Source organism: Pseudomonas sp. 203-8 (assembly GCF_020708595.1).
Classification (GTDB): domain Bacteria; phylum Pseudomonadota; class Gammaproteobacteria; order Pseudomonadales; family Pseudomonadaceae; genus Pseudomonas; species Pseudomonas aeruginosa.
In genome coordinates this window covers 112,442-167,620 of sequence record NZ_JAJFDF010000006.1, presented here as the reverse complement: position 1 = coordinate 167,620, position 55,179 = coordinate 112,442, and the positions used below count along the sequence as shown (strand labels likewise).

56 protein-coding genes (2 of these 56 only partly in view) are annotated in these 55,179 nt (G+C 64.6%); 40 read left to right on the top strand and 16 right to left on the bottom strand.

Annotated features, from left to right (window positions below):
* The 19 genes from mnmE to glmS form a co-directional block, all read left to right on the top strand.
* On the top strand, positions 1–450 hold the end of the coding sequence (gene mnmE / locus LJF27_RS15570) for a tRNA uridine-5-carboxymethylaminomethyl(34) synthesis GTPase MnmE (RefSeq protein WP_003100248.1). It extends 918 nt beyond the left edge of the window; 450 of the gene's 1,368 nt are visible here — the last part of the coding sequence; its start codon lies off the left edge, out of view; the stop codon is at positions 448–450.
* A gap of 494 nt (positions 451–944) precedes the next feature.
* Entirely contained in the window at positions 945–1,169 is a 225-nt protein-coding gene (locus tag LJF27_RS15565; protein ID WP_019372331.1) for a hypothetical protein, read from the top strand.
* A gap of 473 nt (positions 1,170–1,642) precedes the next feature.
* Positions 1,643–3,535, top strand: a complete 1,893-nt coding sequence (gene mnmG / locus LJF27_RS15560) for a tRNA uridine-5-carboxymethylaminomethyl(34) synthesis enzyme MnmG (RefSeq protein WP_023116849.1) — start codon at positions 1,643–1,645, stop codon at positions 3,533–3,535.
* Entirely contained in the window at positions 3,535–4,179 is a 645-nt protein-coding gene (gene rsmG, locus LJF27_RS15555; protein ID WP_003100242.1) for a 16S rRNA (guanine(527)-N(7))-methyltransferase RsmG, read from the top strand. The genes mnmG and rsmG overlap by 1 nt, the downstream gene beginning before the upstream one ends.
* 18 nt (positions 4,180–4,197) lie before the next feature.
* Entirely contained in the window at positions 4,198–4,986 is a 789-nt protein-coding gene (soj, locus tag LJF27_RS15550) for a chromosome partitioning protein Soj (RefSeq protein WP_003097243.1), read from the top strand.
* 9 nt (positions 4,987–4,995) lie between these two features.
* Positions 4,996–5,868: a ParB/RepB/Spo0J family partition protein gene (locus tag LJF27_RS15545; protein WP_003100240.1), complete on the top strand. Its 873-nt coding sequence runs from the start codon at positions 4,996–4,998 to the stop codon at positions 5,866–5,868.
* A gap of 163 nt (positions 5,869–6,031) precedes the next feature.
* Positions 6,032–6,412, top strand: a complete 381-nt coding sequence (locus tag LJF27_RS15540; protein WP_003118473.1) for a F0F1 ATP synthase subunit I — start codon at positions 6,032–6,034, stop codon at positions 6,410–6,412.
* Positions 6,413–6,428: 16 nt separating this feature from the next.
* Positions 6,429–7,298 carry a F0F1 ATP synthase subunit A gene (gene atpB / locus LJF27_RS15535; RefSeq protein ID WP_003100237.1) on the top strand — a complete coding sequence of 290 codons (870 nt, stop codon included), beginning with the start codon at positions 6,429–6,431 and terminating at the stop codon, positions 7,296–7,298.
* Between the two features lie 49 nt (positions 7,299–7,347).
* Positions 7,348–7,605 carry a F0F1 ATP synthase subunit C gene (gene atpE / locus LJF27_RS15530; protein WP_003097235.1) on the top strand — a complete coding sequence of 86 codons (258 nt, stop codon included), beginning with the start codon at positions 7,348–7,350 and terminating at the stop codon, positions 7,603–7,605.
* Between the two features lie 57 nt (positions 7,606–7,662).
* Complete coding sequence (locus LJF27_RS15525) at positions 7,663–8,133, top strand: F0F1 ATP synthase subunit B (protein ID WP_003100235.1); 471 nt, start codon at positions 7,663–7,665, stop codon at positions 8,131–8,133.
* Positions 8,134–8,144: 11 nt separating this feature from the next.
* Complete coding sequence (locus LJF27_RS15520; protein ID WP_003097135.1) at positions 8,145–8,681, top strand: F0F1 ATP synthase subunit delta; 537 nt, start codon at positions 8,145–8,147, stop codon at positions 8,679–8,681.
* A gap of 18 nt (positions 8,682–8,699) precedes the next feature.
* Entirely contained in the window at positions 8,700–10,244 is a 1,545-nt protein-coding gene (atpA, locus tag LJF27_RS15515; protein WP_003097134.1) for a F0F1 ATP synthase subunit alpha, read from the top strand.
* 50 nt (positions 10,245–10,294) lie between these two features.
* Complete coding sequence (gene atpG / locus LJF27_RS15510) at positions 10,295–11,155, top strand: F0F1 ATP synthase subunit gamma (protein ID WP_003097132.1); 861 nt, start codon at positions 10,295–10,297, stop codon at positions 11,153–11,155.
* A gap of 30 nt (positions 11,156–11,185) precedes the next feature.
* Positions 11,186–12,562 (top strand): F0F1 ATP synthase subunit beta, encoded by a 1,377-nt coding sequence (atpD, locus tag LJF27_RS15505; protein WP_003097130.1) that lies wholly within the window; start codon positions 11,186–11,188, stop codon positions 12,560–12,562.
* A 41-nt stretch (positions 12,563–12,603) separates the two neighbouring features.
* Positions 12,604–13,029 (top strand): F0F1 ATP synthase subunit epsilon, encoded by a 426-nt coding sequence (locus LJF27_RS15500; protein WP_003097128.1) that lies wholly within the window; start codon positions 12,604–12,606, stop codon positions 13,027–13,029.
* Positions 13,030–13,149: 120 nt separating this feature from the next.
* Positions 13,150–14,514, top strand: a complete 1,365-nt coding sequence (gene glmU / locus LJF27_RS15495) for a bifunctional UDP-N-acetylglucosamine diphosphorylase/glucosamine-1-phosphate N-acetyltransferase GlmU (RefSeq protein ID WP_003114651.1) — start codon at positions 13,150–13,152, stop codon at positions 14,512–14,514.
* A gap of 13 nt (positions 14,515–14,527) precedes the next feature.
* The gene (locus tag LJF27_RS15490; RefSeq protein ID WP_003114652.1) at positions 14,528–15,037 is read left to right on the top strand and encodes a M23 family metallopeptidase; all 510 of its coding nucleotides are present in this window, start codon (positions 14,528–14,530) and stop codon (positions 15,035–15,037) included.
* A gap of 67 nt (positions 15,038–15,104) precedes the next feature.
* Positions 15,105–15,878, top strand: coding sequence for a DeoR/GlpR family DNA-binding transcription regulator (locus LJF27_RS15485; protein WP_003458389.1), 774 nt, complete (start codon positions 15,105–15,107; stop codon positions 15,876–15,878).
* Positions 15,879–15,893: 15 nt separating this feature from the next.
* Positions 15,894–17,729: a glutamine--fructose-6-phosphate transaminase (isomerizing) gene (glmS, locus tag LJF27_RS15480; protein ID WP_003097120.1), complete on the top strand. Its 1,836-nt coding sequence runs from the start codon at positions 15,894–15,896 to the stop codon at positions 17,727–17,729.
* Positions 17,730–17,792: 63 nt separating this feature from the next.
* On the opposite strand, the gene LJF27_RS15475 is transcribed toward glmS, so the two are convergent.
* The gene (locus LJF27_RS15475; protein ID WP_003122302.1) at positions 17,793–18,998 is read right to left on the bottom strand and encodes an MFS transporter; all 1,206 of its coding nucleotides are present in this window, start codon (positions 18,996–18,998) and stop codon (positions 17,793–17,795) included.
* A 357-nt stretch (positions 18,999–19,355) separates the two neighbouring features.
* The gene (locus LJF27_RS15470; protein ID WP_003099642.1) at positions 19,356–19,979 is read right to left on the bottom strand and encodes an HAD-IB family phosphatase; all 624 of its coding nucleotides are present in this window, start codon (positions 19,977–19,979) and stop codon (positions 19,356–19,358) included.
* 237 nt (positions 19,980–20,216) lie between these two features.
* Here LJF27_RS15470 and cfaB point away from each other — a divergent pair, with 237 nt between their 5' ends.
* The 5 genes from cfaB (at position 20,217) to LJF27_RS15445 (ending at position 26,349) form a co-directional block, all read left to right on the top strand.
* Positions 20,217–21,401: a C17 cyclopropane fatty acid synthase CfaB gene (gene cfaB / locus LJF27_RS15465; protein ID WP_003099645.1), complete on the top strand. Its 1,185-nt coding sequence runs from the start codon at positions 20,217–20,219 to the stop codon at positions 21,399–21,401.
* A 163-nt stretch (positions 21,402–21,564) separates the two neighbouring features.
* Positions 21,565–22,524, top strand: coding sequence for a TAXI family TRAP transporter solute-binding subunit (locus LJF27_RS15460; RefSeq protein WP_003118440.1), 960 nt, complete (start codon positions 21,565–21,567; stop codon positions 22,522–22,524).
* 74 nt (positions 22,525–22,598) lie between these two features.
* Positions 22,599–24,623, top strand: a complete 2,025-nt coding sequence (locus tag LJF27_RS15455; RefSeq protein WP_003099653.1) for a TRAP transporter permease — start codon at positions 22,599–22,601, stop codon at positions 24,621–24,623.
* A complete protein-coding gene (locus LJF27_RS15450; RefSeq protein ID WP_003099655.1) occupies positions 24,620–25,018 on the top strand; it encodes a DUF1850 domain-containing protein in 399 nt (132 codons plus the stop codon). The genes LJF27_RS15455 and LJF27_RS15450 overlap by 4 nt, the downstream gene beginning before the upstream one ends.
* A gap of 86 nt (positions 25,019–25,104) precedes the next feature.
* A complete protein-coding gene (locus tag LJF27_RS15445; protein WP_003118441.1) occupies positions 25,105–26,349 on the top strand; it encodes a serine hydrolase domain-containing protein in 1,245 nt (414 codons plus the stop codon).
* A gap of 44 nt (positions 26,350–26,393) precedes the next feature.
* Here the strand turns inward: LJF27_RS15445 and LJF27_RS15440 are convergent, their stop codons facing one another.
* From LJF27_RS15440 to folE2, 3 genes are read right to left on the bottom strand one after another with little or no spacing between them, the layout of a single operon-like run.
* On the bottom strand, positions 26,394–27,731 hold the full coding sequence (locus LJF27_RS15440; RefSeq protein ID WP_019727084.1) for a dihydroorotase: 1,338 nt from the start codon (positions 27,729–27,731) through the stop codon (positions 26,394–26,396).
* Between the two features lie 2 nt (positions 27,732–27,733).
* Positions 27,734–28,294: a hypothetical protein gene (locus LJF27_RS15435; protein WP_003099663.1), complete on the bottom strand. Its 561-nt coding sequence runs from the start codon at positions 28,292–28,294 to the stop codon at positions 27,734–27,736.
* Positions 28,291–29,187 (bottom strand): GTP cyclohydrolase FolE2, encoded by an 897-nt coding sequence (gene folE2 / locus LJF27_RS15430; protein ID WP_003099665.1) that lies wholly within the window; start codon positions 29,185–29,187, stop codon positions 28,291–28,293. The genes LJF27_RS15435 and folE2 overlap by 4 nt, the downstream gene beginning before the upstream one ends.
* 99 nt (positions 29,188–29,286) lie before the next feature.
* On the opposite strand from folE2, the gene LJF27_RS15425 reads away from it, so the two are divergent.
* Positions 29,287–30,480, top strand: a complete 1,194-nt coding sequence (locus LJF27_RS15425; protein WP_003118443.1) for an N-acetylmuramoyl-L-alanine amidase — start codon at positions 29,287–29,289, stop codon at positions 30,478–30,480.
* On the opposite strand, the gene LJF27_RS15420 is transcribed toward LJF27_RS15425, so the two are convergent.
* Positions 30,458–30,874 (bottom strand): hypothetical protein, encoded by a 417-nt coding sequence (locus tag LJF27_RS15420; protein WP_003118444.1) that lies wholly within the window; start codon positions 30,872–30,874, stop codon positions 30,458–30,460. The two genes, LJF27_RS15425 and LJF27_RS15420, sit on opposite strands and share 23 nt — an antisense overlap.
* Positions 30,875–30,986: 112 nt before the next feature.
* On the opposite strand from LJF27_RS15420, the gene dksA reads away from it, so the two are divergent.
* Genes dksA through LJF27_RS15405 form a run of 3 tightly spaced genes read left to right on the top strand, consistent with a single transcriptional unit; the run spans position 30,987 to position 33,247 of the window.
* A complete protein-coding gene (gene dksA, locus LJF27_RS15415) occupies positions 30,987–31,391 on the top strand; it encodes an RNA polymerase-binding protein DksA (protein WP_003118445.1) in 405 nt (134 codons plus the stop codon).
* Positions 31,392–31,406: 15 nt separating this feature from the next.
* Entirely contained in the window at positions 31,407–32,609 is a 1,203-nt protein-coding gene (gene zigA / locus LJF27_RS15410) for a zinc metallochaperone GTPase ZigA (protein ID WP_003099674.1), read from the top strand.
* On the top strand, positions 32,606–33,247 hold the full coding sequence (locus LJF27_RS15405) for a DUF1826 domain-containing protein (protein ID WP_003099676.1): 642 nt from the start codon (positions 32,606–32,608) through the stop codon (positions 33,245–33,247). Before zigA ends, LJF27_RS15405 begins: the two co-directional genes overlap by 4 nt.
* A gap of 152 nt (positions 33,248–33,399) precedes the next feature.
* Here LJF27_RS15405 and LJF27_RS15400 read toward each other — a convergent pair whose 3' ends face one another.
* Positions 33,400–33,768 carry a hypothetical protein gene (locus LJF27_RS15400; protein ID WP_003099679.1) on the bottom strand — a complete coding sequence of 123 codons (369 nt, stop codon included), beginning with the start codon at positions 33,766–33,768 and terminating at the stop codon, positions 33,400–33,402.
* 102 nt (positions 33,769–33,870) lie between these two features.
* Between LJF27_RS15400 and LJF27_RS15395 the strand changes: the two genes are divergently transcribed.
* Both LJF27_RS15395 and tonB1 read left to right on the top strand, forming a co-directional pair.
* Complete coding sequence (locus LJF27_RS15395) at positions 33,871–34,839, top strand: CobW family GTP-binding protein (protein WP_003118446.1); 969 nt, start codon at positions 33,871–33,873, stop codon at positions 34,837–34,839.
* A 92-nt stretch (positions 34,840–34,931) separates the two neighbouring features.
* Complete coding sequence (gene tonB1 / locus LJF27_RS15390; RefSeq protein ID WP_003121399.1) at positions 34,932–35,963, top strand: energy transducer TonB1; 1,032 nt, start codon at positions 34,932–34,934, stop codon at positions 35,961–35,963.
* 415 nt (positions 35,964–36,378) lie between these two features.
* On the opposite strand, the gene LJF27_RS15385 is transcribed toward tonB1, so the two are convergent.
* Together LJF27_RS15385 and LJF27_RS15380 are read right to left on the bottom strand one after the other, a co-directional pair.
* Complete coding sequence (locus tag LJF27_RS15385) at positions 36,379–37,686, bottom strand: MFS transporter (protein WP_003097074.1); 1,308 nt, start codon at positions 37,684–37,686, stop codon at positions 36,379–36,381.
* Positions 37,687–38,001: 315 nt separating this feature from the next.
* Positions 38,002–39,759 carry a cation:proton antiporter gene (locus tag LJF27_RS15380; RefSeq protein WP_003099684.1) on the bottom strand — a complete coding sequence of 586 codons (1,758 nt, stop codon included), beginning with the start codon at positions 39,757–39,759 and terminating at the stop codon, positions 38,002–38,004.
* Between the two features lie 361 nt (positions 39,760–40,120).
* Here LJF27_RS15380 and LJF27_RS15375 point away from each other — a divergent pair, with 361 nt between their 5' ends.
* From LJF27_RS15375 to LJF27_RS15365, 3 genes are all read left to right on the top strand, one after another.
* A complete protein-coding gene (locus LJF27_RS15375) occupies positions 40,121–40,975 on the top strand; it encodes a Tim44 domain-containing protein (protein WP_003099685.1) in 855 nt (284 codons plus the stop codon).
* 196 nt (positions 40,976–41,171) lie between these two features.
* Complete coding sequence (locus LJF27_RS15370) at positions 41,172–41,573, top strand: SMI1/KNR4 family protein (RefSeq protein WP_003099687.1); 402 nt, start codon at positions 41,172–41,174, stop codon at positions 41,571–41,573.
* A 217-nt stretch (positions 41,574–41,790) separates the two neighbouring features.
* A complete protein-coding gene (locus LJF27_RS15365; protein WP_003097061.1) occupies positions 41,791–42,003 on the top strand; it encodes a YgdI/YgdR family lipoprotein in 213 nt (70 codons plus the stop codon).
* Between the two features lie 16 nt (positions 42,004–42,019).
* On the opposite strand, the gene LJF27_RS15360 is transcribed toward LJF27_RS15365, so the two are convergent.
* Together LJF27_RS15360 and LJF27_RS15355 are read right to left on the bottom strand one after the other, a co-directional pair.
* Entirely contained in the window at positions 42,020–42,700 is a 681-nt protein-coding gene (locus LJF27_RS15360; RefSeq protein WP_003097059.1) for a GntR family transcriptional regulator, read from the bottom strand.
* A 64-nt stretch (positions 42,701–42,764) separates the two neighbouring features.
* Positions 42,765–43,547 (bottom strand): SDR family NAD(P)-dependent oxidoreductase, encoded by a 783-nt coding sequence (locus tag LJF27_RS15355; protein ID WP_003118447.1) that lies wholly within the window; start codon positions 43,545–43,547, stop codon positions 42,765–42,767.
* A gap of 115 nt (positions 43,548–43,662) precedes the next feature.
* Between LJF27_RS15355 and LJF27_RS15350 the strand changes: the two genes are divergently transcribed.
* The 3 genes from LJF27_RS15350 to LJF27_RS15340 all read left to right on the top strand — a co-directional run bounded on the left by LJF27_RS15350 (position 43,663) and on the right by LJF27_RS15340 (position 47,279).
* Positions 43,663–45,057: an aspartate aminotransferase family protein gene (locus LJF27_RS15350; RefSeq protein ID WP_003114139.1), complete on the top strand. Its 1,395-nt coding sequence runs from the start codon at positions 43,663–43,665 to the stop codon at positions 45,055–45,057.
* A gap of 1 nt (position 45,058) precedes the next feature.
* The gene (locus LJF27_RS15345) at positions 45,059–46,426 is read left to right on the top strand and encodes a glutamine synthetase family protein (RefSeq protein ID WP_003114138.1); all 1,368 of its coding nucleotides are present in this window, start codon (positions 45,059–45,061) and stop codon (positions 46,424–46,426) included.
* A 94-nt stretch (positions 46,427–46,520) separates the two neighbouring features.
* Positions 46,521–47,279, top strand: a complete 759-nt coding sequence (locus LJF27_RS15340) for an SDR family NAD(P)-dependent oxidoreductase (protein WP_003097046.1) — start codon at positions 46,521–46,523, stop codon at positions 47,277–47,279.
* 47 nt (positions 47,280–47,326) lie between these two features.
* On the opposite strand, the gene LJF27_RS15335 is transcribed toward LJF27_RS15340, so the two are convergent.
* Entirely contained in the window at positions 47,327–48,070 is a 744-nt protein-coding gene (locus LJF27_RS15335) for a hypothetical protein (protein WP_003118448.1), read from the bottom strand.
* A 160-nt stretch (positions 48,071–48,230) separates the two neighbouring features.
* Here LJF27_RS15335 and LJF27_RS15330 point away from each other — a divergent pair, with 160 nt between their 5' ends.
* From LJF27_RS15330 to LJF27_RS15320, 3 genes are all read left to right on the top strand, one after another.
* Complete coding sequence (locus tag LJF27_RS15330; RefSeq protein ID WP_003097040.1) at positions 48,231–48,713, top strand: acyl-CoA thioesterase; 483 nt, start codon at positions 48,231–48,233, stop codon at positions 48,711–48,713.
* Between the two features lie 378 nt (positions 48,714–49,091).
* On the top strand, positions 49,092–50,795 hold the full coding sequence (gene ybaL / locus LJF27_RS15325; RefSeq protein ID WP_003114136.1) for a YbaL family putative K(+) efflux transporter: 1,704 nt from the start codon (positions 49,092–49,094) through the stop codon (positions 50,793–50,795).
* A gap of 1 nt (position 50,796) precedes the next feature.
* Complete coding sequence (locus LJF27_RS15320) at positions 50,797–51,381, top strand: YqaA family protein (protein WP_017148702.1); 585 nt, start codon at positions 50,797–50,799, stop codon at positions 51,379–51,381.
* Here LJF27_RS15320 and LJF27_RS15315 read toward each other — a convergent pair.
* On the bottom strand, positions 51,378–52,562 hold the full coding sequence (locus tag LJF27_RS15315) for an acyltransferase family protein (RefSeq protein WP_003118450.1): 1,185 nt from the start codon (positions 52,560–52,562) through the stop codon (positions 51,378–51,380). The two genes, LJF27_RS15320 and LJF27_RS15315, sit on opposite strands and share 4 nt — an antisense overlap.
* Before the next feature lie 47 nt (positions 52,563–52,609).
* A complete protein-coding gene (pdxY, locus tag LJF27_RS15310; protein ID WP_003118451.1) occupies positions 52,610–53,482 on the bottom strand; it encodes a pyridoxal kinase PdxY in 873 nt (290 codons plus the stop codon).
* 32 nt (positions 53,483–53,514) lie between these two features.
* Between pdxY and LJF27_RS15305 the strand changes: the two genes are divergently transcribed.
* Positions 53,515–54,015, top strand: a complete 501-nt coding sequence (locus tag LJF27_RS15305) for a DUF3301 domain-containing protein (protein WP_003121391.1) — start codon at positions 53,515–53,517, stop codon at positions 54,013–54,015.
* A 12-nt stretch (positions 54,016–54,027) separates the two neighbouring features.
* Here the strand turns inward: LJF27_RS15305 and LJF27_RS15300 are convergent, their stop codons facing one another.
* Both LJF27_RS15300 and poxA read right to left on the bottom strand, forming a co-directional pair.
* Positions 54,028–54,816, bottom strand: a complete 789-nt coding sequence (locus tag LJF27_RS15300) for an OXA-50 family oxacillin-hydrolyzing class D beta-lactamase OXA-486 (RefSeq protein WP_003161965.1) — start codon at positions 54,814–54,816, stop codon at positions 54,028–54,030.
* Between the two features lie 70 nt (positions 54,817–54,886).
* Positions 54,887–55,179 carry the 3' end of an alpha/beta hydrolase PoxA gene (poxA, locus tag LJF27_RS15295; RefSeq protein WP_003099708.1) on the bottom strand. Its footprint extends 586 nt past the window's final position, so only the last 293 of its 879 coding nucleotides appear in the window; its start codon lies beyond the right edge, outside the window — the gene reads right to left on this strand; it ends in the stop codon at positions 54,887–54,889.

Below are 55,179 nucleotides of genomic sequence, written 5' to 3'. Positions count from 1 at the left end.
GCCCCGGAAGCAGCAGACCCGTTTTCCCTATGGCCGGAGTTTCTCGACCAGCGACCGGAACCGGGCAAGGTCACCCTGATCCGCAACAAGGCGGATTTGTCCACAGAGTCCATTGGCCTCGAGGAAAGCGCGGACGGCCACGTCACCATCACCCTCTCGGCGCGCACCGGCGCCGGCCTGGAGCTGCTGCGCGAACACCTGAAGGCCTGCATGGGCTTCGAACAGACCGCGGAAAGCGGTTTCAGCGCCCGCCGGCGCCACTTGGAAGCGCTACGCCTGGCAGGGCAGGCGCTGGAGCATGGCCACAGCCAACTTATCCACAATGGCGCCGGCGAACTGCTGGCCGAGGATCTGCGCCAGGCCCAGCAGCACCTGGGCGAAATCACCGGCGCATTCACCCCCGACGACCTGCTGGGTCGCATCTTCTCGAGTTTCTGCATCGGCAAGTAATGGGGCTCGGCCCACGCCGAGTTGTGGATAACCAGGGCAAGGTTCGCTCCGGTTCTGCGTACTTTCCTTTCACTGTGCCCCTTGCCGCCGGCACTCAACCACGCAGGCATGGATTGCCGGCGCGCCGCTTCGTCCCCGAGAAAACCATCTGCGCCGATGTCGGTCTGCATGGGATGGATATCCACCTGGGAGAGGTTTATGCACAGGCACCGCGCTCCGATCCGGCGTCCGCGAAGGCGCTGCGCTGTGGTCAATCTCTATCTGCTCGCCCCTCTCGAACGGCGTATCTATCCCGTTGTCTCGCCTGGCGCTATCGCCACGCGCCGGGACGTTCCGTGCACGCAAGTCAACCCGGTCAGCGGTTTATCCACAAGCCTGGAAGAGATTCTGCGAAAAGAGCTGTTGCAGACCCTGGACTCCGTCGATACCGGCCAGGCGGGGCCCTCGCCTTCGGCTCCCACGGCGTCCCACGGCGAGCACTCGGACACTACAGCATGGAGATCGTAGCCAACCTGGCGGTGTGGCTCGGCGGCGAATGCCAGGTCGGACAGATGATCGACTGGTTCGGCAGTTACGACCGCACTAGCGGGCTCAGTGCTCGGCTACCGCTGCGCAAACCCGCTAACGAGGGCTCCGAGCGGGATTTCCAGGTCTCCGCCAAGCGCCGCTTCGAGCGCCTGTCGTCATCCATCGATACGCTGGAAAGCGGCAACGACTGAGCCTTTCCCACGCCTTTCCATCTCCTTCTTCCTACCTGGCTGCGGTCCTGCCGCGGCCCGGATACGCTCGCCTGAAACCTGTGGAAAACCCCAGGGACAGGAGGGTAGATAAACCCGCCGAAGCTCTGTGCATAACTCCACATGTTGATAACGAGCCATTCCATCCACAGCTAAAAAACGCTTATCAACAGGGCCCAGATAGGGTTTGGGACAGCCTTATCATTCGCTACAGGCTATGTCTTTACTGGGCTCGACGTACTTATCAACAGAAAAGCCGCTGCTAAGTAATAAACACAAGTTCTAAAAAGATATAAACATTCCTTTCCTTTTATTTTTTGTAAGCCCGCCGAGCCGTTTTGCTCCCTCGATCTGGATTGGCTATTTTTTGTCCAGGAGTCTTCATTCAGGTTCGCTAAATCCTTATACTGTCTGGCTTTCCTGAATTCCTGCTTCTGAACAGGCCGAGGTGCGTGGTGGATTTCCCTACCCGTTTTGACGTAATCGTGATCGGCGGTGGCCATGCAGGCACCGAAGCCGCACTCGCGGCTGCGCGCATGGGTGTGAAAACCCTGCTGTTGACCCACAATGTGGAAACCCTGGGGCAGATGAGCTGCAACCCCGCCATCGGCGGCATCGGCAAGAGCCATCTGGTCAAGGAAATCGACGCCCTTGGCGGCGCCATGGCCGAAGCCACCGACAAGGGCGGTATCCAGTTCCGCATCCTTAACAGCCGCAAGGGGCCGGCAGTGCGCGCCACTCGTGCACAAGCCGATCGCGTGCTCTATAAGGCCGCTATCCGCCATACACTGGAAAACCAGCCGAACCTGTGGATATTCCAGCAGGCCTGCGACGACCTGATCGTCGAGCAGGATCAGGTCCGCGGCGTAGTGACCCAGATGGGACTGCGCTTCCATGCCGACAACGTGGTCCTGACTACCGGCACCTTCCTCGGCGGACTTATCCACATCGGCCTGGAGAACTACTCAGGCGGACGCGCCGGCGACCCGCCGTCCATCGCACTGGCGCGTCGTCTGCGTGAATTGCCGCTGCGGGTCGGCCGGCTGAAGACCGGTACGCCGCCGCGGATCGACGGGCGCAGCGTGGACTTCTCGGTGATGACCGAGCAGCCGGGCGACACGCCGATCCCGGTGATGTCCTTCCTCGGTTCGAAGGAACAGCATCCCGAGCAGGTCAGTTGCTGGATCACCCATACCAACGCCCGGACCCACGAGATCATCGCCGCCAATCTCGATCGTTCGCCGATGTATTCCGGTGTGATCGAAGGCATCGGCCCGCGCTACTGCCCTTCGATCGAAGACAAGATCCATCGCTTCGCCGATAAGGAAAGCCACCAGGTCTTCCTCGAGCCGGAAGGCCTGACGACCCACGAGCTGTATCCCAACGGCATTTCCACGTCCCTGCCGTTCGACGTGCAACTGCAGATCGTGCGTTCCATCCGTGGCATGGAAAACTCCCACATCGTGCGGCCGGGCTATGCGATCGAGTACGACTTCTTCGATCCCCGCGATCTCAGGTACAGCCTGGAGACCAAGGTCATCGGCGGCCTGTTCTTCGCCGGCCAGATCAACGGCACCACCGGCTACGAGGAAGCTGGCGCCCAGGGCCTGTTGGCCGGCGCCAATGCTGCGTTGCGTTCGCAAGGCAAGGACAGCTGGTGCCCGCGCCGCGACGAGGCCTACATCGGCGTGCTGGTGGACGACCTGATCACGCTCGGCACCCAGGAGCCGTACCGCATGTTCACCTCGCGGGCGGAATACCGCCTGATCCTCCGCGAGGACAACGCCGACCTGCGTCTCACCGAGAAGGGACGCGAGCTGGGCCTTGTCGACGATCGGCGCTGGGCTGCCTTCGAAGCCAAGCGCGAAGGTATCGAACGCGAGGAACAGCGGCTGAAGAGCACCTGGGTGCGGCCGAATACCCCGCAGGGCGACGCCATCGCCGAGCGCTTCGGTACGCCGCTGACCCATGAATACAATCTGCTCAACCTGCTGAGCCGCCCCGAGATCGATTACGCCGGCCTGGTGGAGATCACCGGCGACGCTGTGGATAACCCCCAGGTGGCCGAGCAGGTGGAGATTCGCACCAAGTACGCCGGCTACATCGACCGCCAGCAGGAGGAAATCTCCCGTCTGCGCGCCAGCGAAGATACCCGCCTGCCTGTGGATATCGATTACCTGGGGATTTCCGGCCTGTCGAAGGAAATCCAGAACAAGCTGAACCAGGCCCGTCCGGAAACCCTCGGACAGGCTTCGCGGATCCCCGGCGTCACGCCGGCTGCGATTTCGCTGTTGTTGATCCACCTGAAGAAGCGTGCCTCTGGCCGCCAACTGGAGCAGAGCGCTTGATGTCTGCGGTAACCCAACACCACGCCGACGAACTCGCGCGCGGTGCTGACGAGCTAGGCGTCGCCCTCGACGCCGACAAGCAACGCCAGCTGCTGGCCTACCTGGCCCTGCTGATCAAATGGAACAAGGCCTACAACCTGACCGCCGTACGCGACCCGGACGAGATGGTTTCGCGCCACCTGCTCGACAGCCTGAGCATCGTGCCTTATGCCGAGGCTGGGGATAACTGGCTGGATGTCGGCAGCGGCGGCGGCATGCCCGGCGTGCCGCTGGCCATCCTGTTCCCGGAAAAGCGCCTGACCCTGCTCGACAGCAACGGCAAGAAGACCCGCTTCCTGACCCAGGTGAAGCTCGAGCTGAAGCTGGCCAACCTCGAAGTCGTGCACAGCCGGGTGGAAGCCTTCCGTCCCGAGAGCCCCTTCGATGGCATCGTTTCCCGCGCTTTCAGCAGCCTGGAGGACTTCGCCAACTGGACCCGCCACCTCGGTGGCCAGGAAACCCGCTGGCTGGCGATGAAGGGCGTGCATCCGAACGAAGAGCTGGCGGCACTCCCGGAGGATTTCCGGGTCGAAGCCGAGCACGCGCTGGCGGTACCCGGTTGCCAAGGTCAGCGGCATCTGCTGATACTGCGGCGCACAGCATGAGGGGGAACAGGGATAACCATGGCTAAGGTATTCGCGATCGCCAACCAGAAAGGCGGTGTCGGCAAGACCACGACCTGTATCAACCTCGCGGCCTCCCTCGTGGCGACCAAGCGCCGCGTCCTCCTGCTGGACCTGGATCCCCAGGGCAACGCCACCACCGGCAGCGGCATCGACAAGCACAACCTGGAGCACTCCATCTACGACGTGCTCACCGGCGAGTGCAACCTCGCCGAGGCCATGCAGTTCTCCGAACACGGCGGCTACCAGTTGCTGCCGGCCAACCGCGACCTGACCGCCGCGGAAGTGGTGCTGCTGGAAATGGACATGAAGGAAAATCGCCTGCGCAACGCGCTGGCGCCGATCCGCGAGAACTACGACTACATCCTCATCGACTGCCCGCCGTCGCTGTCGATGCTCACCGTCAACGCGCTGACCGCCGCCGACGGCGTGATCATCCCCATGCAGTGCGAGTACTACGCGCTGGAGGGGCTGACCGACCTGATGAACAGCATCCAGCGCATCGGCCAGTTGCTCAACCCGACGCTGAAGATCGAGGGTCTGTTGCGGACCATGTACGATCCGCGCATCAGCCTGACCAACGATGTCTCCGCGCAGTTGCAGGAGCATTTCGGCGACACCCTCTACAGCACCGTCATCCCGCGTAACGTGCGCCTCGCCGAAGCCCCCAGCTTCGGCATGCCGGCGCTGGTTTACGACAAGCAATCCCGCGGCGCCATCGCCTACCTGGCGCTGGCCGGCGAGCTGGTCCGCCGCCAGCGCGCCAAAGGCCGCGCCGCAACCGCATAAGGAACCCGCATGGCAGCCAAGAAACGTGGACTGGGACGCGGGCTCGATGCCCTGCTGGGCGGCTCGAGTCCCGCCAAACTGCAGGAGGAAGCCGTACAGGCCGACCGCCGCGAGTTGCAGCAGATCCCCCTCGACCTGATGCAGCGCGGCAAGTACCAGCCGCGTCGCGACATGGACCCTCAGGCGCTGGAGGAACTGGCGCAGTCGATCAAGGCCCAGGGCGTGATGCAGCCCATCGTGGTGCGGCCGATCGCCAATGGCCGCTACGAGATCATCGCCGGCGAGCGGCGCTGGCGGGCCAGCCAGCAGGCCGGACTGGAAAAGATCCCGGCGCTGGTGCGCGACGTGCCGGACGAAGCGGCCATCGCCATGGCGCTGATCGAGAACATCCAGCGCGAGGACCTCAACCCGATCGAGGAAGCCGCTGCCCTGCAGCGCTTGCAGCAGGAGTTCCAGCTGACCCAGCAGCAGGTCGCGGAAGCGGTCGGCAAGTCGCGCGCGACCATTACCAACCTGCTGCGCCTGATCGGCCTGCCGGAAGAGATCAAGACCCTGCTTTCCCATGGCGACCTGGAGATGGGCCATGCCCGTGCGCTCCTCGGTCTGCCGGCAGAACGGCAGGTGGAAGGGGCGCGACATGTTGTCGCACATGGGCTGACCGTACGTCAGACCGAAGCCCTGGTTCGGCAGTGGACGCATGCCCCGGGCAAGCCTGCGGGACCGGTCAAGAGCGACCCGGACATCGCCCGCCTGGAACAGCGCCTGGCCGAGCGCCTGGGCGCTTCGGTGCAGATCCGGCATGGTCAGAAGGGCAAGGGACAGTTGGTCATCCGCTACAGCTCCCTGGATGAACTGCAGGGCGTTCTCGCCCACATCCGTTGACACACTTTGGGTTGTAGCGGGTAGTCGGAAATCACTACCAGCCAGTTGAACAGGGGGGACTCCCCCCCTATACTCTGCGCGCTATTTTGTGGGCACTTTTTATGCCAAGTCGTTGATTTGGCAGTGCCGACACCAGAAGACTGAGAGCGCGATGGAGTCCCGCATGCCAAGTCGCCTGCCGGCATTCAGATTGCTGCTCGTCCAACTGGTAGTAGTGCTTGTTGCTGCGATCTCCCTGTGGATTTCTTGGGGACCGGTAGCCGGATATTCCGGACTGCTGGGAGGGATGATCGCCTGGTTGCCGAATTGTTATTTCGCCTACAAGGCGTTCCGTTTCAGCGGAGCGCGGGCTGCCCGGGAAATCGTTCGCTCTTTCTATGCGGGCGAAGCCGGGAAACTGATTCTGACGGCGGTGCTCTTCGCACTGACGTTCGCAGGCGTGAAGCCACTGATGGCGCCGGCTCTGTTCGGTGTCTATCTGCTGACCCTGATGGTCAGCTGGTGCGCACCCCTGCTGATGGGAAAAACATTTACAAGACCTTAGAGCGATTGAGGCAAACATGGCAGCAGAAACCGCTTCGGGTTACATCCAGCACCACTTGCAGAACCTGACCTTCGGGCGTCTGCCTAATGGTGATTGGGGGTTCGCCCACACCGCCGAGCAAGCCAAGGAAATGGGCTTCTGGGCATTCCACGTAGACACCCTGGGCTGGTCGGTACTGCTCGGCGTGGTGTTCCTGTTCATCTTCCGCCTGGCGGCCAAGAAGGCCACCAGCGGCCAGCCGGGTGGACTGCAGAACTTCGTCGAGGTGATGGTCGAGTTCGTCGACACCAGCGTCAAGGACACCTTCCACGGGCGTAACCCGTTGATCGCGCCCCTGGCCCTGACCGTGTTCGTCTGGATCTTCCTGCTCAACCTGATCGACCTGGTACCGGTGGACTACCTGCCGATGCTGGCCGCGAAGATCACCGGCGACGAGCACCTGTTCTTCCGCGCGGTGGCCACCACCGACCCGAACGCCACCCTCGGCCTGTCGATCTCGGTGTTCGCCCTGATCGTCTTTTACAGCATCAAGGTCAAGGGCATCGGCGGCTTCCTCGGTGAACTGACCCTGCACCCCTTCAGCAGCAAGAACATCGTCGTTCAGATCCTGCTGATTCCGGTGAACTTCCTGCTCGAGTTCGTGACCCTGATCGCCAAGCCGGTTTCGCTGGCGCTGCGTCTGTTCGGCAACATGTATGCCGGCGAACTGATCTTCATTCTGATCGCCGTCATGTTCGGTAGCGGAATGTTCCTGCTGAGTGCCCTGGGCGTAGCCCTGAACTGGGCGTGGGCTGTGTTCCACATCCTGATCATCACCCTGCAGGCCTTCATCTTCATGATGCTGACCATCGTCTACCTGTCGATGGCGCACGAAGACAACCATTAATCGATTCGCTTCAACCTTTAACCAACACGACAAAAAGTCGGGAGGAAAAATGGAAACTGTAGTTGGACTGACTGCTATCGCCGTTGCTCTGCTGATTGGCCTGGGTGCCCTGGGTACCGCCATCGGTTTCGGTCTGCTGGGTGGCAAGTTCCTGGAAGGCGCAGCTCGTCAGCCTGAAATGGTTCCGATGCTGCAGGTGAAAATGTTCATCGTCGCCGGCCTGCTGGACGCCGTGACCATGATCGGTGTGGGTATCGCCCTGTTCTTCACCTTCGCGAATCCCTTCGTTGGTCAAATCGCCGGCTAATCACTCGAATCATTCGATTTGAGTGTTTGACGGACAACGAACGAGCGAGGTGTTGGCGTGAACATTAATGCAACCCTGATTGGCCAGTCCGTTGCGTTCTTCATCTTTGTGCTGTTCTGCATGAAGTTCGTGTGGCCTCCGGTCATCGCGGCTCTGCAAGAGCGTCAGAAGAAGATCGCTGACGGCCTGGACGCTGCCAACCGCGCGGCTCGTGATCTGGAGCTGGCTCATGAGAAAGCGGGCCAGCAACTGCGCGAAGCCAAGGCTCAGGCAGCCGAAATCGTCGAACAGGCGAAGAAACGCGCTAACCAGATCGTCGATGAAGCCCGCGACCAGGCCCGTACCGAAGGCGAACGCCTGAAGGCCCAGGCCCAAGCGGAAATCGAACAGGAACTGAACAGCGTCAAGGACGCCCTGCGTGCCCAAGTGGGTGCCCTGGCCGTCACCGGCGCAGAGAAGATCCTGGGTGCTTCGATCGACGCAAACGCGCACGAGCAGCTGGTTTCCAAACTGGCAGCCGAGATCTAAGCGAGGGCGCTATGGCAGAACTGACCACGTTGGCTCGTCCCTACGCAAAGGCGGCTTTCGAGTACGCCCAGGCTCATCAGCAACTGGCCGATTGGTCGGCTGCGCTGGGTGTGCTGGCCGCAGTGTCGCAGGACGACACCGTGCGCCAGCTGCTCAAAGAGCCTCAGCTGACCTCTTCGGCCAAGGCCCAGAGCCTGATCGATGTGTGCGGCGACAAGCTGAATGCACCAGCCCAGAACTTCGTCCGGACTGTGGCTGAGAACAAGCGGCTCGAACTGCTGCCGACCATCGCTGAGATGTACGAGCAGTTGAAGGCCGAGCAGGAAAAGTCGGTCGAGGTAGAAGTCACCAGTGCCTTCACCTTGAGCAAAGAACAGCAGGACAAACTCGCCAAGGCTCTCAGCGCCCGGCTCAGTCGCGAAGTGCGGCTACATGCGTCGGAAGACGCGAGCCTGATCGGCGGCGTGATCATTCGCGCCGGTGACTTGGTAATCGATGGCTCGGTGCGCGGCAAGCTCGCGAAACTGGCCGAAGCGTTGAAATCTTGAGTTTGAAGGGGCAGCGGCATGCAGCAACTCAATCCTTCCGAAATTAGTGAAATCATCAAGGGGCGCATCGAGAAACTCGACGTCGCCTCCCAAGCACGAAACGAAGGCACCATCGTCAGCGTGTCCGACGGTATCGTGCGCATCTACGGTCTGGCCGACGTCATGTACGGCGAGATGATCGAGTTCCCGGGCGGCGTCTACGGTATGGCGCTGAACCTGGAGCAGGATTCCGTGGGTGCCGTGGTCCTGGGTGAATACCAGGGCCTCGCCGAAGGCATGAACGCCAAGTGCACCGGGCGCATCCTGGAGGTTCCGGTCGGTCCGGAACTGCTGGGTCGCGTAGTCGACGCACTGGGCAATCCGATCGACGGCAAGGGTCCGATCGACGCCAAGGCCACCGACGCGGTCGAGAAGGTCGCTCCGGGCGTGATCTGGCGTAAGTCGGTAGACCAGCCGGTACAGACCGGCTACAAGTCGGTCGACGCCATGATCCCGGTAGGCCGTGGCCAGCGCGAGCTGATCATCGGCGACCGCCAGATCGGCAAGACCGCCCTCGCGGTCGACGCCATCATCAACCAGAAAGACAGCGGCATTAAGTGCGTCTACGTGGCCATCGGCCAGAAGCAGTCCACTATCGCCAACGTCGTACGCAAGCTGGAAGAGAACGGTGCCCTGGCCAACACCATCGTGGTCGCCGCCAGCGCTTCCGAGTCCGCCGCCCTGCAATACCTGGCGCCGTACTCCGGTTGCACCATGGGCGAATACTTCCGCGATCGCGGTGAAGACGCCCTGATCGTCTACGACGACCTGTCCAAGCAGGCCGTGGCTTATCGCCAGATATCCCTGCTGCTGCGCCGTCCGCCGGGCCGCGAAGCCTACCCGGGCGACGTGTTCTATCTCCACAGCCGTCTGCTGGAGCGCGCTTCCCGCGTTTCCGAAGAGTATGTCGAGAAGTTCACCAACGGCGCCGTGACCGGCAAGACTGGCTCGCTGACCGCGCTGCCGATCATCGAGACCCAGGCCGGCGACGTTTCCGCGTTCGTTCCGACCAACGTGATCTCGATCACCGACGGCCAGATCTTCCTGGAATCCGCCATGTTCAACTCGGGTATCCGTCCGGCCGTCAACGCCGGTATCTCGGTATCCCGCGTAGGTGGCGCGGCCCAGACCAAGATCATCAAGAAGCTGTCCGGCGGCATCCGTACCGCTCTGGCCCAGTACCGTGAACTGGCGGCCTTCGCCCAGTTCGCCTCGGACCTGGACGAAGCGACCCGCAAGCAGCTGGAGCATGGTCAGCGCGTTACCGAGCTGATGAAGCAGAAGCAGTACGCGCCGATGTCGATCGCCGAGATGTCGCTGTCCCTGTATGCCGCCGAGCGTGGCTTCCTGCAGGACGTCGAAATCGCCAAGGTCGGTAGCTTCGAGCAGGCGTTGATCTCCTACTTCCAGCGCGAGCATGCCGCTCTGCTGGCGAAGATCAACGAGAAAGGTGACTTCAACGACGAAATCGACGCGGGCATCAAGGCCGGCATCGAGAAGTTCAAGGCCACCCAAACCTGGTAAGCCGCAGCGGGAGCCGCGAGGCTCCCGCCTGCTAACCCGATAGGTGTCAAATGGCAGGCGCAAAAGAGATTCGCAGCAAGATTGCGAGCATCAAAAGCACGCAAAAGATCACCAATGCCATGGAAAAAGTGGCGGTGAGCAAGATGCGCAAGGCACAAATGCGCATGGCGGCCGGCCGTCCCTACGCGGAGCGTATTCGCCAGGTGATCGGCCATCTGGCCAACGCCAACCCGGAATACCGTCACCCGTTCATGGTCGAGCGTGAAGTCAAGCGCGTCGGCTACATCGTGGTGAGCAGTGACCGTGGTCTGTGCGGCGGTCTGAACATCAACCTGTTCAAGTCCCTCGTCAAGGACATGAGCGGCTACCGCGAGCAAGGGGCGGAAATCGACCTTTGCGTGATCGGTAGCAAGGGCGCTTCGTTCTTCCGCAGTTTCGGCGGCAACGTCGTGGCAGCTATCAGCCACCTCGGCGAAGAGCCTTCGATCAACGACCTGATCGGCAGTGTCAAGGTGATGCTCGACGCATACCTCGAAGGCCGTATCGATCGCCTGTTCGTGGTCTCCAACAAGTTCGTCAACACCATGACCCAGAAGCCGACCGTGGAACAGCTGATTCCGCTGGTGGCCGATGACGATCAGGAGCTGAAGCACCACTGGGACTATCTCTACGAACCCGACGCCAAGTCGCTCCTCGACGGGCTGCTGGTGCGTTACGTGGAATCCCAGGTGTACCAGGCCGTGGTTGAGAACAACGCCTGTGAGCAGGCGGCCCGGATGATTGCAATGAAGAACGCTACCGACAACGCCGGCGAGCTGATCAGCGATTTGCAGCTGATCTACAACAAGGCGCGTCAGGCGGCGATCACCCAGGAAATCTCGGAAATCGTCGGCGGCGCTGCCGCGGTGTAAGAACAGGTTCAAAATTCAGAGGAACCAGACATGAGTAGCGGACGTATCGTTCAAATCATCGGCGCCGTGATCGACGTGGAATTCCCGCGCGATGCCGTGCCGAGCATCTATGAAGCCCTGAAGGTTCAGGGCGTTGAAACCACCCTGGAAGTCCAGCAGCAGCTGGGCGACGGCGTGGTTCGTTCCATTGCGATGGGTTCCACCGAAGGCCTCAAGCGTGGCCTGAACGTGGACAGCACTGGTGCTGCCATCTCCGTGCCGGTCGGTAAAGCGACCCTGGGCCGGATCATGGACGTACTGGGCAACCCGATCGACGAAGCCGGTCCCATCGGCGAAGAAGAGCGCTGGGGCATCCACCGCGAAGCTCCGTCCTATGCCGACCAGGCTGGCGGCAACGAGCTGCTGGAAACCGGCATCAAGGTGATCGACCTGGTCTGCCCGTTCGCCAAGGGCGGCAAGGTAGGCCTGTTCGGCGGCGCCGGCGTGGGCAAGACCGTCAACATGATGGAACTGATCCGTAACATCGCCATCGAGCACAGCGGTTATTCCGTGTTCGCGGGTGTGGGCGAGCGTACTCGTGAGGGTAACGACTTCTACCACGAGATGAAGGACTCCAACGTACTGGACAAGGTAGCCCTGGTATACGGCCAGATGAACGAGCCGCCGGGCAACCGTCTGCGCGTCGCACTGACCGGCCTGACCATGGCCGAGAAGTTCCGTGACGAAGGCCGTGACGTTCTGTTGTTCATCGACAACATCTACCGTTACACCCTCGCCGGTACCGAAGTGTCCGCACTGCTGGGCCGTATGCCGTCCGCGGTGGGCTATCAGCCGACCCTGGCCGAAGAGATGGGCGTTCTGCAGGAGCGCATCACCTCCACCAAGAAAGGCTCGATCACCTCGATCCAGGCCGTATACGTTCCCGCGGACGACCTCACCGACCCGTCCCCGGCGACCACCTTCGCCCACCTGGACGCGACCGTCGTACTGTCCCGTGACATCGCCTCGCTGGGTATCTACCCCGCGGTCGACCCGCTGGACTCGACCTCCCGTCAGCTCGATCCGCTGGTGATCGGCCAGGATCACTACGACACCGCTCGCGGCGTCCAGTATGTTCTGCAGCGCTACAAGGAGCTGAAGGACATCATCGCGATCCTGGGCATGGACGAACTGTCCGAAGCCGACAAGCTGCTGGTGGCGCGCGCTCGTAAGATCCAGCGCTTCCTGTCCCAGCCGTTCTTCGTAGCGGAAGTCTTCACCGGCTCGCCGGGCAAGTACGTTTCCCTGAAGGACACCATCGCTGGCTTCAAGGGCATTCTCAACGGCGACTACGATCACCTGCCGGAGCAGGCGTTCTACATGGTCGGCGGTATCGAAGAAGCAGTCGAGAAAGCCAAAAAACTGTAATCCTGTGCGCCCGGCGACGGGCGCTCATGTGAGGCAAGCGTATGGCCATAACAGTCCATTGCGACATCGTCAGCGCCGAGGCGGAGATCTTCTCCGGCCTGGTCGAGATGGTTATCGCGCACGGCGCTCTGGGTGACCTGGGTATCGCCCCGGGCCACGCGCCGCTGATCACCGACCTGAAACCGGGCCCCATCCGCCTGGTCAAGCAGGGCGGCGAGCAGGAGGTGTACTACATCTCCGGCGGTTTCCTCGAAGTCCAGCCGAACATGGTCAAGGTCCTCGCCGACACCGTGGTTCGTGCCGGCGACCTCGACGAAGCGGCCGCCCAGGAAGCCCTGAAGGCTGCCGAAAAGGCGCTGCAGGGCAAGGGCGCCGAGTTCGACTACAGCGCCGCTGCCGCGCGTCTGGCCGAAGCCGCAGCCCAGCTGCGCACCGTCCAGCAACTGCGCAAGAAGTTCGGCGGCTGATTTCCAGCCGGTACTTCTAGCGGTGTCAGGGAAAAGGGTAGCCTGTGGGCTACCCTTTTTTCGTTTTGCATCTTCACTCACAGGTTTTGCCTGTGACCACCAGGAACGGTAGTCCAGTCCATGTCCCTTGAAATCGTGATTCTCGCCGCCGGCCAGGGCACCCGCATGCGTTCGGCCCTGCCCAAGGTCCTCCATCCCATTGCCGGCAAGCCGATGCTCGGCCACGTCATCGACTGCGCGCGCCAGTTGCAGCCGGAACGGATCCACGTGGTGATCGGCCACGGCGCGGATCTGGTGCGTGAGCGGATGGCCGCCGACGACCTGAATTTCGTGCTCCAGGCCGAACAGCTCGGTACGGGCCATGCGGTGGCCCAGGCCCTGCCGTTCCTCAGTGCAGACCAGGTGCTGATCCTCTACGGCGACGTGCCGCTGATCCAGCTGGACACCTTGCAGCGCCTGCTGGCGCAAGTCACCCCGGACCAGTTGTCGTTGCTCACCGTCGACATGCTCGACCCCACCGGCTACGGCCGCATCGTCCGTGACGACCAAGGCGCGGTGCAGGCCATCGTCGAGCACAAGGACGCGACCCCGGCGCAGCGCCAGATCGGCGAGATCAACACCGGCATCCTCGCGGTGCCGGGCAAGCGCCTTGCCGACTGGCTCGGCCGCCTGTCCAACGACAACGCCCAGGGCGAGTACTACCTGACCGACGTGATCGCCATGGCGGTCGGCGACGGCCTGGTGGTGGCCAGCGCCCAACCGCTGGACGCGATGGAAGTGCAGGGCGTCAATGACCGCATGCAACAGGCCCAGCTGGAGCGTCACTACCAGCGCCTGCGCGCAGAGGAGCTGATGCGCCAGGGCGTGACCCTGCTCGATCCGCAGCGCCTGGATGTCCGTGGCGAAATCTCGGTCGGCCGCGACGTGCTGATCGACGTCAATGTGGTGCTGGAAGGCCGCGTGGTGATCGAGGACGACGTGCGCATCGGACCGAACTGCGTGATTCGCGACAGCGTCCTGCGGCGTGGCGCGGTGATCAAGGCCAACAGCCACCTGGAAGGCGCGGAGCTGGGCGAGGGTAGCGATGCCGGTCCGTTCGCCCGCCTGCGTCCGGGCAGCGTGCTCGGCGCTCGGGCCCATGTCGGCAACTTCGTCGAACTGAAGAATGCCCGCCTGGGCGAGGGCAGCAAGGCCGGCCACCTGAGCTACCTGGGCGATGCCGAGCTGGGCGCCAACTGCAACATCGGCGCCGGCACCATCACCTGCAACTACGATGGCGCGAACAAGTTCCGCACCGAGCTGGGCGACGATGTGTTCATCGGCTCGAACAACTCGCTGGTGGCGCCGCTGAAGATCGGCGATGGCGCGACGACCGCGGCCGGCTCCACCATCACCCATGAGGTTCCGGCGAAGAACCTGGCCTTCGGCCGCGCCCGGCAGAAGAACCTGGAAAACTGGAAGCGCCCGGAAAAAATCAAGAAGTAACGGAGCGGCACGGATGCCGAAGCCTGCGAAACGGATCGTGCTGGGGCTGCTCATAGCCTGGGCGGTGCTGCCCGAATGGCCGCGGATACCCGTCGAAGGCGCCAGTGCCCGCGACTGGAATCCGCGAACCTTCTGGTTCGAGCCCTGGGGGCGCTCCGGAGTGCACAAGGGCATCGACATCTTCGCCCGCAGCGGCACCCCCGTACGCTCCGCCAGCTACGGCCTGGTGCTCTATCGCGGGGAGATCGCCCTCGGCGGCAAGGTCGTCCTGGTGCTGGCGCCCAAGTGGCGCCTGCATTACTACGCCCATCTCGATAGCCTCGACGCCTATCCGGGCCAGCCGGTCCTTGCCGGTTCCCGCCTGGGTACGGTCGGCACCACCGGCAACGCGCGCGGCAAGCCGGCCCACCTGCACTACGCGATCATCACCTTGCTGCCCTATCCCTGGCTGGCCGACGACAGCACCCAGGGTTGGAAGAAGATGTTCTATCTCGATCCCGATACGGTGCTGCCGAGCCGATGAAAAGTCATTGACGAGAAGCGCCGGATAAGTTTTGATTCGCACACTTTTCTTTCGAAACGAAACTTAAGTGATCTCGAAACGTAATACGCCGCAACGTCGCCATGCCATCCTCGCGCTGCTTTCCGAGCAGGGCGAGGTCAGCGTGGACGCACTCGCCAAGCGCTTTTCCACCTCGGAAGTGACCATCCGCAAGGACCTCGCCGCCATGGAAAGCCACGGCCTGCTGTTGCGTCGCTACGGCGGTGCGGTGCCGATGCCGCAGGAACTGATCGGTGAAGCTGCGCAGCCCGTCTCGCCCTACAAGCAGGCTATCGGTCGCGCCGCCGCGGCGCGCATCCGCGAGCATGCGCGGATCATCATCGACAGTGGCAGCACCACCGCGGCGATGATCCCCGAACTCGGGCACAAGCCGGGCCTGGTGGTGATGACCAACTCGCTGAACGTGGTCAACGCCCTGCGCGAACTGGAGCACGAGCCGGTGCTGCTGATGACCGGGGGGACCTGGGATCCGCATTCCGAGTCGTTCCAGGGGCAGGTTGCCGAGCAGGTGCTGCGTTCCTATGACTTCGACCAACTATTCATCGGTGCCGACGGCATCGATCTCGAACGCGGGACGACCACGTTCAACGAATTGCTGGGCCTGAGCCGGGTGATGGCCGAGGTCGCCCGCGAGGTGATCGTCATGGCCGAGGCCGACAAGGTCGGTCGGCGCATTCCCAACCAGGAATTGCCCTGGAGCAGCATCCATACCCTGATTACCGACGAGCGCCTGGAACCTTCCGCGCGCGAACAGATAACCGCCCGGGGCGTCACGCTGATCTGCGCCCCGGTCGAGGCCTGAAAGGAGAAAGACCCCATGTGTGGAATCGTAGGCGCGATCGCCGAGCGCAACATCACCCCCATCCTCATCGAAGGCCTCAAGCGCCTCGAGTATCGTGGCTACGACAGCGCCGGCGTGGCGGTCTTCGATAACGAAGGCAGGCTGCAGCGCTGCCGCCGGGTCGGCAAGGTCGCCAGCCTGGAGGAAGGCCTGGCCGGTACGCCGCTGCTCGGCCGCCTGGGCATCGCCCATACCCGCTGGGCGACCCACGGCGCGCCAACCGAAGGCAATGCCCACCCGCATTTCTCCAGCGACGAACTGGCGGTGGTGCACAACGGCATCATCGAGAACCACGAACCTCTCCGTGAGCGGCTCAAGGGCCTGGGCTACGTGTTCACCTCGCAAACCGACACCGAGGTCATCGTCCACCTGCTGCATCACAAGCTGCAGTCCATCGGCGACCTGACCCTGGCGCTGAAGGACGCGGTCAAGGAATTGCACGGGGCCTATGGCCTGGCAGTGATCAGCGCGGCGCAGCCGGACCGCATCGTCGCCGCCCGCAGCGGCAGCCCGCTGGTGATCGGCCTCGGGCTTGGCGAGAACTTCCTCGCTTCCGACCAACTGGCGCTGCGCCAGGTGACCGACCGCTTCATCTACCTGGAAGAAGGCGATATCGCCGAGATCCGTCGCGACAGCGTGCGCCTGTGGGATGTCCAGGGCAACGACGTGCAGCGCGAGACCGTGCAGTACCACGAAGGCGCCGAAGCCGCCGACAAGGGCGAGTACCGGCACTTCATGCTCAAGGAAATCCACGAGCAGCCCAGCGTCGTGCAGCGCACCCTGGAAGGCCGCCTCGGGCAGAACCAGGTAATGGTGGAAAGCTTCGGCCCGCAGGCGGCGGAGCTGTTCGCCAAGGTTCGCAACGTGCAGATCGTCGCCTGCGGTACCAGCTACCACGCCGGCATGGTCGCCCGTTACTGGCTGGAAAGCCTGACCGGGATTCCCTGCCAGGTGGAGGTCGCCAGCGAGTTCCGCTACCGCAAGGTCGCGGTGCAGCCGGATTGCCTGTTCGTCACCATCTCCCAGTCCGGTGAGACCGCCGACACCCTGGCTGCCCTGCGCAACGCCAAGGAGCTGGGCTTCCTCTCCAGCGTGGCGATCTGCAACGTTGCCACCAGTTCGCTGGTGCGCGAATCCGACCTGACCCTGCTGACCCAGGCCGGCCCGGAAATCGGCGTGGCCTCGACCAAGGCCTTCACCACCCAGTTGGTCGCCCTGCTGCTGCTGACCCTGGGCATCGGCCAGGTGCAGAAGCGCCTGGCCGATGGCGTCGAAGCCGAGCTGGTGGACGAACTGCGTCGCCTGCCGACCCGGCTGGGCGAGGCGCTGGCGATGAACCGGACGGTGGAGAAGGTTTCCGAGCTGTTCGCCGAGAAGCACCACACCCTGTTCCTCGGCCGTGGCGCGCAGTTCCCGGTGGCCCTGGAAGGCGCGCTGAAGCTCAAGGAAATTTCCTATATCCATGCCGAAGCCTACCCGGCCGGCGAACTCAAGCATGGCCCGCTGGCGCTGGTGGACAGCGACATGCCGGTGGTTACCGTGGCGCCGAACAACGAGCTGGTGGAGAAGCTCAAGTCGAACCTGCAGGAAGTCCGCGCCCGCGGCGGCGAACTGGTGGTGTTCGCCGACGAAGGCGCGGGCATCGAGGCCGGCGAGGGCACCCATGTGGTGGGCATGCCGCACATCGGCGACGTGCTCTCGCCGATCCTCTACACCATCCCGTTGCAATTGCTCTCGTACCATGTCGCCGTGCTCAAGGGCACCGACGTCGACCAGCCGCGCAACCTGGCCAAGTCGGTCACCGTCGAGTAACGCCGGCCGCGTGCCCGAGAAGCCGGGGCAGGCATGCGGCCCCGGCGCTCGCGGCGCTCGCCGTCAATCGCGCAACGGCAGCGCCTCGTCGCTCCTGCGGCTGGCGAACCAGTCCAGCACGGTGAGCCAGGCGCCGATCCCCAGGCCGATGCCCAATACCCACAGGGTGGCGGGCGGCCCCTTCAGCTCCAGCAGTCGCACAGCCAGGGGCACGCTGGCGAGAATGGCGATGTTGTTGAACGTCTCGGCGAACGACAGCACCATGCCCTTGTCCGGCCCGGAGCGCGAGGCGAGTACCACCGTGCCCGCCGGCGCGCCCAGGCCCAGCGCGGCGCCCCAGGCGCCCAGGCAGCAGAGCGCCACGGGCAACGGTAGCGGCAGGAGCATGAAGGTCGACATCGATAGCACCAGGAGCGCCAGCACCAGCAGGAGCATGTCTTCGTCGCGCTTCAGATAACGTCGCAGGTAACCCGCGGCGAGGTTGCCCACGGCCAGGCCCACGCCGAAGGCGGCGATGCTGACGCCTATCTGCGCGGTGCTGAAGCCGTAGCGCTGGCGCAGCACCTCTCCCGAGAGAAGCAGGCCGGCGACCCCGGTGCCGTTCCAGGCACCCTTGGCGATCAGTGGCCTGAGGATGCTCCATTGCCTGCACCAGCCCAGCGCATGGCCCTCGGCGCGCGGTGCCACGGCTTGCACGGGAAGGCGCTGGCGTGCCATCAGGAAGACCAGCACGCAACCGCACGAGACCATCAGGAAGGGCGCCGCCCAGCCGAAGAAGTCCGAGAGGAGGCCGGCCAGTGCCGGGCCGGCGGCAATGCCGAGGGTCATGCCGAGCATCACCTGGCCCATGGCACCGGCCTGTCTTTGCGGGGCGACCACCTCCGCGACCAGGGCGAAGGTGGTCGGGATGATGATTGCCGAGGCGATGCCCCCGATCACCCGCAGGACGACGGCAATTTCCAGGGTCGGGGCGATGACGATGGCCAGAGTATCGACCGCGAAGAGGACCAGGGCGAGCAGCAGCAGCTTCCTGCGTTGCATGCGGTCGGAGAAGTAGCCCAGCAACGGCGCGGCGATCGCATAGGAGAACGCGTAGCTGGAGATCAGCCAGGCGGCGCCGCTGGTAGTGGTGTGGAACGCCTGCGCCAGCGGCCCGAGCATGGAGGACAGCATGAACTCGGTCACGCCGACGAAGAATACGGCCATCGACAGGGCCAGCAGGAACAGGCCGTCGAGCTTCTGTGAAGGCGGGGAAATTTTCTGGTTCATGATGTTCTCTTTGGCTGAATGAGCGGACGAACGCCAAGTGGGCGCCGGCTCGTGGAGCCGGCGCCAGGGTCAGGGATGAACCGCTCGGGCTATGGAGGGCATGGCTGTTTGGTTGATGCAGGAACGGCGGGGAGAAAAGAAGAGAACGGAGGGAGATTCTGGGGGCCAGTGCACGATTTCGAAGAAGGCTTCGGCGTATCGCCTCAAGCGGCTCTCCCCGGAATCCGCTCGGGGCTCGGGAGTGCTGGAGAAACTATCCTACCGGAACGTTAGCCGAATTTTGCACTCCTGCCGGATATGGCGACGTTCGCTCCCACTTTGGATTGATACTCGGATCAGACCATGTCCGGCAACCGGTCAGCGGAACGGTTTCCAGAAGCGCTCCAGCGCCGCCGCCAGCAGTTCCGTATCGCCGCGCGAGTCGCCCCAGGCGCGCAGGGAGTATTGGGTCAGCGGACCGTAGTGCCGCTCCAGGCGGCAGACTTTCTCGTCGCGCCGGCAGTTGCGGCCGACGATCCTGCCGGTCAGTACGCCGTCTACCACTTCCAGCTCGGTGGCGATCAGGTGCACGCCGAGCTTCTCGGCGAACGGCCTGAGTAGCAGCGAAGGGGAGGCGGAACAGATGGTCACGGTGCTGCCGCTGCTGACCTGGTCGGCCACCGCGGTCAATGCGTGGGGACGCATCAGTGTTTCCCAGAAGCGGTTCTGGTAGGCCAGCGCCCGCTCTTCCAGCACATGTACGGGCACATCGGTGAGGAAGGTGGCGATCAGGCGCGCCTTCAGGTCGTCGCGGTCGATACGCCGGCAGAGATAGGCCAGGCTGGGTCCTGCCATGCGCAGCATGCGGCGGACGAACACCCGGTTGCCGAAGGCGAAACGCAGGAAGGGCACGAAGCTGTCTCGGTATGTCAGGGTACCGTCGAAGTCGAACACGGAGAGAAAGCGTACTTCGCGTGTTTCGAGGGATACGGTCTCGTTCATCGGCATTCCTTATGTCGCTTCCGCTTCCTTTGACAGGGTGTATGCGTCATTCCGTTATTGCAGCAAGGGAAAGTTTGTATATCAGAACTGTCAACTATCCATGGGCAGACTGGCTGCTAACCTGAATCGGAGTGCTCAGGGGTTTTGCATCGATAGATAGGAGGCTAAGTAGTCGATAGCAAAACTCTATCAGGTACTGGACTATAGTGTTCCCGTCTTGTGACCAGGAGGTTTGGCATGATTGCACAGCTCCCCTCTGAGTTGCTGTCCCTGCAACTGCCGTTGCGGATCCGCATCGGCGATGCTCAGGCGTTCGATCTGGGGCCGGATCCACAGGTAACCATGGTCATTCGCGACCCCTCGCTGCTAACCGAGATCACCCATCCCAGCCTCGATGCGCTGGGCAAGGCCTACGTCGAGAAGCGTCTCGACATCGAAGGACCGATCAGCCAGGTCATCGGTATCGGCGATGCCCTCAGCGAAGCGCTCGGCGAACCCGATGGCGGCGCGCCGCCGGTTCGCGAAAGCCATGACAAGGACACCGACGCCGAAGCCATCCATTACCACTACGACCTGTCCAACGACTTCTACCAGCTCTGGCTGGATCCGGAAATGGTCTATTCCTGCGCTTATTTCGAGACCGGCAAGGAAGACCTCGCCACCGCGCAACTGGCCAAGCTCCGTCACCTGTGCCGCAAGCTGCGTTTGCAGCCGGGCGAGAAGCTGCTCGATGTCGGTTGCGGTTGGGGGGGGCTGGCGCGCCTGGCCGCTCGCGAGTTCGGCGTCGAGGTCACCGGCATCACATTGAGCAAGGAGCAGCTGGCGCTCGGCCGGGAGCGAGTCAAGGCCGAAGGCCTGGAGGACCGAGTCACCCTCAAGCTGCTGGATTACCGCGACCTGCCGCGCGATGGCCGCTTCGACAAGGTGGTCAGCGTCGGCATGTTCGAGCACGTCGGGCACGCCAACCTGGGGCTGTACTTCCAGCAACTGTACGATGCGGTGCGTCCCGGCGGCCTGGTGATGAACCACGGCATCACCTCGCGCTACACCGACGGCCGCCCGGTTGGCAAGGGGGCCGGCGACTTCATCGATCGCTACGTGTTTCCCCACGGCGAGCTGCCGCACCTGTCGCTGGCGGTGGCGCGGATGAGCGAAGCCGGGCTGGAAGTAGTCGACGTGGAAAGCCTGCGTCTGCACTACGCCCGGACCCTGGACTTCTGGAGCGCCAACCTGGAAGCCAGGCTGAAGGAGGCGGCTCGCCTGGTGCCCGAGGAAACCCTGCGGATCTGGCGGCTGTACCTGGCCGGATGCGCCTACGGCTTCAAGCGCGGCTGGATCAACCTGCACCAGATCCTCGCCATTCGCCCCCACGAGGATGGCTCCCACGAGCTGCCCTGGTCGCGGCGCGACCTGTACGCCTGAACGCCGGCGACCGGCTCCCTTGCGGAGCCGGTCGCGCAATCGGTCCTTGCTGATTGTCCTGCGTGGCGGGGCGGTCTAGTCTGCACGAAGTCCTGCGCGGTCGAAGGAAGCCGGGACGCTTCCGCGACAGCGCGACAACAACGATAAGAACAGGAGACTTCCCATGTCGCTGAGCAGACGCTTCGGTCTTTTCACGCTTGCCGCAACGGTGACCTTCAGTACCGTGGTCTTTGCCGCGCCGACCTTCATCAATATCCTCACCGGCGGCACCAGCGGGGTCTATTACCCCATAGGGGTCGGCCTCTCGCAGATCTACGGGCACGATATCCAGGGCGCGAAAACCTCGGTGCAGGCCACCAAGGCTTCGGTCGAGAACCTCAACCTGTTGCAGGCCGGGCGTGGAGAACTGGCGCTGGCGCTGGGCGACTCGGTCGCCGACGCCTGGAACGGGGTCGCCGACGCCGGCTTCAAGGCGCCGTTGAAGAAGCTGCGGGCTATCGGCAATACCTATCCGAACTATATCCAGGTAGTGGCCAGCCAAGCCTCGGGCATCAAGACCCTGGCCGACCTGAAAGGCAAGCGCATTTCGGTGGGCGCGCCCAAGAGCGGTACCGAGCTGAACGCCCGGGCGATCTTCAAGGCCGCCGGCCTGAGCTACGAGGACATGGGCAAGGTGGAGTACCTGCCCTACGCCGAGTCGGTGGAGCTGATCAAGAACCGCCAGCTCGACGCTACGCTGCAATCCTCCGGCCTGGGCATGGCGGCCATCCGCGACCTGGCCTCGACCATGCCGATCACCTTCGTCGCGATCCCGGCGGACGTGGTGGCGAAGATCGACAGCCCGGCCTACCACGCCGCGAGCATTCCCGCCGGCACCTACGACGGCCAGGAGCAGGACGTGCCGACGGTGGCGATCGACAATATCCTGGTCAGCCACTCCGGGGTCAGCGACGAGCTGGCCTACCAGATGACCAAGCTGATGTTCGACAACCTGCCGCGCCTGGTCACCGCCCATGCTGCCGCCAAGGACATCGCCCTGGACAAGGCGGCGAAGAACCTGCCGATTCCGCTGCATCCCGGCGCCGAGCGCTTCTACAAGGAGAAGGGCGTACTGCCCGAGTGAGGCCCGTTTCTCCGTAGCCCCGGTCCGTGCGGCGGACCGGGTTCCCCGCGTTTCCGGCTGTAGGGAGTCGATGCATGAGCGATCATCAGAACGGGCTGCATCTTGAGGCGGAAAACTGGCCGCGCGCGTTGTTCGCCGTGGCCCTGGCCTTTTCCGTGTTCCAGGTCGTCACCGCGGCCTTTCCCCTGATTTCCACCCAGGTCCTGCGGGCAATGCACGTCGGACTGCTGTTGCTGGTGGTGTACATCAGCTATCCCGCCTTCGGCATAGGTCGCCCCTGGCAGCCGCTGGCCTGGTTGCTGGGCATGGCCGGCCTGGGCACGGCGGTCTACCAGTGGGTTTTCGAGGGCGACCTGATCCAGCGCTCCGGAGAGCTGACCCAGGCCGACATGGTCGTCGGCGTGGTGCTGATCGTCCTGGTCTTCGAGGCGGCGCGACGGGTGATGGGCATCGCCTTGCCGATCATCTGCGCGCTGTTTCTTGCCTATGGCCTGTTCGGCGAACACCTGCCGGGCGACCTGGCCCACCGCGGCTACGGCTTCGACCAGATCGTCAACCAGCTGTCGTTCGGTACCGAAGGTCTCTACGGCACGCCGACCTACGTATCGGCCACCTACATCTATCTGTTCATCCTGTTCGGCGCCTTCCTCGAGCAGGCCGGCATGATCCGCCTGTTCACCGATTTCGCCATGGGCCTGTTCGGTCACCGGGTCGGCGGGCCGGCCAAGGTCTCGGTATTCTCCTCGGCGCTGATGGGCACCATCACCGGCTCCGGCGTGGCCAACGTGGTCACCACCGGACAGTTCACCATCCCGCTGATGAAGCGTTTCGGCTACAAGCCGGCGTTCGCCGGCGGCGTCGAGGCGACCGCGAGCATGGGCAGCCAACTGATGCCGCCGGTGATGGGGGCGGTGGCGTTCATTATGGCCGAGACCATCAACGTCCCCTACGTGGAGATCGCCAAGGCGGCGCTGATCCCGGCCCTGCTGTATTTCGGCTCGGTGTACTGGATGGTCCACCTCGAGGCCCGCCGGGCCGATCTAAAGGGCCTGCCGCGCGATCAGTGTCCCAGCGCCTGGGGTGCCGTCCGCGAGCGCTGGTTCCTGCTGATTCCGTTGCTGGTGCTGATCGCGCTGCTGTTCTCCGGGCGCACGCCGCTGTTCTCCGGAACCATCGGCCTGGCGCTGACCGCCATCGTCATCCTCGGTTCGGCGATCATCCTGCGGGTGTCCTCGCTCGGCCTGCGCATCGCCTTCTGGGTGGCGCTGGGGCTGCTCTGCGCGGGGTTCTTCCGCCTCGGCATCGGGGTGATCTTCGTCGTGATCGCGGCCCTGGCCCTGGCCTGCTGGTTCGTCCGTGGCGGCCGGGAAACCCTGCGCATCTGCGTCCGCGCCCTCGCCGAAGGTGCGCGACATGCGATTCCGGTGGGCATCGCCTGCACCCTGGTGGGAGTCATCATCGGGGTGATTTCGCTGACCGGCATCGCCACCACCTTCGCCAGCTACGTGCTCGACCTGGGACGGGAGAACCTGCTGCTGTCGCTGGTCCTGACCATGGTCACCTGCCTGGTCCTGGGAATGGGCATCCCGACCATCCCCAACTACATCATCACCAGCTCCATCGCCGCGCCGGCGCTGCTGGAACTGGGGGTGCCGCTGATCGTCTCGCACATGTTCGTCTTCTACTTCGGCATCCTCGCCGACCTCACCCCTCCGGTGGCGCTGGCCTGTTTCGCGGCCGCGCCGATCGCCAAGGAAAGGGGATTGAAGATCAGCTTCTGGGCGGTGCGCATCGCCCTGGCGGGTTTCGTGGTGCCGTTCATGGCGGTGTATTCCCCGGCGCTGATGCTGCAGGAAGGCGGTTGGGGGGCGACGCTCTATGTCACCTGCAAGGCGGTGCTGGCCATCGGCCTGTGGGGCATGGCTTCCATCGGCTACCTGCAGGGGCCGCTGGCCTGGTGGGAGCGCCTGGTGGCGTTCGCCGCCGGGGCCAGCCTGGTCCTGGCCTTGCCGATCAGCGACGAGCTGGGCTTCGTCCTCGGCGCGCTGGTGATCGGCTGGCACCTCTGGCGCCAGCGTGCGCGCGAGGCGGTGGCGTGATCGCGCTGTGTCTGGGCATGGCCGGCAGCGTCTGGGCGACGCTGCCGCTGCAGTCGTTCACCCTGGCCTGGCAACACACGGTCGAGAAGGTGCTCTGGGAAGAAGACTATCGCCTGAGTGAGCGCGGCCTGCTGCTGGAAGAGGCCCGGGTGCGGGGCAGCGGGGCGGGGATGGAGATTCCCGAGGGCGCCGTGCTGCGTGACGGCGCCTGGCATTACCACCGTGGGGTGCCGCCGTTGCAACCGTTGCGGCTGGGGCGCACACCGGAGGCCGGCGACTACCGGATCTGCCGTCAGGGGCGCTGCGATGCGCTGGCGCGCTGGATCGGTCCGCCGGACCCTGAGCGCCCGGCGGTCGAACTCTGGGCGTGTCCGATACGGGACCCGAGCGACTGAACGTCCTGTGGATAACCGTGAGACGCCAGTCCACATCCATAAAAACGACGAAGCCGGAGCTGCTTCCGGTCATAAGGAAAACGTCCATGCGTAGCTGTATATCAGTCTTCCGGCCGGCCCTGCTGGCGCTGTTCGTCTCGGCAAGCGGCTCGGCCGGCGCCGACGCGGCTGTGGAAAACCCGCGGATCGGCCGTGCCGCCGATCTCTATGAACTGATCCCGGAATACCAGCCGGACACCTACCGGAACATGGACAAGGTCTATCCGACCCGGGTTATCCACAAGGGGACCAAGGTCCGTCCGCTGCCGGCGGGTGTGGCCATCGCGCCGCGCTACCGGATCGGCGGCGAGGAATACGGCGTCGACGATTTCATGCGGCGCAACCGCGTTGGCGGGGTGCTGGTCCTCAAGGATGGTAAGGTCGCCCTGGAGCGCTACGGCCTGGGCAACGACGAACGCACGCGCTGGACCTCGTTCTCGGTGGTCAAGTCGATCTCCTCGACCCTGGTGGGCGCCGCCGTGCAGCAGGGCCTGCTGGCTCTCGACCAGCCTGTGGACAAGTACCTGCTGAGCCTGGCCGGCTCCGCCTACCAGGGGGTGACGGTGGAGCAGGTCCTGCAGATGAGTTCCGGGGTCCGCTGGAACGAGACCTATCGCGATCCGAAGTCCGACCGCCGGCAGATGTTCGACGCCCAGCTCGCCGAACGTCCCGGTGGCATCCTGCGGCTGCTGGCGAGTCTGCCGCGGCAGTACCCGAGCGGTACCCACTTCACCTACAGCACCGGCGAGTCGCACCTGCAGAGCGAGCTGCTGCACGCGGCGACCCGCATTCCGGTGAGCGACTACCTGTCCGAGCGGATCTGGGCGCGAATGGGCATGGAGAGCGACGGCTTCTGGCAACTGGAATCGCCGGCCGGGCAAGAGATCGGCAGCAGCGGCTTGAGCGCGACCCTGCGCGACTATGGCCGCTTCGGCCAGTTCGTCCTCGAGGACGGGGTGATCGATGGCGAACGTATCCTCCCCGAAGGTTGGGTCGATCGTGCCAGTCGCGTCGAGGCTTCTTCCCACCTGGCCCCTGGCAAGCTCTACGATGGCGAATACGCGCTCGGCTACGGCTACCAGTGGTGGACCTTCCCGGTGGGCGCCAAGGCCCTGCCCGAGCATGACGGCGGGGCCTTCGAAGCCCAGGGCATCTTCGGCCAGTACCTCTACATCAACCGCAAGGAGAAGATCGTGGCGGTGGTCTGGAGCGCCTGGCCGAAGCCGGAGATGGACGATCGCGAGGAGGAGACCTATGCCTTCCTTGGCGCGGCGGTGAAAGCCCTGCGCTAGGGCCGTGGGCTAACGGATATCCACAGCAGGCTGTGGACAAGACTTCAGCGGGAAAACCGCAGGGACAGTCCCTGGCAATCGTCGGACAGGCGTCCCGCGTGCCAGGCGAGTTGCCCGGAGACGATGGTGGTATCGATCCGATGGTGGAATGCCCGGTGGCGGAACGGCGTCCAGTTGCAGCGCGACAGCAGCGGCATGGCGCTGGCCAGCGCCGGGTGCTCCAGTTCGCTGACCAGCACCAGGTCGGCCCAGTAACCTTCGCGGAGGAAACCGCGATCGGCGATGGCGAACAGTTCGGCGACCCGGTGGCTGGTCTTCGCCACCAGGGTGGCCAGCGACAGCCAGCCTTCGCGGACCAGCTCCAGGAGTGCCGGCAACGCATGCTGGACCAGTGGCAGGCCGGCCGGCGCCTGTGGATAAGCCTGCTGCTTCTCGGCCCAGGCGTGCGGCGCGTGGTCGGTGCCGATCACGTCCAGGCGGTTGCCGGCCAGCGCCCTGCGCAGGGCGTCGCGGTCCTCGCGGCTCTTGATCGCCGGGTTGCACTTGAGCAGATGGCCGAGGCGGGCGTAGTCGCTGTCGTCGAACAGCAGATGGTGGACGCAGACTTCCGCGGTGATGCGTTTCTGGCACAGCGGCTTGTCCTCGAACAGGGCCAGTTCACGCGCTGTGGATAAGTGCAGGACATGCAGCAGCGTGCCATGTCGTTGCGCCAGTTCCACCGCCAGGGCGGTGGAACGGTAGCAAGCCTCGGCGTCGCGAATGCGCGGGTGGGCGGCTGCCGGAATACGTTCACCGAAGCGTTGTCGCCAGCGCGCCAGGTTGGCTTCGATCCGCGGCGTGTCTTCGCAATGGCTCAGCAGCAGGGTCGGAACGCTGGCGAACAGGCGCTCCAGGGTCGGCAGGTCGTCCACCAGCATGTCGCCGGTGGAGGCGCCCATGAACACCTTCACCGCGGCGACCTCGCGTGGATCGAGGGCGGCCACGGTGTCGAGGTTGTCGCGGCTGACGCCGAAGTGGAAACCGTAGTTGGCCACGCTATGGGCGGCGGCGAGGCGCTTCTTTTCCGCCAGCGCTTCGAGGCTCAGCGTCGCCGGGCGGGTATTGGGCATGTCCATGAAACTGGTGATGCCGCCCGCCACGGCGGCGCGGGATTCGCTGGCGATCGAGCCCTTCTGTGGATAACCCGGCTCGCGGAAGTGCACCTGGTCGTCGATCATTCCCGGCAGCAGGTAGCGTCCGGCGGCATCGATCTCCCGGCTGGCGCCGCAGTTTTCCAGGCAGCCGGCGATGCGTTCGATGCGACCGTGGCGGACCAGCAGATCGCCTTCGCGTACCTGCCCCTCGTTGACCATCCGGGCATTGCGGATCAGCAGGCTTCGCATGTTCAGAACTCGTTCTGCAGCGACTTGTAGCCGCGTACCAGGTCGACGTTGGTGCGCGCCACGTCTTCCGAGAACTCGCTGGCGGAAACGCTGACCCGCGGCATGCTCGCCAGGTCGGTGCGCGGACCGATGCGCTCGGTGGACGGTACGTAGAAACCCGCTGGCAGGTCGCAGCCGTCGACCACCGCGTTGTGGCGGACCACGCAGCCATCGCCGACCCGGCAGTTGAACAGCACGCTGTTGAAGCCGATGAAGACCCGGTCGCCGACTTCGCAAGGACCGTGGACGATGGAGCGGTGGGCGATGGAGCTGTGCTCGCCGATGGTCACCGCGGCACCCGACTTGGAATGGATCACCACGCCGTCCTGGATGTTCGAGTTGGCGCCGATCACGATCGGTTGCATGCCGCCGTCGGCGTCGACTTCGTCGGCACGGATCACTGCGTAGGGACCGACGAAGACGTTGGCCTGGATGATCACCTTGCCGCAGATGATCGCGGTCTTGTCCACATAGGCCGATTCGTCGATCACCGGCAGGTCGCCGGAGGGATTCTTGCGGATCATGCTGCACCTCGCTGCCAATGGCTTTCGGCGACGGCGTCATGGGCATGCAGGCTTTCCGCATGGACGACCCGTATGGAGAACCGGCTCGCCTGTGGATAACCCTGCAGGGCGCGGTGCAGCCGGCGCACCGCGTCCTCGCAGAACATCAGGTTCTGCCCGTTGGCGAGGGCGAAGGCCTGCTCGTCGGCGCGTTTCACCGCAGTCTGCACCGCGGTGCCGAGGGCGCTTTCGCCGAGATCCGCCAGCTCTTCCAGGGGCAGTCCGATGCAGTCTTCCGCCAGGCCGATGCGCAGGTGCGCGCTGCTGCGCTGGCTGTGCGGGGTGGCGACGATGCCGGCGCTGCTGCCGAGCCACGCAAGCACGCTGGCATGATCGAGCGGCTGTCCGGCGAAGTCCTGGTCGAAGCGCTCCTGGATCAATTGCCGGGCCAGTGCCGCCGAACAGGGGCAGGTTGAGGAGTAGGTCAGCTCGAGATGGACTTCGGCCTGGAAGTCATCGCCTTCCAGGCGCGTGTCCAGCACCAGTGGATAACGTTTCCAGCCGCTCAGCGGGCTGACCAGCGCCGGACGCCGCAGCAGCGGCGCGAGGCGTAGGCGCAGGTAGGCGCGACGCGACAGGCCGGCGTGGCTGTCGAGGAAGCGTTGCAGGACGGCGCGCAGGCAGGAAAGGTCCAGCTCGCCCTGTTCCAGTTCGGCCAGCGCCAGGTAGAGGCGCGACATATGGATGCCGCGGGCCTGCGGGTCGTCCAGGCTGACACCGGCATCGGCTTCGGCGGCGACCCTCTGCCCGCCGATCTGCACGGGAAGGGCGATGCCCTGCATGCCGACCCAGTCCAGGGGAAGATCGGCGGTGGTGGTCTGGCGGGCGATATCGGGAAGCGTCAAGGCATTCATGGAGAACTCGAAGAAGGGTAGGCAAGGCCTGGAAATGGCTTGAATGTTATAATATAACGTATTAGCTAATGCCGACCCTTGCAATCGGGTATTTCGTCGATGAAGCGCCGTCGTCTCCTGCAAAGCCTGCTCGCCGGCCTGGCCCTCCAGCCGTTCCTGGCCGCCAGCGCCAATGTACGAATCCGCCAGGCCCGGGCCTGGAATTCCTCGGAAAGCTGGCGCCTGGTGCTGGAACTGGACGGCCCGCCGCGTTATCGAACCTTTTCCCTGCAGGCCCCCGAGCGGTTGATCCTCGACCTGCCCGACGCGCAATTGCTCGCAACGCTCTCCGAGCTACCGCTGGACGGCCCCGTGCGCGCCATACGCAGTGGCCAACTGGGTGGCGGCGGGACGCGCATCGTCCTCGACCTGCGCCAGGCGGTCAGGCCGCGCAGCTTCGCCCTGGAACCGCAGGCAGGAAAGGGCCATCGCCTGGTCCTGGACCTTTATCCACAGGCGCTGGCGGCGCCCCCCGAGCCGATGCTGGCGCTGGCCCGCCCGCTACCCTCGACGGGCCGCGACATCCTCGTGGTGGTCGATGCCGGCCATGGCGGCAAGGACCCCGGCGCGGTCGGTAGCAAGGGCGAGCGCGAAAAGGACGTGGCGCTGGCCATCGCCCGCCTGCTGGCGCGGCGGATCGACCGCGAGAAAGGCTTCAAGGCGCGCCTGGTGCGCAACGGCGACGTGTTCGTCCCGCTGCGCAAGCGGCCGGAAGTGGCTCGGCGCTACAACGCCGACATGTTCGTCTCGGTGCACGCCGACGCGGCGCCGCGACTGACCGCCTCCGGCGCGTCGGTATATGCCCTCTCCGAGCATGGCGCCAGCTCGACCATGGCGCGCTGGATGGCCGACCGCGAGAACGGCGCCGACCTGATCGGCAACAGCGGCAACCTGCCGCTACAGGGCCGCGACAAGGTACTCGCCGGGGTGATCCTCGACATGGCCCTGAGTTCGACCATCGCCAGCAGCCTGGACCTTGGCCACAGCGTGCTCGGCCAGTTGTCGGACGTCACCGCGCTGCACCAGAAGCGTGTCGAGCAAGCCGGCTTCGCCGTGCTCAAGTCGCCGGACATCCCTTCGATCCTGGTGGAGACCGGCTTCATCTCGAATCGCGGCGATTGTCGCCGGTTGATGGACGAACGCCATCGCCAGCGCCTGGCCGAGGCGATCTTCGTTGGCGTGCAGGGCTACTTCAGGCAACGCCCTCCCGCCGGCAGCTACCTGGCGGCGCTCAGCGCGCAGTCTCCCGGCTAGGGCCTTCGCTGCAGCCGCTGACCCGCCCGCAGGTCAGGCGTTGGCGCTGGCCCGATGAACTGCTCAGGCGGCTGACGTTGGTCCAGCCGATGTTGCGGCTGAGGCCGACCCAGATTTCCCCGTCGCTGGCGATGCCGCTGAAGAAGGTCAGGCGCCCGTAGCGCGTATTGGTCTGGGCCCAGCGTCGTCCGCTCGCCGCGTCGTAGCCGCGCAGCCAGGTGTCGTTGCCGCCGGTGGCGACGCTGTAGTGGTTGCCCAGCCGATCCATGCAGGCCAGAACGGTGCGCAGGTAAGCGCATTCCGCCGGGCGGGTGCCGGGAAGAAAGCCCTGCGCCTGTGCCGCCGGAGCGAGCAGCAGGAGGGCCAGGCAGTAAAGGCGGAGGACGCGGCGCATCGGTGGATCCCGGGATGACGTGGGCCCAGGGTAGCCGGAAGGCGATTGGCGGGCCATCGATTGTGGTGTTAATTGTTATAGTATAACGTTTTAAATTTCCCAGGTTCAGCCTATGACCGAACAGGAACTGCTTGCCCAGCCCGACGCTGCCTACATGGACGAAGCCCAGCAGGACTTCTTCCGCGACCTGCTGCTGCGCCAGCGCCAGGAACTGCAGGCGCGCATCGAAGGCGAATTCGGCGAGCTGCGCGATCTCGAACGCCCCAGCGACGAGGCCGACCTGGCTTCCCGCGAGGAACAGCGGCAATGGCAACTTCGCCTGCTGGAGCGGGAGAAGAAGCTTCTCGACAAGATCGACGAAGCGCTGGAGCGCCTGGCCCGCGGCGACTACGGCTGGTGCCAGGAAACCGGCGAGCAGATCGGCCTGCGCCGCCTGCTGTTGCGTCCCACCGCCACCCTCTGCATCGAGGCGAAAGAGCGCCAGGAGAAGCGCGAACGCCACGTGCGGCACAACTGAAGAGGTTACCAACCCGTGAACCAACGCCTACCTGTCACCGTGCTGTCCGGCTTTCTCGGCGCCGGCAAGAGCACGCTGCTCAACCATGTGCTGAAGAACCGCGAGAACCGCCGGGTTGCGGTGATCGTCAACGATATGAGTGAAATCAATATCGATGGCAGCGAAGTCCAGCGCGATGTCAGCCTGAACCGCGCTGAAGAGCGCCTGGTGGAGATGAGCAACGGCTGTATCTGCTGCACCCTGCGCGAAGACCTGTTAGAAGAGGTCGGCCGTCTCGCCCGGGAAGGCCGCTTCGACTACCTGCTGATCGAGTCCACCGGGATTTCCGAGCCGATGCCGGTGGCCGAGACCTTCACCTTCCGCGACGAGCTGGACCGCAGCCTGTCCGACGTGGCGCGACTGGATACCATGGTCACGGTGGTCGACGGGATGAATTTCCTCCGCGACTACCAGGAGGCCGCCAGCCTGGCCAGCCGTGGCGAAACCCTCGGTGAGGAGGATCAGCGCTCGATCACCGACCTGCTGATCGACCAGGTCGAATTCGCCGATGTGATCCTGGTCAGCAAGATCGACCTGATCTCCAGCGAGCAGCGCGAGGAACTGCTGGCGATCCTGCGCCAGCTCAATGCCGAGGCGGAGATCCTGCCGATGGTGATGGGTCAGGTGCCGCTGGCGAAGATCCTCGATACCGGTCGCTTCGATTTCGATCGCGCGGCGTCCGCGCCGGGCTGGCTGAAGGAACTGCGCGGCGAGCACCTGCCGGAAACCGAGGAATATGGTATCGCCTCCATGGCCTACCGGGCGCGCCGTCCGTTCCACCCCGCGCGCTTCCACGCCTTCCTGCACAATCCGCTGAAGCAGGGGCGGCTGCTGCGCTCCAAGGGCTTCTTCTGGCTCGCCAGCCGGCCCCGCGAGGCCGGCAGCTGGTCGCAGGCCGGCGGCCTGATGCGCTACGGCCTGGCGGGCCGCTGGTGGCGCTTCGTGCCGACCGGACAGTGGCCACAGGACGAAGAGGGCCTGCGGGCGATCATGCGGCACTGGGAGGAAGGCGTCGGCGACTGTCGCCAGGAGCTGGTTTTCATCGGTCAGAACCTGGACTTCGCGGCCCTGCGCGCAGCCCTGGACGCCTGCCTGCTGGATGACGCCGAGATGAACCTGGGCATCCCCGGCTGGCAGGGCCTGGACGACCCCTTCGAGGACTGGGGGCACGCCGCATGAGCGCACTGCCGCAGGAAAAACCGTTGCCGTGCCAGGCGTTCGATGACGACCCCCAGGTGCTGGCCGAGGTGCTTCGCGAGGGCGTCAACCTGGCGGTCTGGACACGCCGGTTGAGCCCGGCGCTGCGCGACTTCGCCGCCGCCCTGGTGCGCAACCGGCCGGGACTGGCGCTGAGCCAGACGCTGGAGATGGAAGAGGAACGGCTACCCGTCTTGGACGGCCTGCTCGACGCGCAGCAACTGCCGGGACAAACCGATTTCCTCGACGACCTGGGCTGGCTGGTCGAGGCCTTCTCCTGCCTGACCGGGGCGCGGCGTATCGGCCTGCGCCTGCGCGTTCTGGATAAACCGATGTGCCCGCGTTTCCACGTCGACCACGTGCCGCTGCGGCTGGTCACCACCTACCAGGGCGCCGCCAGCGAATGGCTGGACGAGTCCGGCCTGGACCGTCGGCTGCTTGGCGGAGCGCAGGCCGAAGTTGTCGACGAACAGCTTATCCACAGCTTGTCCACGGGCGACGTGGCGCTGCTCAAGGGCGAACGCTGGGAGGGTAACGAAGGTGCCGGGCTGGTGCATCGCTCGCCGCGAGCGGAGCCTGGGCTGGCGCGCCTGCTGTTGACCCTGGACTGGCTTGCCTGAGCCTGTGGACAAGTGTCTTTCGAGGAATAAAAAAAGGCCATCCGCAGATGGCCTATCACCAAAAAGTCGTCCTACCTTGGGGATGGGGACGAAGGGTGCTGAGGTACCCGACTCCCATTTAGCCCTGACGCTGTGACAGGCTGATGACGCGCTCAGGGCTTTTTCGCGGCGCTAGGCTCTTCCCAGCGACCTTGGCTCTGGCTGGCGCAGAACGGCTCCAGGTAGCGTGCGTCGGTCGCGATGCCGTAGTAGAAGATGTCCTGCCGATAGGGCGCGTTGGGTACCCTGGCGTCGCGGCAGACACCGAAGGCGCCCGTCGGACATTCCTCGGCGAACGTCACCTCGACCTTCTGGCCCTGCAGTTGTGGCTGGCAGAAGCCTTCGCGGAACAGCTTGGCCGGGATGCTGCGGTTCTGCTGGCAGACCTTCACGTCGAGATTCTTCGCCTGGCTATGGACGATGCAGGCTTCGGCCAGGGCCAGGCCCGGCAGGCAGGACAGGAAGAACAGGAACGGACGCATGCGAGGACTCCATTGCAGACGGGCGCGACTCTAGCACGGGGCCGGGCTCCCCGCAGGCAAGGACCGCATTGATCCACAGGCTTTCACATTCCGGTTGCGCAGATGCTTCGAGAGATACCCACACACCTGATCGGCGGCCCCCTGGGGGCCGGCAAGACCAGCCTGATCCGCTCGCTGCTGGCGCAGAAGCCGGCGGGCGAGCGCTGGGCGGTTCTGGTCAACGAGTTCGGCGAGATCGGCCTGGATGCCGCGCTGCTGGCCACGGACGTCGACGGCGTGGCCATCGGCGAGGTGGCGGGCGGGTGCCTCTGCTGCGTCAATGGCGTGCCGTTCCAGGTGGGGCTCGGTCGCTTGTTGCGTCGGGCACGGCCGGACCGGCTGTTCATCGAACCCTCCGGGTTGGGACATCCGCTGGCGCTGTGGAAACAGCTGCAGGCTCCTCCCTGGTCCGGCGTCCTGGCCCTGCAACCCCTGGTAGTGGTGCTGGATGCCGCGGCGCTGGCCTCCGGCCAACCGCTGCCGGAGGCACAGGAACAGGCGCTGGAAGCGGCCGGCATGTTGCTGCTGAACAAATCCGAAACGCTCGACGCGACGCAGCGCTGCGCTGTGCGCGCGCGCCTGCCGGTCCTGCCGTTGCGCTGGAGCGTGCGCGGTCACCTGGCATTGCGCGATCTGCCGACCAGCGTTGCCGGGGAAGGTAGCGCGACGACCTGGGCGGCCCTGCCGGAGGCGCCTGCTCAGTTGGGAACGGTGCTGCCCGCCGAGCGACCGCTGCGCGCCGTGCGCGAGCAGGACGGCCAGTTCGCCATCGGCTGGCGGCTGGCGCCGTCGGTGCGTTTCGATCGGGTCGCAGTGGACGCCTGGCTGAACCGTTTGTCCGGACTGCGGCGGGCCAAGGCGGTGCTGCATTGCGCGGACGGTTGGTATGCAGCGAATGCCGCGCCGTTTGTGGATAACTGGGGCAAGTCCTCGTGGCGGCGGGATAATCGGCTGGAACTGATCCTCGCCGCAGGCGCGGATGAAGAGGCGCTCGAAGAGGCGTTCCTGGCGTGTCGGATGGTCGCGGAATGATCCGCCAAGGTTGCCCTGAGGACGCGACTGAATGATAATAATTATCAGAAGACTCTACTTCCTTACCTTTCACTTCTCCGCAGGTCGCCCTCATGTCGCCACAGCCTTCACGGTCGCCTGACCGTTTTTCGCTGGCCGCGCTCGCCGAAGACCACCCCACCGCTCCCGCCCAGGGAGACGAAAGCGAGTCCCTGCCATGCGTGAATGCCCAGCGCGGAGAACCCAACCTGCGCGTGGTGGACTGCTCCGGCGCGCGCCGCGACGAGGAAGTGGCGGTCGAGGAAGTGCTGATCCCCTACGCCCATGGCAGCGATCCCGAAGACGTCCCCGGCGAGCCGCCCAAGTCGCGCTGGTGGTTGTCCTCCGGCGCGGCGGTGGCGATGCATGTGGCGATCATCGGTGCGCTGGTGTGGGTGATGCCGACCCCGGCCGAACTCAACCTTGGCCACGGCGAACTGCCGAAGACCATGCAGGTGAATTTCGTCCAGCTCGAGAAGAAGGCCGAGCCGACCCCGCAGCCGCCGGCTGCCGCGCCGGAGCCGACGCCGCCGAAGATCGAGGAACCCAAGCCGGAGCCGCCGAAGCCGAAGCCGGTGGAAAAACCCAAGCCCAAGCCGAAACCCAAGCCCAAACCGGTGGAAAACGCCATTCCCAAGGCCAAGCCGAAGCCGGAACCCAAACCCAAGCCGGAACCCGAGCCGAGCACGGAGGCATCCAGCCAGCCCAGCCCGTCCAGCGCCGCCCCGCCGCCGCCCGCACCTACCGTCGGGCAGAGCACGCCCGGCGCGCAGACCGCGCCCAGCGGCTCGCAAGGTCCGGCCGGCCTGCCCAGCGGCAGCCTCAACGACAGTGACATCAAGCCGTTGCGCATGGATCCTCCGGTCTATCCCCGGATGGCCCAGGCCCGGGGTATCGAAGGCCGGGTGAAGGTGCTGTTCACCATCACCAGCGATGGCCGCATTGACGACATCCAGGTGCTGGAGTCGGTGCCGTCGCGCATGTTCGACCGCGAAGTGCGCCAGGCCATGGCCAAGTGGCGTTTCGAGCCGCGTGTCAGTGGTGGCAAGATCGTCGCCCGCCAGGCGACCAAGATGTTCTTCTTCAAGATCGAGAAGCGCCGCTGAGGCGGTTCTCTGACAACGAAAAGGGCCGCGCCTTCGAGCGCGGTTTTTTTATTCCCGGTAGGTCTCGCAGACGGGGCTTCGCTGCCTGGGGACGGCAGGCCCCTTGCGCTGTTCCACCGTGGGAACGCGAGGAGATCGGCGTTTGCGCGCCGAGGTTCCAGCCCCGCCGGAATGACGAGCCGCAGGGCGAATAACCGCTTGCGGTTATCCGCCGTGGAGCGCAGGGACACCGGAAGATTACGCCGCCGGCATTGCGCGCCCTAGGGCGTCGATCGGGATGCCGTGCCGTAGACCAACAGTCGGCGGGTGTGGGGGAATCGGTTGCCGCGCCAAAAAGCAGGACGGCGACCCGAAGGTCGCCGTCCTGTGGATAAAAAGGCCCGGAGTGTGTCGGGGCCGTGAGCACGAGGCTCAATCAATCGGTCGTGATCTTCGAGTGCTTCTGGGTGTCCTTCATGAACACATAGACCAGCAGCGAGCAGGCGATACAGGCGGTGACGTACCAGTAGAAGCCGCTCTCCAGGCCGACGCTCTTGAACCACAAGGCAACGTATTCGGCGGTGCCGCCGAAGATCGACACGGTCAGGGCATACGGCAGGCCGACGCCCAGGGCGCGGATCTCGGTGGGGAACAGTTCGGCCTTCACCACCGCGTTGATCGAGGTGTAGCCGCTGACGATCACCAGCGCCGCCATGATCAGGAAGAACGCTCCCCACCAGCTGTCGACGCTGTGCAGTGTGCTGAGGATCGGGTAGGTGAAGACGGTGCCGAGTACGCCGAAGGCGATCAGGATCGGCCGCCGGCCGATCTTGTCGGAGAGGGCGCCGACGATGGGCTGCAGCAGCATGAAGAGGAACAGGGTGGCAGCCGAGATCATGGTCGAATCGGTCTTGCTCATGCCTACCGTGTTCACCAGGTACTTCTGCATGTAGGTGGTGTAGGTGTAGAAGGCCAGGGTGCCGCCCATGGTCAGGCCGACCACGGTCAGCACTTCCTTCGGGTGGCGCAGCAGGGTGCGCAGCAGGCTTTCCTTCGGCTCTTCCTTCTTCTTCGAGAAGGACTCGGTCTCTTCCATGCCGCGACGCAGGAACATCGCCACCACTGCGCACAGCGCGCCGATGAAGAAGGGTACGCGCCAGCCCCAGCTTTCCAGTTGTTCTACGGTCAGGGTCTGTTGCAGGACGATCAGCACCGCCAGGGCGATGAGCTGGCCGGAAATCAGGGTCACGTACTGGAAGCTGGAGAAGAACCCGCGCTGTTCCTTGTTCGCCATCTCGCTCAGGTAGGTGGCGGAGGTACCGTATTCGCCGCCGACCGACAGGCCCTGGAGCAGGCGCGCGACCACCAGCAGGATCGGCGCGGCGACGCCGATGGTTTCATAGCTGGGGGTCAGGGCGATGATCAGCGAGCCAAAGCACATCAGCAGCACCGAGGCCAGCAACGCCGCCTTGCGGCCCTTGCGGTCGGCATAGATACCCATCAGCCAGCCACCGATCGGGCGCATCAGGAAGCCCACGGCGAAGATAGCTGCGGTGTTCAGCAGTTGGGCGGTCATGTCGCCCTGGGGGAAGAATGCCTTTGCGAAGTACAGCGAGAAGGCGGCGTAGACGTACCAGTCGTACCACTCGACCAGGTTGCCGACGGAACCGCTGAAGATCGACTTGATGCGTTGCGAAGTGGTGCGGGGCTGGGCAGACGCGGAAATGGCGTTGGCGCTTTCCATCGTGTTTCCTCTTTTCGTTGTTGTCTTGGATGTGCTGATCAGGGCGCAGCACACCGGCACATCGCGAGGGCGACGTATTGGATGGCTCGATAGCAGGTGCCGTGCCAACGCGGGAAAGCCGCGTGGGGACTGGGTTGGAAGAGGAGCGGGGTGGTCTTGGCCGAGCGGGAGTCCGCCGACCGGGAGAGTGGATAAGCGGAAATCCGCCGATCCTTCAGGGCAAAGGGTCCGATAGCGACACCAGGTGCAGGCGAGGGCGAATAACCGCAGCGTGGTTATCCGCCGATTCGACGGCAGGCCGGGATCGCTTGGCTCTCAGTGGCTGCCCTTTTCCTGGTCGAGGGTTTCCATCAGCGCGATCTGCATCCGCGAATGCACGCGGATCAGCCAGCGCCAGAGCACTGCGATCACCAGGCCGGCGACCAGCACCACTACGACCAGCAACTCGCCCGGCGGCAGTATGCTCGAGCTGAGCGCCGCCAGCAGCACCATCATGCCGGCCAGCGACAGCAGCGGGATGATCTCGGAGATCACCCGACGTACCCGCGCCGTATGGCGTCCGGCTTTCTCCGGCTTGACCCCGAGTTCGGCCAGCAGCATCGACAGGGCCTTGAGCTTGCGGTACGCGGCGATCAGGAAGGCCAGCGAGACCAGCAGCGCGCCGCCCCAGATCAATGCCTTGTGTAGCCCGTCGTAGGCGACCCACTGGCTCATCCAGGCGGAAAGCGTATCGGCGAAATAACCGCCGGCGAGGAAGATCGCGATCACCAGCGCCAGGTTCACCCCGACCTGCAGCAAGATGCGCCGGATCATCGCCGCCAGCACCGCACGGTCGCCCTGCGGCTGGATGCTGCGCAGCCAGTCGCCGTAGTGGCCGAAGATCCTCGCCATGCGCTGCGGCATGGCGTTGGCCAGGTGCTGCGAGAGCGGGTCGGCGGCGCGGATCAGGTACGGGGTGAGCAGGGTGGTGATGGCCGAGACCGCTACCGCCACCGGGTAGAGGAAGTCGCTGGTGACTTTCAGAGTCATGCCCAGGGCGGCGATGATGAAGGAGAACTCGCCGATCTGCGACAGGCCCATGCCGACCCGCAGCGAGGTGCGTCCGTCGTTGCCGGCGATGAACGCACCCATGCCGCAGGAGAACATCTTGCCGAGCACCACCGCGACGGTGATCAGGGCGATCGGCCAGGCGTACTCGACGAGGATCTTCGGGTCGATCAGCAGGCCGATGGCGACGAAGAAGATCGCACTGAACATGTCACGGACCGGCTCGATCAATCGTTCGATCTGCACCAACTGGCGCGACTCGGCCATGATCGCGCCGATCAGGAAGGCGCCGAGCACCATGCTGTATTCCAGCTTCACCACCAGCAGGCAGAAGCCGAAGCACAGGCCGAGCACGGTGACCAGCAGCATCTCGTTGCTCTCGAACTTCGCCACGTAGGCCAGCAGGCGTGGCACCAGGAGGATGCCGACGACCAGCGCGACGATCATGAACAGGCTGAGCTTGCCGACCGTGGAGAACACCTCGCCGGTTTCCACCGAACCGCTCACGGCGATTCCCGACAGCAGGGCGATGATGCCGATGCCGAGGATGTCCTCGACGATCAGCACGCCGAAGATCAGTTGGGCGAAGCGCTCGTTCTTCATCTTCAGGTCGCCGAGCGCCTTGACGATGATGGTGGTGGAGGAGATCGCCAGGATCGCGCCGAGGAACAGCGAGTCCATGGTGCTCCACTCGAAGAAGCGACCGATCTCGAAGCCGATCCAGATCATCAGGACGATTTCCAGGAACGCCGCGATGAACGCCGTGGCGCCGACCTGGAAGAGCTTGCGCAGGCTGAACTCCAGGCCGAGGCAGAACATCAGGAAGATCACCCCGAGTTCGGCCAGGGTCTTGATCGTGTCTTCGTCGTGGATCAGTCCGAAGGGCGGGGTGTGCGGGCCGATGATGAAGCCGGCGACGATGTAGCCGAGGACCACCGGTTGGCGCAGGCGGTGGAAGAGGATAGTGACCACACCCGCCACCAGCATGATCACGGCGAGGTCCTGGATGAAATCGACGGCATGCATGGCGGCGGTCCTCGCTCGGGGAATGGGTCGGCAGACGCGGCGACCGGGCGGCCTCGCAGACCCGCAGACTAGCATCCGCAAGTGCTTGATCGGTGGGCTGAAAAAAACTGTAACAGACGTTTCGGCGAGGCTCTGCGTTGTGCTTCCCGGGTCGCCGGGCGGATCTTCGCGCGCCGATCCGCGTGCATGCCTGTCGTCCCCGGCAACGAAGGTGTACCCTGGCGCCGACCCGCGAGCCAGACGCGGCGGGCGAAAAAACGGCGGCCGGGGAGCAATAGCCCGAAACAAAATCCGGCTGGTCCTGTCGCCCGTACCGCCGCAACATGGCGCGCGTCGATTCCCCCAAGAGAGAAAGACTACAATGCAGCGTGTTCTCAGCATCGCCCTCGCCTTCTGCCTGGCGCTGACCGTCAGCCTGGATGCCAATGCCAAGCGCTTCGGCGGCGGCAAGAGCCTCGGCTCGGCACCCAGCCACCAGACCCGCCAGGCGCAGCCGGCCACTGCGCCGAACGCCACTGCTGCCGCCCCCAACGCCGCTCGTCCCGCCGCTGCCGCCAGCGGTGCTTCGCGCTGGCTCGGCCCGCTGGCCGGTATCGCCGCGGGCGGCCTGCTCGCTTCCATGTTCATGGGCGACGGCTTCGAGGGCATCCAGATGCTCGACATCCTGTTGATCGCCCTGGTGGCCTTCATCGCCTTCCGCTTCATCGCCGCTCGCCGGCGCCAGCAGAACCAGGGCCAGCCTGCAATGGCCGGGCACGCGCCGATGCAGCGCGAAATGCCGGCCCAGGCGCCGATCTTCGGTGGCGCCGCCGCTGCTGCCGCTGCGCCGAGCCCGGTGATCAACGCGCCGAGCTGGTTCAACGAGGAGCGCTTCGTCGGTGCCGCTCGCGAACACTTCATGTCCCTGCAGCAGCATTGGGATGCCAACGAGATGGACAAGATCGCCGAGTTCGTCACCCCGCAGATGTTGCAATGGCTGAAGCAGGAGCGCGCCGAGATCGGCGACGCCTACCAGTCCACCTACATCGACAACCTGGTCGTGCAACTGGACGGCGTCGACGACCAGGCCGACAAGACCATCGCCACCCTGACCTTCAGCGGTGTGTCGAAGACCTCGCGCTTCGACCAGGGCGAAGCCTTCAGCGAAAGCTGGCGGATGGAGCGCGCCCAGGGCGAGAACCAGCCATGGCTGGTGGCCGGTATCCGGCAGAACTGATCCCGAGTGGTTGCGGTCCCTTCGGGGGCCGCCGAAACCCCCGCTTCCGCCAGGGAACGGGGGTTTTTTCATCTCCGTTGGCGGGTTGACCGACCATTCGTCCGGCGCCATGGCCGAAGGCCAGCCGCGACACTTGTCTTGCGCTCGGTGCGGCTACTGTATAAAAAGCGCGCCACCCGTTGCGAGAGAGCCTGTCGTGGAAGACGTCATCGAAAAACTGCGTGAACTCAACGAACCGGTTCCGGTGCCCCTGGAACTGCCGGAAGAAGAACTGCTGGTGGAAATCGAGGAAGAGCTGCTGATCGGCATTCCCGCCGAGTTCCGCGAATTTCTCCTGCTGGTCAGCGATGTGGTCTACGGCCGCCTGGAGCCGGTGACCGTCACCGATCCGCACTCGCACACCTACCTGCCCGAAGTGGCGGCCACTGCCTGGGACCTGGGCGTTCCGCGCGAGCTGATCCCGCTTTGCGAGGACGACGGCAGCTACTACTGCGTGGCGGAGGACGGCGAGGTGGTGCTCTGGGCCGATGGCGACCTCACCGATGAAAGCTGGGATTCGGTGTGGGTCTGGGCTCGCGACGTCTGGCTGGAGAGCTGAGCCTGAACCGCCGCAAAGGCTCTGCAACGCGCCTTTGCCGCTGACTTCCCGACGTCGCGCGAGGCTGCCTGGAGGCCCTGCGCGTCGCCGTCGGCGCTTCGTCTCCGACAAAGCGCCGCTGCGCTAAGGAATTTCCCTCGATTGCGACGGTCACAAGGGCAATTCCGCACTTGTCGCTCCGGATGTAGGCAAGTGCGCTGCCCCGTGTGGAGATTCTATGAAGTTCAAAGCTCTGTTCGCTGCATTGCTGCTGACCAGCCTGGCGGGTTGCGCCAACCAGGCGGTGGTCACTTTGCAAGATGGCAGCGAGGTCCTGGTCAAGGATCAGTCGGATTACGACAAATACAATGACTACTACGAGTTCGAACAGCTGAATGGCGACACCATCCTGATCAAGAAGGACAATGTGCGCACCATTCGCCCGCAGTAGCGGCGCTTATCTCCCGTCAGGCGTGCTCGCCGGAACGGTGTCGCTTTCGTGGCCGGGCCTCCAGCTCCAGGAGGTTCAGCAGGTACTGGCCGAAGTAGGCCAGGTCCTGTTCGATCGCCGCGCGCGCGGCCGGGCCGTCGCCGCGGCGTAGCGCGTCCAGGGCGTCCTCGTGGAAATCGTTCAGACGTAGGGAGAGGTCGGCCTCGGTGAACAGCCGGTTGAAGAACGGCCCGACCTGTAGCCAGAGCGTCTCGATGAGACGCAGCAGCACCGGGTTGCCGCAGGCGCGGTAGAGCGTCAGGTGGAATTCGCTGTTGGCTTCCAGGTAGGCCTGTACCTCGCGTCGGCGCAAGGCGTCCTCCATTCGCCGCAGACAACCTTCGAGTCCTTCCAGTGCCTGCTCGTCCAGCCGGCCGCTGGCGCTTTCGGCCGCCAGCCCTTCGAGGGACAGGCGCACCTGGAGGATCTGCAGGAAACGCTCGCGGGTCATCAGCGGCACCCTGAGCGAGCGTTGTGCCTCGCCCTCCAGCGCCCCTTCCGCCACCAACCGTTGCAGGGCGGCGCGAACCGGCATCGGGCTGGTGCCCCACTGGTTCGCCAGGTCGCGGATCTTCAGTCGCTCGCCGGGCTGGAAACGTCCGGCCAGCAAGTCTTCCCGCAGTCGTTGGTAGAGTCGTTCCTGGAGATTCTCGGCCATGGTCAGCTCCGGGTCGCCGGTGGCGCCGGAAGCTGGGAAAGCGTCAGGCTGCAGTTGCGCATGTTCAGCTCCGTTTGTTTTCGATCAGGCAGTTGCCGCCATCCACCACCAGCAGTTCGCCGTTGACGAAGCTGGCTTCGGGCGAGGCGAGGAAGGCCACCGCGGCGGCCACCTCTTCGGGCCGGCCGGCACGTCCGCTGGGGCTGGCCAGGGCGGCCTGGCGTTCTTCGGCGGTGCTCGAGCCGGTGGCGATCCAGCCCGGCGCGACGCTGTTCACCGTGATGCCGCTCTTCGCCACCTCCAGCGCCAGGCCCATGCTCCAGCCGACCAGACCGGCCTTGGCCGCGCTATACGCGGCTTCGCCCGGGTTGCTGCCGCGGGTTCCGGTGGTGGAGGCGACGTTGACGATCCGCCCGTAGCCGCGCTCGCGCATGCCCGGCAGCAGGCCGCGGGTGAGCAGGAAAGCGCTGGTCAGGTTGCGCGACAGGGACAGTTGCCAATCCCGCAGCGAGGTCGCTTCCACTGCGCTGAAGGGCTCCGCGCTGTCCAACTGGGCCATGCCGGCATTGTTCACCAGGATGTCGACCCGTCCCCACTGGGCTTCGGCCCAGTCCAGCAGGCCCTGCACCTGGGCTTCGTCGGTCAGGTCGGCGCTCGCGGCGCGCACGTCGTGACCACATGCGCTCAGTTCCTCCGCTCGTTGCCTAATCCGCTCGCTGCTGGCGGTGATCAGCAGACGCACGCCTTCGCGGGCCAGCCGCCGGGCAATGGCGAAACCGATGCCGAGTTCGCTGCCGGCGCCGCTGATGAGCGCGACCTGGCCTGTCCACTTCGAAAAGTCATTCATTTTTGTGATCACAAAATTGACATGGAAAACAGATTATCAGTGCTTTCAAATACTGTATTGACTTTTTTGTGATCACAAATGAAAGTTGTGCGAAATAAAAAACGAGGTGTTCGAAATGACCGCCAGTGGCATCGCCGAAGCCGCCGTGGAAACCTTCATGGCCCGCGAGCAGCAACGTTTCCTTGCGCAGAATCCACAGTCCGTCGCGCTCGCCGAGCGAGCCCGGCGCGCCTTGTTCGACGGCGTACCGATGCACTGGATGAGCGATTGGTCAACACCCTGTCCGCTGTTCGTGGCGCGTGCCCACGGCGCGCGTTTCCATGATGTGGACGGCCACGCCTACGTGGACTTCTGCCTGGGCGATACCGGCAGCATGTTCGGCCATTCTCCGGCGCCGATCGCCCGGGCGCTCGCCGAGCAGGGCGCGAACGGCCTGACCACCATGCTTCCGGGGGAGGATGCCATCGTCGCAGGCGAGCTGCTGGCGCAGCGCTTCGGCCTGCCGTTCTGGCAGGTAGCGACCACCGCCACCGACGCCAACCGCTTCGTCCTGCGCTGGGCGCGTGCGATCACCGGTCGCAAGGTGGTGCTGGTATTCGACGGTTGCTACCACGGCACGGTCGACGACACCCTGGTTCGCTGCCGCGACGGCCGCACCGTGCATCGCTCCGGCCTGCTCGGCCAGGCCCACGACCTCACCCAGTTCAGCCGCGCGGTGCCGTTCAACGACCTCCAGGCCCTGGAGCGGGCGCTGGCCGGCGAAGACGTGGCCGCCGTGCTCTGCGAGCCGGCGATGACCAACATCGGCATGGTCCTGCCGCAACCCGGCTTCCACCAGAAGCTGCGCGAGCTGACCCGTCGTCACGGCACGCTGCTGATCATCGACGAGACCCACACCATCTCCACAGGTCCTGGCGGCTGTACCCGCGCCTGGAAGCTCGAGCCGGACTTCATCACCCTCGGCAAGCCGATCGCCGGCGGCGTACCGTGCTCGGTGTATGGTTGCAGCGCGGCGATGGCCAGCGCCATGCAACTGGCCAGGGCACGTGCCAGCGAGCAGAGCGAAGGCCACGGCCACAGCGGCATGGGTACCACGCTGTCGGCCAACGCCCTGGCGATGCGCTGTATGCGCGCCAACCTGGAAGAGGTGATGACCGATACCGCCTACGCCCACATGCTGCCCCTGGCGGCGCGTCTGGCCGAGGGCTTCCGCAGGATTATCCACAAGCACGGCCTGGCCTGGTCGGTGACCGAGCTCGGCGCGCGCAGCGAGTTCCAGTTCTGCCCGCAACCCCCACGCGACGGCGCGGCCGCCGAGGCGGCGTTCCACGACAGCCTGCAGATGGCCTTGCACCTGTATCTGATCAACCGCGGCATCCTCATCACGCCGTTCCACAACATGACCCTGTGTTGCCCGGACACTCGCGAAGAAGATGTCGACCGCCTGCTCTCCAGCCTCGACGAGGCGCTCGGCGAGCTGCTCGCCATACCCGGCGCGCGGGAGGCCTGAGATGCATTTCGCCGATCCGCGGGAAGCCCGCGAGTTCCTCGCCGCACACCCCGAGGTGCGCAGCATCGAGCTGTTCCTGATCGACGCCAACGGCGTGCCGCGCGGCAAGCTGCTGCATCGCGACGAGCTGCTGGCGGTCTACGAAAGCGGGCGGCCGCTGCCGAGCACCATCCTCGGCCTGACCATCAATGGCGATGACGTCGAGGAGACCGGCCTGGTCTGGGACGTCGGCGATGCCGATTGCTGGACCTTCCCGCTGCCCGGCAGCCTGACCCTGCAACCCTGGCGGCAGTCACCGACCGGCCAGGTGCAGGTAAGCATGCATCCCGAGCTCGGGCTACCGGCCGCGGCGGGCGATCCCCGGCATGTGTTGCAGCGGGTTATCCACAGCCTGCAGGCGGAGGGTTTCCACCCGGTGATGGCGGTGGAACTGGAGTTCTACCTGCTCGACCGCGAACGCGACAGCGACGGCCGGCCGTTGCCGGCGTTACAGATGAATGGCCAGCGGCCGCGGGCGACCCAGGTCTATGGCGTCTACGAGCTGGAGCAGTTGCAGCCATTCCTCGATGACTTGTATGCCGCCTGCGAGGCCCAGGGCCTGCCGGCGCGCACGGCGATTTCGGAGTACGCGCCGGGGCAGGTGGAAATTACCCTGCAGCATCGCTTCGACACGCTCCAGGCGATCGACGAAGGCGTGCGCTACAAGCGCCTGGTCAAGGGCGTGGCGAATCGCCATGGGTTGCAGGCCTGCTTCATGGCCAAGCCGTTCGCCGATCTTTCCGGCAGCGGCCTGCACCTGCACGTCAGCCTGGCCGACGCCGCTGGCAACAATCTGTTCGCCAGCGAGGACCCGGCCGGGACCCCGCTGCTGCGCCAGGCCATCGGTGGAATGAAGGCGTGCCTGCTGGAGTCTTTGGCGCTGTTCTGTCCGAACGCCAACTCGTTCCGCCGCTTCCAGGCGAACAGCTACGCGCCGCTGGCGCCGACCTGGGGAATCAACAACCGCACCGTGTCGCTGCGGGTTCCCGGCGGCCCGGCGTCCAGCCGGCACATCGAGCACCGCATCTGCGGCGCCGACGCCAATCCCTACCTGGCGGCGGCGGCGTTGCTCGCGGCGGTGCGCCTAGGGATTCGCGAGCGACTCGACCCCGGTGCGCCGATCACTGGCAACGGCTACGCTCAAGCCACCCAGGCGTTGCCGAGCGACTGGCTGACCGCGCTGCGTGCGCTGGAGGGCTCGGCCTGGGCGCGCGAGGCGCTCGGCGAGGATTTCCTGAAGATCTACCTGGCGATCAAGCAGGCCGAATACCGTGCCTTCATGGGCGAGGTCGGCGAGCAGGACTGGCGCTGGTATCTCAACCAGGCCTGAATGAACGGCTGCCGGCGTTGCCGGTCAGTCATTGAAGCGGGCGGCCGATTGGCCGTCGGTGTTTTCCACGCGGCACAGGAGTAAGGAAAAGCAGATGAGCACGCCCGTCGTTCTTATCACTGGTGCAGCCGGCGGCTTGGGCCGGGCAATCGCCAAGCGTTTCGCCCAGAGTCATTGGCGCATCGCCGCCACGGATGTGGATAAGGAGGGCCTGCACGCGCTGAACGCGCAGGTGCCGTTGGACGCCAGCGGGGTCGCCGACCTGCGCAGCGCGGATAACTGCCATACCCTGATGTCGAAGATTCTCGCCCGTACCGGACGTCTCGACGCCCTGGTGAATGCCGCGGGCGTCTGGCGCGAGGGGCCTGTGGAAAACTTCACCGAGGAGGATTTCGACCTGGTCCTGGGAGTCAACCTCAAGGCCTCCTTCTACATGTGCCAGGCCGCGATTCCCTACCTGAAGGAAAACCAGGGCAGCATCGTCAACATCTCCAGCGACTCCGGACGCCAGGCCTACCGGGGTTCGGCGGCGTATTGCGCGAGCAAGGCGGCGCTGACCATGCTGAGCAAGACCCTGGCGCTGGAACTGGCCGAGCAGGGCGTGCGGGTCAACGCCGTGTCGCCGGCGGATATCGCCACGCCGATGCTCGACTACCAGGCCGAACGCTATGGGATGGGCAATCCGGATGGCTACAAGCGCGCGCTGCTGAAGGATTATCCACAGGGCAAGGCGGCACGCTTCATCCGCCCGGAAGAAGTCGCCGAGCTGGTCTGGTATCTCTGCGGCCCTCAGGCCGAAGCGATCACGGGCGCCGACCTGGCGGTGGACTTCGGCCTGTCCGCTGGCCGCTGAGTGGATTTTCCACGGGTCGCTCCGCTGGAGCGGCCTGTGGAAAAGTTTCAGTCGTCCCTGGCCTGACTGGATATCTTCACCCAGTTACCGGCGGCGGCGATGCCCATGCCGCCGTAACCCTGGCAGTTCCCGCCAAGGCTCTCCACCACTCGCAGGTCGATGCCTTCCTGCCATACCAGCAGGCTGCAGCCGGCGCCCAGGCCTTCGCTGCGCAGCCGGTAGAGCGCGCCTTGCCCCTCCAGCCGACCGGACAGCTCGCCGACCGCCGCGGGCCCATATTCCATCAGTTTCTCCGGATTGCCGATGCGCATCAGGGCGAAGCTCGCCTGGTAGCCGCCCTTCACCGGTTCGATCTGCAGGCTTTCCCATTCGGCCTGCCCGGCGTAGCGCAGGTAGTGCCCGGCGAGGCCCTGGAGGGACGGATAGTCGACTTTCAGGGCAACCTGTTCCAGGTTGTAGCGCGTGGCCTTGCCGCTGTAGCCGCGATCCAGCGCCAGGTTCATCCAGGCGCGGGCGCGTCCCGGTTGCCCGGCCTTGAGGCTGGTCAGCGCGAGATTGTTCAGCGCCTGTTCCGAGTCGGCTCCGCCCTGTTCCTGGCGCTCGGCCAGGCGCAATTGCCAGGCGAAGGCGTCCAGCGCCTGTGGATAACTCCCCTGTCGATAAGCCTGGGTGCCGCGCGTGTTGCATTCCGCGGCGGTGGCGCAGGGCGTATCCTCGGCCTGGATGGCAGCGGCACCGATGCCGGCAAGCACGGCCAGGGCCAGGAGAAGGATGCGTATGGCGGCAGGCATTGGAGCGATTCCCGGTGGAAAAGGGCCAGTCTAGAAAAGCCCGCGGATGTCTGCACGACCCGGCGCGATTTCGATCATGACGATTGAAAATTTGTGGCCGCTGCCGTCTTCGTTTGCGTCTATGGTGTCCCCCGCCCGTCCTGATGAGAGAAAAAGCGCTATGCAACCCGGAAACAACCAACTGTCGATGACCGTGCTGATGACTCCGGACATGGCCAATTTCTCCGGCAATGTCCATGGCGGCACCCTCCTGAAGTATCTCGACGAAGTCGCCTATGCATGCGCCAGTCGCTATGCCGGTCGCTACGTGGTGACCCTGTCGGTGGATCAGGTGATCTTCCGCGAGCCGGTGCATGTCGGCGAACTGGTGACCTTCCTCGCTTCGGTCAACTACACCGGGCGGACTTCCATGGAAATCGGCGTCAAGGTCATCACCGAGAACATCCGCGAGCAGTCCGTGCGTCATACCAACAGCTGTTTCTTCACCATGGTCGCCCTGGATGACGAGCGCAAGCCGGTGGCCGTCCGCCCGCTGGAGCTGGAAACCGCCGAGCAGAAGCGCCGCTTCGCCCAGGCCCAACAACGCCGCCAGCTGCGCGCGGAGCTGGAGGCCCGCTACCAGGCGATTCGCGAAGACGGATGAGGAAGGCTGCCAGTGTCCGGTCGAGCCCGCTTCGGACCTGCTGCCGTTTCGCGAATTTTCGCAGCTTTTCATAAGAAAACGCAGAGGTTTGCCTCTGCTGGCGTCCATTCCTGACATTTCTTGATAAGAAACCGGCGTGCCTGTTAAAACTCCAGCAACGTCAACGGGTTAACCTGTCGGTATCGCGCCGGGTTTCGCCAGGAACCATAGCCGCCGTCGGGTCGCTCGAATGCCATGGGCCGGTCGCTCTGCCCGGCTCCGTTGGCGGAAAGCCTTTCCGCCTTGCCGTCACGGGCGCGGGTCCGTGATCCATTTCGAACGTCGTCGTCCGCCGGCCAGGCCGCGGAGGACGCGTTCCCCGTGTTGCCGGGAGTCCTGATGCACCATACGCCGTTACTCACTACACTCGCCGCGGGGTTCGTCCTCGCCTTCCTCTTCGGGGCCCTGGCCAATCGCCTGCGCATTTCGCCGCTGGTCGGCTACTTGCTCGCGGGCGTCCTGGCCGGGCCGTTCACTCCCGGCTATGTCGCCGACCAGGCGCTGTCGCAGGAAATCGCCGAACTCGGCGTGATCCTGCTGATGTTCGGCGTCGGCCTGCACTTCTCGCTCAAGGACCTGCTCTCGGTGAAGGCCATTGCCATTCCCGGGGCGCTGGTGCAGATCGGCGTCGCCACGCTGCTTGGCATCGGCCTGGCCAAGCTGCTCGGCTGGAGCTTCGGCGGCGGCCTGGTATTCGGCCTGAGCCTGTCGGTGGCCAGTACCGTGGTGCTGTTGCGCGCCCTGGAGCAGCGCCAGTTGCTGGACACCAAGCGTGGCAGGATCGCCATCGGCTGGCTGATCGTCGAGGACCTGGCGATGGTCCTGACCCTGGTGCTCCTGCCGGCGCTCGCCGGCACCCTCGGCGGCAAGACCGACGGCGGCGACGCCGGTCTGCTCTGGCCGCTGCTGATTACCCTGGGCAAGGTCGCCGCCTTCGTCGCCCTGATGATCTTCGGCGGTCGCCGGGTGGTGCCCTGGGTGCTGGAGAGGATCGCCGCCAGCGGTTCGCGGGAGCTCTTCACCCTGGCCGTGCTGGCCATTGCCCTGGGCATCGCCTATGGCTCGGCGGTGCTGTTCGGGGTGTCCTTCGCGCTAGGTGCCTTCTTCGCCGGGATGATTCTCAACGAGTCCGAGCTCAGCCACGAGGCGGCGGAGAACTCGTTGCCGCTGCGCGACGCTTTCGCGGTGCTGTTCTTCGTCTCGGTGGGGATGCTGTTCAATCCGATGATCCTGTTGCAGGAGCCACTGACGGTCCTGGCCACTTTCCTGGTCATCGTCTTCGGCAAGTCGGTGGCCGCCTACCTGATCGTCCGCGCTTTCGGCCATCCGAACAGCACCGCACTGGTGATCGCCGCCAGCCTGGCGCAGATCGGCGAGTTTTCCTTCATTCTCATCGGCCTGGGCATTGGCCTCGAACTGGTGCCGGAGCAGAGCCGCGACCTAGTGCTGGCCGGGGCGATCCTGTCGATCCTGGTCAATCCGCTGCTGTTCATCGCCATCGATCGCCTGCAGCAACGCAAGGAGCAGCGCCTGGCGGAGGCCGCTGGCGGGGTCCGCGAGATGCCGGCGCAGGACCTGCCGCCGCCGATCCTGGAGCGCGAGCATGCGGTGCTGATCGGTCATGGCCGGGTTGGCGGGTTGGTCAGCGCTCGCCTGCGCACCGCCGGGACGCCCTTCGTGGTAGTGGTGGACAAGCGCGACAAGGCCGACGAACTGCGCGAACAGGGCTACAGCGTGGTCCTCGGCAATGCCGCCAGTCCCGGCGTGCTGGAACTGGCCAACATCGCCGAGGCGCGCTGGTTGCTGATCGCCATTCCCAACGGCTTCGAGGCCGGGCAGATCGCCAGCCACGCCCGCGCGGTGAACCCGCCGCTGGACATCGTCGCCCGGGCGCATTTCGACGCCGAGGTGGACTACCTGGAGCAGAACGGCGCCAACCTGGTGATCATGGGCGAGCGCGAGATCGCCTGCGGCATGGTCCATCGCCTGGGACTCGACCGTGACGAGCGCGGCGCCGACGCACCGCTGCCGCAGTCGGCCTGACATGTTGCGCCGTCTCTACGACTGGACCCTGCGCCTGGCCGGCCATCCCCGCGCGGAGCTGGCCCTGGGCGGGGTGACCTTCGCCGAAAGCTCGTTCTTCCCGATTCCGCCGGACGCCTTGCTGGTGCCGATGGTCCTGGCCAACCGGGCCAAGGCCTGGCGCTACGCGGCGATCTGCGCGATCAGCTCGGTGCTGGGCGGCATCGCCGGCTATTTCATCGGCTTGCTGCTGTTCGAGAGCGTGGCCATGCCGATCCTGGCGTTCTACGGCTTGCTGGAGAACTTCGAACAGGTCGCCGAACGCTACAACGAACTGGGCTGGCTGATGGTGCTGCTGGGCGGCGGCTTCACGCCGCTGCCGTACAAGGTGATCACCATTACCAGCGGAGTGACCCAGCTCGACCTCTGGCTGTTCGTCGGCCTCAGCCTTGTCGCCCGCAGCCTGCGCTTCGCCGCTACCTGCGCTTTGCTGTTCTGGGCTGGCCCACGCCTGAAGACCCTGATCGAGCGGCGCCTGGGCATGGCTTTCGTGCTGATGGCGGTGATGGTGATCGGTGGGGTGATGTTGGGGAAATTCGTTCTTTAGCTGTTGGTACGCGGTCGGTAAGTATTCCGCAATAGACTTTTAATTCGGGCTCCGAGCCCCTTTGAAGCACTCATGGATGGGCGTTCTATATACCGAAAAGAAAGATAAGATAAAACAACAGTGATCGGAGTAGCTGCATAAATGATCATCCAGTGTTGCCGTGTGTCGAACTCTTTTGCCGCTTGATTTCCCAAGACTATTTCGAATATCACATAAAGAACGATACCATGCAGCAAATAAAGGCTATAAGTTATTTCCCCAAAGAAGCGAGATACGCTGAGGTTCAGTAACCCGAATATGCTACACCCTGCGGTTATCAAGATAAAAGCTAGGCTTAAAAGAATTGCTGGTCCCAAGGTATAGGCTGTCGGAAAGATAATGACAGCGGAACCGATCAGGCACACGCATAATAAGCTTCCCAGTCTGCCATTTGAAAGCGACTGTAACCATTCTGACCTAGCAGTCAGTGCGGCGATACCTCCTGCGAGGAACATACATAGGAGTATGGGAGACGGTCTCCAGAAGCTGAGGATAAGCGACGCAATGATAATGGTCGTGGCCAGAGCAGTCATTGGAGCTCTACGCCCGATCAGAAGGCTCAAGGCGGGAAGGCAGAGATAGAACAGCCATTCGTAAGGAAGTGTCCAGGTTACTCCGGCCATTATTCGTCTCGTTTCTACGAGGCCATTAATATCCGGAGTTCTGAAAGCGCCCCATTGGATAGTTTTCTTTAACAACGAAAGCACAGACTCATGAAGAGTATATCCAGTCATGAAGAATGCTATTGTAAACATAATCGCAATGGCAAAAATATATGCCGGGTATATTCGCATAAATCGAGAGATGTAAAGCTGCAGCCAGTCTATGGGTCGGTTTTTGCTTTGTAATAATTTATGGGTGAATAGAAAGCCTGTGATCATGAAGAACAGGCTTACGCTGGTTTGACCAAAATGAGTATAAAGATTTGATGGCGGCACTTGCCAAGCACCGCTTCGTAGAAAGTAATACCAGATCGCTGCGTGGTGGAGAAAAACGAAGAACGCGAGGTATCCTCTTAGTCCATCTATAGTACTGAAGCGAGAGAGGGGCAGAGGAATAGGTTTCAGGTAGCGGATGATCCCACAGGTCAGCAAGGCTAACGCAACGCATACCAGTGCAGGAATTATACTCAATGGACTCATCGTATACCGCGCTCAAGGGGCAAAATGCCATATGGTAAAGCAATTTTTTATGGTGAGATTTTTTTCGCTTCGAATTTGAGACGTGGATGTGCGATCCGATCCTGCGCCCGCACCAGCTCCAGCTCGTAGCTGCCGCAGGCCTGGGTTTCCAGCAGCACTTCATGGACCGCGGCGCCGGTGAATTCGAAGGCGTTACGCAAGTCGTCGCCGAGCAGCAGGCGAGAGAGGAACAGCCCCGAGGCCAGGTCGCCGACTCCGACCGGTTGCCGCGGGAAGGCCAGCAGCGGGCGTTGCAGGTGCCAGGCCTGATCGGCGGCCACCAGCAGCATCTCGAAGGTGTCGCCGGCCTTGCCCGGATAGTTCAGGTGCTTTACCAGGATTGCCCTGGGACCGCGTGCCAGCAGGCTCCGTGCCATTTCCACGCAGTCGGCGAGGGAGTCCGGCTGGCGGTCGCAGAAGCTGTCCAGCTCCAACTGGTTGGGACACAGGTAGTCGGCGACCGCGGCGGCTTCTTCCAGCAGGAAGTCGCTGACCTCCGGGGCCACGATGCAGCCTTTTTCCGGGTGGCCCATGACCGGGTCGCAGAGGTACAACGCCCGAGGGTTGGCCTGTTTGATCCGTGCCACCACATCGAGAATGGCGCGGCCCTGGGCGGCGCTGCCGAGATAGCCGGACAGCACCGCGTCGCAGTTGCCCAGTTCGCCGATGCCGGCAATACCGTCCACCAGCGCCGGGATCTGCTCCGGCGGCAGCACCTGCCCGGTCCATCGACCGTACTGGGTGTGGTTGGAGAATTGCACCGTGTTCAACGGCCAGACGTTGATTCCGATGCGCTGCATCGGGAACACCGCCGCGGCATTGCCGGCGTGGCCGAAGACCACATGGGACTGGATGGCGAGCAGGTGGGGCGTGCGTGGCATGAGACGACTTCCTACAGCTGAGTCGGCGCAGTATGGGGGCTAATTCACATGGCGAAAACACCCCCCACTCGCTGCCTGCCGGGAGAACGGGTAAGCTGGCCGTCCCCCTACACCGGATTCCGCTCGTGACCCTGGGTAACCTTTTCGTCATGCTCCTGTTGGGCGCCGCCGCAGCCTGGTGGTGGCGCGCCCATGGCGTGCGCGAGCGGGCGTTGCTGCTGGCCAAGCAGCATTGCGCCAAGCAGGGCGTGGAACTGCTCGACGAGAATGTCGCGCGCCGGCGCCTGCGCCTGGCCCGTGACCACCGTGGTCAGTGGCGGCTGAGCCGCGAGTTCGGTTTCGAATTCACCGTCAGCGGCGAGGAACGCTACGCCGGGCGCATCGTCATGTATGGCTATCACCTCGGCGCCATCGAATTGGCCCCGCATCGCTTCGAGGCGGCCGCCGAGGTCGACAACCCGCCGGTGCATAGCGCCGAGGTGATTCGCCTCGACGAGTGGCGGCAGTCCCGGCAGAAAAAGGTCGGCGACTGAGGCGGCAGAGCGTCAGGGCAGTATCCCGAGAGCCTTGAGACTGGCCTTGCCCAGTTCGACGCGCTTGCCGATGTCGGCCTCGCCGCCGGGCATGTCGATGTTCAGGGCGAAGCCGTAGAGCCGCTCGTTGCGCTTCACCCAGCCCACCCACCAGCCGAGTTCCGGCGTGCAGTCGAAGCACCAGCCTGTCTTGCCGTGCAGCTCCCAGCCCGGGCCGCTTTCCAGCAGGGTCATGGCGCGCACGGTGGACTGCACCGGGGCGGGGAATGGCAATTCTCCCTGCGCCAGTCGGAGCAGAAAGCGGGTCTGTTCCATCGCGCTGATCTTCAGCGGTCCCACCAACCAGAAGTTATCCACAACCTGGCCGATTTCCGCGTTGCCGTAACCCAGGCGCGAGACATTGGCGCGCATCCGCTCCAGGCCGATGCGCCGCGCCAGTTCCTGGTAGACCGGTACGTTCGATGCCTTGATCGCCTCGCGCAGGCTCATGTCGTGCTCCCAGGCCTTGAAGCGCTGGGGCTTGCCGCCATAGGGAAGAACCTCGTCGGCGGATCTAACCGCCCCTGTGGATAAGCCGATCAGGCTGTTCGCCACCTTGTAGGTGGAAGCGGGAACGAAGCGGGTTTCCGCGCGCTCCCGGTCATGGCCGACATAGCACTGCCGCTGCACATCGTAGAGGACGAAGGTGCCTTTCACCCCGGCCGCGCCGAATAGCTTGTCCACGGCCTGGCTGTCGTTCCATTCGCTGGCCTGGGTATGCCCGGAAAGCAGGAGAAGGGCACTGAAGAGGAGAGGGCGCATGGCTCGGTCCTGTGGAGTCATCCTCCCTGGGACCGATGGATGAGCGCCGGATTCCCCACGGAAGGAGCGTTCATGGATTGGGCAGGAGAAAGTCGCGTACGCGTTCGGCGGCATCGGCCGGGTCTTCCTGCATGAAGCAGTGGCCGCCGACCACCACGTGGGCGCTGACCTGGGGGTTGAGCGAGCACCAGCGCGCCACCGACTTGGCGACGAAAGGGTAGGTGCGGTCACCGTAGAGCACGCGGGTCGGCGTGGTGATCTTGCCCAGCGACGGCCACAGCCGCCTGGGGAAGGAGCTGAAGATCTCCGCTTCGCGGCTTGGCCGGCACTTCAGCTCGACTCCGCCGTCGCTCTCCTTCAGCG

What these genes read in the sequence shown, in the direction of transcription:
- LJF27_RS15565 (WP_019372331.1), top strand. Translation starts at nt 945, where the DNA reads ATGGAGATCGTAGCCAACCTGGCGGTGTGGCTCGGCGGCGAATGCCAG.
- rsmG (WP_003100242.1), top strand. Translation starts at nt 3,535, where the DNA reads ATGTCTGCGGTAACCCAACACCACGCCGACGAACTCGCGCGCGGTGCT.
- soj (WP_003097243.1), top strand. Translation starts at nt 4,198, where the DNA reads ATGGCTAAGGTATTCGCGATCGCCAACCAGAAAGGCGGTGTCGGCAAG.
- LJF27_RS15545 (WP_003100240.1), top strand. Translation starts at nt 4,996, where the DNA reads ATGGCAGCCAAGAAACGTGGACTGGGACGCGGGCTCGATGCCCTGCTG.
- LJF27_RS15540 (WP_003118473.1), top strand. Translation starts at nt 6,032, where the DNA reads ATGCCAAGTCGCCTGCCGGCATTCAGATTGCTGCTCGTCCAACTGGTA.
- atpB (WP_003100237.1), top strand. Translation starts at nt 6,429, where the DNA reads ATGGCAGCAGAAACCGCTTCGGGTTACATCCAGCACCACTTGCAGAAC.
- atpE (WP_003097235.1), top strand. Translation starts at nt 7,348, where the DNA reads ATGGAAACTGTAGTTGGACTGACTGCTATCGCCGTTGCTCTGCTGATT.
- LJF27_RS15520 (WP_003097135.1), top strand. Translation starts at nt 8,145, where the DNA reads ATGGCAGAACTGACCACGTTGGCTCGTCCCTACGCAAAGGCGGCTTTC.
- atpA (WP_003097134.1), top strand. Translation starts at nt 8,700, where the DNA reads ATGCAGCAACTCAATCCTTCCGAAATTAGTGAAATCATCAAGGGGCGC.
- atpG (WP_003097132.1), top strand. Translation starts at nt 10,295, where the DNA reads ATGGCAGGCGCAAAAGAGATTCGCAGCAAGATTGCGAGCATCAAAAGC.
- atpD (WP_003097130.1), top strand. Translation starts at nt 11,186, where the DNA reads ATGAGTAGCGGACGTATCGTTCAAATCATCGGCGCCGTGATCGACGTG.
- LJF27_RS15500 (WP_003097128.1), top strand. Translation starts at nt 12,604, where the DNA reads ATGGCCATAACAGTCCATTGCGACATCGTCAGCGCCGAGGCGGAGATC.
- glmU (WP_003114651.1), top strand. Translation starts at nt 13,150, where the DNA reads ATGTCCCTTGAAATCGTGATTCTCGCCGCCGGCCAGGGCACCCGCATG.
- LJF27_RS15490 (WP_003114652.1), top strand. Translation starts at nt 14,528, where the DNA reads ATGCCGAAGCCTGCGAAACGGATCGTGCTGGGGCTGCTCATAGCCTGG.
- glmS (WP_003097120.1), top strand. Translation starts at nt 15,894, where the DNA reads ATGTGTGGAATCGTAGGCGCGATCGCCGAGCGCAACATCACCCCCATC.
- LJF27_RS15475 (WP_003122302.1), bottom strand. Translation starts at nt 18,998, where the DNA reads ATGAACCAGAAAATTTCCCCGCCTTCACAGAAGCTCGACGGCCTGTTC.
- LJF27_RS15470 (WP_003099642.1), bottom strand. Translation starts at nt 19,979, where the DNA reads ATGAACGAGACCGTATCCCTCGAAACACGCGAAGTACGCTTTCTCTCC.
- cfaB (WP_003099645.1), top strand. Translation starts at nt 20,217, where the DNA reads ATGATTGCACAGCTCCCCTCTGAGTTGCTGTCCCTGCAACTGCCGTTG.
- LJF27_RS15460 (WP_003118440.1), top strand. Translation starts at nt 21,565, where the DNA reads ATGTCGCTGAGCAGACGCTTCGGTCTTTTCACGCTTGCCGCAACGGTG.
- LJF27_RS15455 (WP_003099653.1), top strand. Translation starts at nt 22,599, where the DNA reads ATGAGCGATCATCAGAACGGGCTGCATCTTGAGGCGGAAAACTGGCCG.
- LJF27_RS15445 (WP_003118441.1), top strand. Translation starts at nt 25,105, where the DNA reads ATGCGTAGCTGTATATCAGTCTTCCGGCCGGCCCTGCTGGCGCTGTTC.
- LJF27_RS15440 (WP_019727084.1), bottom strand. Translation starts at nt 27,731, where the DNA reads ATGCGAAGCCTGCTGATCCGCAATGCCCGGATGGTCAACGAGGGGCAG.
- LJF27_RS15435 (WP_003099663.1), bottom strand. Translation starts at nt 28,294, where the DNA reads ATGATCCGCAAGAATCCCTCCGGCGACCTGCCGGTGATCGACGAATCG.
- folE2 (WP_003099665.1), bottom strand. Translation starts at nt 29,187, where the DNA reads ATGAATGCCTTGACGCTTCCCGATATCGCCCGCCAGACCACCACCGCC.
- LJF27_RS15425 (WP_003118443.1), top strand. Translation starts at nt 29,287, where the DNA reads ATGAAGCGCCGTCGTCTCCTGCAAAGCCTGCTCGCCGGCCTGGCCCTC.
- LJF27_RS15420 (WP_003118444.1), bottom strand. Translation starts at nt 30,874, where the DNA reads ATGCGCCGCGTCCTCCGCCTTTACTGCCTGGCCCTCCTGCTGCTCGCT.
- dksA (WP_003118445.1), top strand. Translation starts at nt 30,987, where the DNA reads ATGACCGAACAGGAACTGCTTGCCCAGCCCGACGCTGCCTACATGGAC.
- LJF27_RS15405 (WP_003099676.1), top strand. Translation starts at nt 32,606, where the DNA reads ATGAGCGCACTGCCGCAGGAAAAACCGTTGCCGTGCCAGGCGTTCGAT.
- LJF27_RS15400 (WP_003099679.1), bottom strand. Translation starts at nt 33,768, where the DNA reads ATGCGTCCGTTCCTGTTCTTCCTGTCCTGCCTGCCGGGCCTGGCCCTG.
- LJF27_RS15395 (WP_003118446.1), top strand. Translation starts at nt 33,871, where the DNA reads ATGCTTCGAGAGATACCCACACACCTGATCGGCGGCCCCCTGGGGGCC.
- tonB1 (WP_003121399.1), top strand. Translation starts at nt 34,932, where the DNA reads ATGTCGCCACAGCCTTCACGGTCGCCTGACCGTTTTTCGCTGGCCGCG.
- LJF27_RS15385 (WP_003097074.1), bottom strand. Translation starts at nt 37,686, where the DNA reads ATGGAAAGCGCCAACGCCATTTCCGCGTCTGCCCAGCCCCGCACCACT.
- LJF27_RS15380 (WP_003099684.1), bottom strand. Translation starts at nt 39,759, where the DNA reads ATGCATGCCGTCGATTTCATCCAGGACCTCGCCGTGATCATGCTGGTG.
- LJF27_RS15375 (WP_003099685.1), top strand. Translation starts at nt 40,121, where the DNA reads ATGCAGCGTGTTCTCAGCATCGCCCTCGCCTTCTGCCTGGCGCTGACC.
- LJF27_RS15365 (WP_003097061.1), top strand. Translation starts at nt 41,791, where the DNA reads ATGAAGTTCAAAGCTCTGTTCGCTGCATTGCTGCTGACCAGCCTGGCG.
- LJF27_RS15360 (WP_003097059.1), bottom strand. Translation starts at nt 42,700, where the DNA reads ATGGCCGAGAATCTCCAGGAACGACTCTACCAACGACTGCGGGAAGAC.
- LJF27_RS15355 (WP_003118447.1), bottom strand. Translation starts at nt 43,547, where the DNA reads ATGAATGACTTTTCGAAGTGGACAGGCCAGGTCGCGCTCATCAGCGGC.
- LJF27_RS15350 (WP_003114139.1), top strand. Translation starts at nt 43,663, where the DNA reads ATGACCGCCAGTGGCATCGCCGAAGCCGCCGTGGAAACCTTCATGGCC.
- LJF27_RS15345 (WP_003114138.1), top strand. Translation starts at nt 45,059, where the DNA reads ATGCATTTCGCCGATCCGCGGGAAGCCCGCGAGTTCCTCGCCGCACAC.
- LJF27_RS15340 (WP_003097046.1), top strand. Translation starts at nt 46,521, where the DNA reads ATGAGCACGCCCGTCGTTCTTATCACTGGTGCAGCCGGCGGCTTGGGC.
- LJF27_RS15335 (WP_003118448.1), bottom strand. Translation starts at nt 48,070, where the DNA reads ATGCCTGCCGCCATACGCATCCTTCTCCTGGCCCTGGCCGTGCTTGCC.
- LJF27_RS15330 (WP_003097040.1), top strand. Translation starts at nt 48,231, where the DNA reads ATGCAACCCGGAAACAACCAACTGTCGATGACCGTGCTGATGACTCCG.
- ybaL (WP_003114136.1), top strand. Translation starts at nt 49,092, where the DNA reads ATGCACCATACGCCGTTACTCACTACACTCGCCGCGGGGTTCGTCCTC.
- LJF27_RS15320 (WP_017148702.1), top strand. Translation starts at nt 50,797, where the DNA reads ATGTTGCGCCGTCTCTACGACTGGACCCTGCGCCTGGCCGGCCATCCC.
- LJF27_RS15315 (WP_003118450.1), bottom strand. Translation starts at nt 52,562, where the DNA reads ATGAGTCCATTGAGTATAATTCCTGCACTGGTATGCGTTGCGTTAGCC.
- pdxY (WP_003118451.1), bottom strand. Translation starts at nt 53,482, where the DNA reads ATGCCACGCACGCCCCACCTGCTCGCCATCCAGTCCCATGTGGTCTTC.
- LJF27_RS15305 (WP_003121391.1), top strand. Translation starts at nt 53,515, where the DNA reads ATGGGGGCTAATTCACATGGCGAAAACACCCCCCACTCGCTGCCTGCC.
- LJF27_RS15300 (WP_003161965.1), bottom strand. Translation starts at nt 54,816, where the DNA reads ATGCGCCCTCTCCTCTTCAGTGCCCTTCTCCTGCTTTCCGGGCATACC.